Genomic DNA, 41,651 nt, shown 5'->3' on the forward strand with positions numbered 1-41,651 from the left:
CGGCATACCAGGTGGCTTCGCCGGCCTTGCGGGCGTTGGCGAAATCGCGGTAGTCCTGCTTGAAGGAAGCGCGCATTCTATTCAAAATGGGCACCAGGTCGCCCAGAGTTTTCACTTCTTCACCGCTCAGGCAGCGGATAACGGGCAAATAGTAGGCAGTATCGGGATAGCCCACCGGGTGGTCGGCACCGTATTCGCGAATGGCCTGGTTGAGCAGAATTTCGGCATAGCTGACCGCGGTGATGGCCCCGTTGTAAGCCGACTTAAAGAGCGCTTTGGGCTCTTGGCCCGGCTCAATGACGCCCTCGAATATTTGATCAAAATTAATGGCTTCGGCCATTGTTTTTCCTCCTTTGTTCCCCGGCTCACCGGCAAAACGCCAGGCCGGCTTACGTAACCGGCATTACCAGCACTGACAGAGAGCGGTTTCCTGATCTTCCGCCATTTTCCTGTGTACGCGCAATTTCCAGGTACGATAATCCAGAGCGGCCAGCAACTTCTTGATGGCCATGTCAATATCGGGCTCCAGAATGAAATAGCCGCCAAAGACATCGCCGGCAATCTGGGTCAGGATGCTGTACACCAGGTCACAACCTTCCACCGGCGGCATGGTACCCACATGGGTGGGCAGGCCGATGGTGATGGCCCAGGTGCCGATGCTGGTCGCCTTGCCCGACATGGCTTCGGGAGCCGAGGCGACAAAGGGAACCTTGGGCGTATCCACACCCAGATCGTTGGCCATGAGCATTAACAGTTCCGCAGCCCGCGAGTTGTCCACACAGGAACCGATGTGGAAAACGGGCGGCAACGGGTATTTCAAATTGGCGTTCTGGCTGATCTTGCGCAGGAAGCTCCTCAGCCCTTCCCCGCAGTAAGTGTCCACACTGGCCGGATCCATCAAACCGGCTTTGGCACAGGCCTGAGCGTTGCAGCCCGTGGTAATCACAAAAACGTCGTTTTTGAGCATGGCTTTGGTGATCTCCAGGTGGGCCTGATCCTGGAAGGTCTTCAGGTTATTGCAACCCGCCATCAGGATCACCCCGCGCAGTTCACCGCTCAAAATGGCCTCATTGAGCACCCGTACCGGGTTGTCCGGATTGACGCTCCCAAACAGCTCAAAGAGGGCTTCCAGGCTCCAGCCGGCCACCAGCTTGTGCTTAACATTGGGAATGTGCACCGGGCGGCTGCCCCGTTCTTTGAAAGCTTCAATGGCCATGCGGATGACTTCTTTGGCGTTTTGCATGGCCGTGGCTTCCTGGTAGTCAATGTGCATGGCGTGCGGAATTTTCACAATATCCGAAGTAGTGATCAGGCGGGTACCGAAACACTGGGCCACGGTGTTCAGACCGGGCATGATGCACTGCACGTCCACCACCATGGCGTCCACCGCCCCGGTGCATATGGCCAGCTCCTGGGAAGAGAAGGAGGTCACAATGGGCACGCCCTGGCGCATGAGCACTTCGTTACCAGTACAGCAAATCCCGGAAAGCTGGATACCGGCCGCCCCGGCCGCCCTGGCTTCGCCCTCCAGTTCGCGGGCCGCCGCCACGATCATTTCGCTGAGCAGCGGGTTGTGACCGTGTACAATAATGTTCACCTTGGCCGGATCCAGCACCCCCATGTTGGCCTCACTGGCCACGGGCTGCGGAGTACCGAAAATGATATCGGAAAGGTCGGTGGCAATCCACTTGCCGGCCAGGTCGGCCAGCCCAACGCGCACCGCACTGAAGATTATGTTCACCGGATCGTTGTCCATGCCTACGTGGGCCTGGGTAACCAGATCAGAAATGGTGGCGTGAATACCGTGGGGCATAACATTGTGGCTTCTGTAGCGCTCGTTGCGGTCAGCGGTAACGGTCTTGGTAATCCAGGCCGCTTCCCCTTCGCCTTTGAGGCGGCGGAAATCTTCCAGGGCCAGTTCGGCCAGTTCGCGGGCCAGTTCCCGATCATTTTTGCCCTCGATTTCAATGCCCATTTTGGCACAGATGCGTCTAAGTTTCTCCGGGTCCTTAATGCTGTAATCGGGCGCCTTGCCCTCGGCCACCAGATGCAACGTATGGGCAATATGGTTGCCGTGCTGGGCGTGCGAGGCACAACCCGTGAGAATCATCAGCCCCACGCTGCGGGCTACAATGGTCCAGGAGTTGGCACCGCAGATACCCCGGCTGCCCGGCCCTTCATCGGACTTGATCCGGCAGGGTCCCATCATGCAAAAACGGCAGCAAATGCCCTTGTAGCCAAACTGGCATTGCGGTTGCTGGGCCACAACCCGGTCAAAGGCAGTGATCACGCCCTGCTCATGGGCAATTTCCAGCATTTCCAGCACGGCCGGGTCCACCGAGCGTTTGTAGCTTTTGGGATCAATCACCCGCGGCGTCATGTTGGACGGGCGGCTGGTCAGTTCAGGATCGCTAAACCTTGGCATTAGCTTAACCTCCCCGGTTTTTCTTCTTTTCTAAATAAGCAGCAGCCGTCAGGCTTCTAAATCCTCTGCCCTCCTCCCTCTTTTTAATAAAAATTCAGATATTTTCATTGTCAGTTAGTCATGCAATCAAATTCACTATAGCGCCGCCAGCAAAATATGAGCAAATGTTAAATTAGTTTATTTTCTATCATATTTGCAAAATATATCTCTCTATTGCCACATTACTTAAGATTACATTGTTTCGCACATATGAACTTTTAAACAATAGCCTAACCAAACTGCTGCGCTGGAAAATAGAAATGCGCATTGCCTGAAAAAAAGGTATAATCTATTGAGGAAAAAAATTATCTTTTCCCTGCCCGAGGAGGAGAAATCGTGCATCGACACACCTGCCGCGAATATTTCCAGGGCATTTATGCCCTGACCAGCTTTGAACACTCCCTGGGCCGTTCCAATCTGGAAGTGGTCCGGGAAATCCTGGCTGCCGGGGTAAAAATTATTCAATACCGGGAAAAAGAAGCCAGTAAAAAGCACAAGTATCAGGAGTGCCTGGAAATTCGCCAGCTGACCCGCCGGGCCGGCGCCCTGTTCATTGTCAATGATGATGTGGACATCGCCCTGGCCGTCGGGGCGGACGGAGTCCATGTGGGGCAGGACGATCTGCCGGTGGAGGTGGTACGCCGGCTGGTGGGACCGGATATGCTCATCGGCCTGTCCACCCATTCCCCCGCCCAGGCCCGGGCTGCAATCCAAAGCGGTGCCGACTACATCGGAGTGGGGCCCATCTTCGCCACCAGCACCAAAAAAGACGTCTGCGCCCCGGTGGGGCTGGAGTACCTGAGGTATGTGGCTGAGCATATAGACATACCTTTTGTGGCCATCGGCGGAATCAAGGAGCACAATATTGCGCAGGTGGTGCAGGCCGGCGCCCGCTGCATTGCCATGGTCACCGAAATAGTGAGCGCATCCGACATTCCCCAAAAAATAGCCGCCCTCAAGGCGGCCATGGAACGTGCCCGGGCCCAGTAAAACCCTGGCAACCAAACATGATGATGAATTATTTAACCCAAACTCGGAGTCAGGGCAAAGCCTGTCTGGGCAAATTGCTGAAAAATTAAATTCCCGTTTGCCCAGCGGTGCAGACCTCCTGCACCACCTCCAGGGCCTTTTCTATATCCGGCCGGCTGACATCGCTGTGGGTGACCAGGCGCACCAGGGCAGGACCGAATACGCTGACCAGCACGCCCCGCCCGGCCAGCCGGGCGGCAAATTGGTCCGCTGAAAGGCCCAGGCCGGACACGTCCACCACCACAATGTTGCTGTCCACCCGCGGCTGGGCCAGCGCCAGACCGGGCATGTCCGCCAGCTGTTCGGCCAGGTAGCGGGCGTGGGCGTGATCTTCTATCAGCCGCTGCCTGTCCGCCAGGGCCACCCGGGCTGCCGCGGCCAGCACGCCGGCCTGGCGCATACCGCCGCCCAGCAGCTTGCGGTACTTGCGCGCCCGGGTGATAAACTCCCGGCTGCCACAAAGCAGCGACCCCACCGGCGCACCCAAACCCTTGGAAACGCAAAACATCACCGAATCACAGCAGGCGGCCAGGTCGGCCGCCTGGCAACCCAGGGCCAGCGCAGCGTTGAAAAGGCGCGCCCCGTCCAGGTGCACGGCCAGGCCGCTTACCCGGGCCACCCGGGAAATCTCCTGCATGACCGGCAGGGAAAGCGCCATGCCGCCCCGCCGGTTGTGGGTATTTTCCAGACAAACCAGCCGGGTGGGTGGAAAATGCAGGTTGGCCGGCCGCAGCGCTTCCCTCAGGCGCTGCGCACCTTCCTCGGTACACAGGCCGTTAACAGGCCGCAGCTGTACAGCAGACAGCACGGCCGGTGCGCCCACTTCATAGTAGTAAATGTGGGCCTGCTCGTCCACCAGCACCTCATCACCCCGCGCCGTGTGTGTCAAAATGGCGATCTGGTTACCCATGGTACCCGAAGGAACGTAAAGCGCCGCCTCCTTGCCCAGGAGCTGCGCGGCTTCCTGTTCCAGGGCGTTCACTGTGGGGTCTTCGCCGTAAACATCATCGCCCACCACGGCTTCGGCCATGGCCCGGCGCATTTCCGGTGTAGGCCGGGTCACCGTGTCGGAACGCAAATCAATCAGCTTCTCGGTCATTGCTCATACCTCTTTCACCAAGTATTTTCCCCAATGGTTATGGCACAATCAACCTGTACACCCGACTGCCCCTGACCGTCACGCAAATATTTTACACCAGATCCCGGGCGATGTAACCGGTAAATATAAATGAATGAGCCCGGCTTACTTTACCGCCGGGCCGGTTGCCGTTCAGATTTCGGCATCATTGGAGCGGTGGGCATCCACATAGGATTCACCCAGGATATAGCCAATCACAATAGCAGCGAAGGCCAGCACGGTATCTTCTGGAATATTCATCCCCAGACCCTCATTGGCAATAACCAGCACTGCCGAAACCACCGCCATCCAGAACTTGCGGCTTTTCAACTTGGCCGGCACGGTCAAACACCTTCTTTACAGAGTAATCTTGCGGGCTTGCTAATATATTACTCCCCACACCGGCCTTTGGTGCCTGCCTACACCCGACCGGCCTGTCCCCAAACCTGCACCATAACTTAATCTTAAAGCATTTTTACTCCAGTAATTAACCGCGGATGCTATAATATCAACAACTGGTAATGCTGCCGGAAGAAACACCCCCACGCTGCACCAGCGGCCCGGTTGAACTCGAAACCATATTCCGGCAACGCATCACTGAAACAGGCTGGGGTGTAAAATGGAACAAATTGCCTGGCATATTTCCTTTGGCACCGCTTTCCTGCTGGGGCTGCTCTCTTTTTTTTCACCCTGCATCCTGCCCCTGCTGCCGGTTTATTTTTCCTACCTGGCCGGTCATGGCGTTACTCTGGAAAATGATCCTGGTGCTATGGGCTCCGGGAAAGCCAGGCTGCAACTCTTTACCCGCAGTATGTTTTTCGTCCTGGGCTTCGGCCTGGTATTCCTGCTGCTGGGGGCAGGTTTCGGCCTGCTGGGCACCCTCGGGCGGGCCCACCGCCCGGCCCTGGAAAAAACAGCCGCGATCTTGATCATGCTTATGGGCGCTCATCTGGCCGGGCTGCTGCCCCTGCGAGCCCTGTACCGCACCCTGGCTCCACTGCGCCTGGCCGGACGGCCGGGTACGCTTTCCGGTGCCTTGCTGCTGGGTCTGGCCCTGGGAGCAGGCTGGACGCCCTGCGCCGGGCCGGCCCTGGCCAGCCTGCTGGCCCTGGCCGGCAGCAGCCAGAGCGCCGGTTACGGAATCACCCTGCTGTTTTTTTACACTACCGGACTGGGTTTACCCTTCCTGCTTTCCGCCATCCTGCTGGAAAGGCTCAATCCGGTCTGGAATGTTATCCGCCGGCACCAAGGGCTGGTAGAAAGTATCAGCGGCGGGATCCTCCTGGCGGCAGGTACGCTGATGCTGCTGGGCTGGTGGAACAAACTGGCACTGTTTCTGCTGCCCGGCCCATGACACCATCACTTTCCCCCAGGACTGTTCACCCGCCAGGAGTACCATTATAAAAACCGGGGAGGGATTATTATTGCACAAGCTGGGCATTGACATCGACGGGGTGGTGGCCAACACCCAACCGGTAATTATCGACATTTTAAACAGGCTTTACGGCAAAAACTATTGCCTGGAAGATTTTTTTGACTTCAACCCGCAGAAAATGTTCGGCATCAGCCGAGAGGACATTTACCAAAAAGTGCTGGAGCATGAGCTGGACTTGATCAAATACTCCCAGCCCATGCCGCAGGCCGTGGAACAACTGCACCGGCTGGCCGACCACTACGAACTTTATTTCATCTCGGCCCGCAGCACCCATTATTACCAATATTCGGTTGACTGGTTTGCCAGATACAAGATACCCTACCGGGAAATCATTCACCTGGGCCAGCACCACAAACTGGAAACCGCCCGCCAGAAGCAGGTGGGCCTGTTCATCGAGGACACCCTGCCCAATGCCATCCACATTGCCCGGGGCAGCATCCCTGTCCTGCTGTACAACGCCACATACAACCAGGGACAATTGCCGGCAGGCATCACCCGGGTATATTCCTGGGATGAGATAGCCAGTATACTGTTAAAACAGGACCGGGAGGAAGTTACTGCCAGTGCGCCATAAATTAATTGCCCTGCTCACAGCCGCCACCATCATTGCCCTGGCCTGGTATTTGACCGGAAGAAACAGCACTGGAACATCCGGTCAGCCAACCGGGCAAAACACACCAATTATTGGGAAGGTATACCTGACCGGCAAAACTCAAACAGATCAGAAGGCGGAAAACCGGCCGGCCATCCCGGAATTCGTGGTTCAACCCGCCACGGGCAGTCCGCAGAATATCCGGACGGATTCCGGCAAGTATATTTTTATCAATTTCTGGAACACCTGGTGCCCGCCCTGCCGGGAGGAGATGCCCGACCTGGCCCGACTGTACCGGGATTACCGGGATAAAAACGTGGCCTTTTATTTTATCAATATCACGGCCGGGGAAAAAAGCCCGGCCGAGGTGGAGAAATTCTTGCAACAGCAGGAGTTAAATTTGCCCGTATATCTGGACGAAACGGGCAAGGTGGCCACAGCTTTCGGCGTACGGGCCATACCCACCACGGTAGTGGTAAGCCCCTCCGGCCAGCTGGTGTACGCCCGGGCCGGAATGTTAACATATGCGCAGGCTGCAGAGTTGCTCAAAAAATAGAGCGCTGCAGCCTTTTAATTACAACCGCAGCGCCCCCTCGCCATTGAACATCCGCCGGTAGGAGAGCAGCACCAGCAGCAGGCAGCCCAAGGCCACCGCCGCGGCAATCATCAGCATGACCACAATCTGGTAGCGCACGGCCTGCAAGGGGTCGGCCCCGCCCAGGATCTGGCCGGTCATCATGCCGGGCAGGCTGACGATGCCCACCACCATGAGCGAATTAATGGTGGGGGTCATACCGGCCCGCACGGCCACCTGCACACAGTCGCGCACCGCTTCCCAGGGTGTGGCCCCGCAGGCCAGCAAGGTTTCCACCTCCCCGGCCCGGGCCCGCACCTCGCTGTACAGGCGGTCCAGAGAAAGGGCGATGCCGTTCATGGAATTGCCCAGGATCATGCCGAAGATGGGAATGACCATGCGGGCGCTGTACCAGGGAACCGGCGAGATGATCAATTCCACCACAATGGAGCCCACCAGAAAAGTGCTGGCCGTCAGCGAAACAAAGCCCAGCCAGTAGGAGTAGTTGGAAACATTGGGCGTGCGCTGTACCGCCGTGCGGGCGGCCACCAGGCACATTACCAGCAGCATGGCCAGAACCAGCCAGGGGCTGTTGACTGCAAAGATATAGGTCAGTACATAGCCAATGAGGGTGAGCTGCACAAAAGTGCGCACCGTACCCCACAAGAGCGGTTTTAACAGGCCCAGTCTGAGCCACACCGCCACGCCCCCGCTGATTAAAACCAGAATTACCGTCAGGGCCAGCTGCCAGTTGCTGATGGGCACTACACCGGCATTACTCATTTTGCTCACCTCGCGGACTTATTTCTACAACCTTCCGGCGCGAAAAAAAACCGGCATCCTCCTCCCGGTGGGACACCAGTATGGCCGCCCGCCCGGGTACCGCCAGCCATTCTCCAATATACTGCAAAACGGCCCGCCGCGACTCCTCGTCCAGAGCCGCCGTGGGCTCATCCAGCAAAAGCACCTGCGGCCCGATTAACATGGCCCGTAGCAGGGCAATGCGCGCCGCCTCCCCGCCGGAGATGGTGCGCGCCTCCTGGTCCAGCAGTGCCGGAGCCAGATTTAACCGCGGCAAAGCATCCCGTACCAGACTTTCCTCAAAAGCACCATACTTTTTCACCTCGGCCAGTTCAAAAGGCCTTTTTAAATTATCCAGCACACTGCCGGCAAACAGGGCCGGCTGCTGGGCCAGGTAATGCACTCGACGGCGCCATAGCGGCGGTGGGATTTGCTGCCAGTCCACGCCGGCCAGCCGCACTGTGCCTGCCGCTTCCTTGAGGCGCGCCAGTGCTTTGAGCACTGTGGATTTGCCCGCTCCAGACGGGCCGCGCACCACCAGTACTGCCCCGGCCGACAATGCCGCCGTCAGTTCCACCCGCCGCCCGTCCTCTCCCCGGCCCGTGTGACAGACCAGTTTTTCTATTGCCAACAGAGGAGCCATCACTATTACCTCCCTTCCTCCGTACACCCCCGAATGGTGAAAGCGCAGGCTGAAAAGCCCGCGCTCCTTTATACCTCCATGATGATCGGCAGTATCATCGGCCTTCTCCTGGTTTTTTCGTACAAGAACTTGCCCAGCACATCGCGCACCTGGGACTTGATGGACGACCATTCCGTAAGACCCCGCTCGGTGCACTTCTCCAGTGCCCCCTTCACCTTTTCCCGCGCTTCCTCCAGCAGCGGCTCGGACTCCCGCACATAGACGAAACCCCGCGACACGATGTCCGGCCCGGCCATAATCTGACCGGACTCCCGGTTGATGGTCACCACCACGATCAGTATGCCGTCCTGGGAGAGCTGCTTGCGGTCGCGCAGCACAATGTTGCCCACATCGCCCACACCCAGACCGTCCACCAGCACACGTCCGGCCGTAACCCGTCCCGTCACCCGGCCGCTCTTGCGAGACAGCTCCAGCACCTGGCCGTTCTCCAGCACAAAGATATTTTTCTCGGGTATGCCCATCTCTCTGGCCAGGCGGGCGTGTTTGATCAGCATCCGGTATTCACCGTGCACTGGAATGAAAAACTTGGGCCGGGTCATGTTGATCATCAGCTTGAGCTCTTCCTGGCTGGGGTGACCGCTGACATGGATACCGGATACCGCCTCATAGATTACCTGCGCCCCCTGTTTGAAAAGCTGATCGATAATCCGCGCCACCAGCTTTTCATTGCCCGGAATGGGTGTGGCCGAGATAATCACAGTATCGCCGGGCAGGATTTCCACCTGGCGGTGGTCCCCCATGGCCATGCGCGTGAGGGCCGACATGGGCTCCCCCTGACTGCCGGTGGAAAGATAGACAATCTTGTGCTTGGGCAGCCGGGCCGCCTCATCCAGTTCCACCAGCGTGCCGTCCGGTATTTTCAGATAACCCAGCTCGTGAGCAATGGAGAGGACATTGATCATGCTGCGCCCCACCACCGCCACCTTGCGGTCGTAGCGGTGCGCCGTGGTAATGGCCTGCTGCAGGCGGTGGACGTTGGAGGCAAAGGTGGCCACGATAATTCTTTCTCTGGCCTGGCGAAAGGTCTCATCAAAGGTTTGCCCCACTACCGACTCGGACATGGTATAACCGGGCCGCTCCACATTGGTGCTGTCGGACAGCAGGGCCAGCACCCCTTTTTCTCCCAACTGGGCGAAGCGGTAAAAATCGGTCACTGCCCCGTCCACCGGCGTCTGGTCCAGCTTGAAATCACCGGTGTGCACTATGGTTCCCACCGGCGTGTGAATGGCCACGGACACCGCATCGGGCACACTGTGGGATACGCGGATGAACTCCACTTTAAAGGGGCCGATGTTCACTACATCCCGTGGTTTTACCCGGTGCAAGACTGCTTCCCTTTCCAGCCCGTGCTCTTTCAGCTTACCCTGCAGAATGCCCAGGGTCAGGCATGTCCCGTAGACCGGCAGGTTGAGCTGGCGCAGCACATAGGGCAGAGCGCCGATGTGATCCTCGTGGCCGTGGGTTAACACAATCGCCCGTACCTGTTCCCGGTTTTCCAACAGGTAAGTGATGTCGGGAATGACCACGTCGATTCCCAAAAGTTCCTCTTCCGGAAACATCATCCCGCAGTCCACGACCAGAATATTCTCCCCGTATTTGACCGCCATCATGTTTTTACCGATTTCCCCCAGACCGCCCAGGGGTATGATGGCCACTTTCGGTTCTTTGGACAATGATGCACCTCCCGTTTTACTCAATATACATTGTTTTTTCCTCTGTTCCGTCCTGCATCAGTATTAGGAGAAGGCCGGGAGGATATTCTGGCGGGCCGGATCTCGCTACCCTATTATAATAAATTTTCCCAGCCGGAACAACTGAAGGCCGGGCGGTTTGATTGACAAACTGCCTGGCCCTTTGTTAATATTATATTAACAACTGATTAATATATAATTAACACAGGGGGTGGGATCATGTTCTGCTCACCCGCAACGGAAAATAGCCTGCCGTTCCCGGCGGGGCGGGTTTACCGCAAACCCGTGCCTGCAGCATTGCAGCAAAAAGAAAGGGCCGGCAATGACCATCTTCCCGGCTACTTGCGAGAATTTTACAGCCCCCTGGAACTTCCACCGGCCCGTCAGGCTTTAAAAAGGTGGGTATTCCGGCTGTAAACAATGGTACAAGGCCGGGAGTTTACCGCGGCAATTATTTTGGGTAGTTGACTGAATAGACAAAATGACCGATGATCAGTACAGTGCCTGTAGTATAAACTGCCGGGGGATATTGATGAAAATTATTCGCTTGACTCCCTATTCGCCTTATTGCAAGGAATTTGAAAGTGAAGCGCTCCTGCACTTTTCCTGGCTGGGAGACATGAGCGGACTGAATTTTCACGGCATCCTGCTGGAGAATACCCTGGTAGCCCGGGTAGCCTGGCAGCTCGACCCCGGCTGGTGCAGTGAGCCGGGCGTGCTGGGCATTGCCACGCTGGAAACCCTGCCCCGCTTCCGCTGCCGGGGCTTCGGCCAGGCGCTGGTGAACTACCTGCGGGCGGGCCACCCGGAAAAACCGGTTGTTTTTGAAGTTAACAGCCCCTTCGCCTTCCACTTCTGGCAGCGCTACCGGCCGGTCTACCTGGGCCGGGGGCGGGGTGCGGCCAGCCTGTACAAAATCCCCCCGCTCATCGTTTGCCCGACCGGTTCCCAGCTGGCCCGGGCCGGACATTTTTGAGAGAACCGCAAATTTAAAAACCGGTCCCTGCCCGGGACCGGTTTTCGACATTTATTACATTATTTTACTGCGGCCTTACGCTACAGCAGTCCTGCCTGTTCCATGACCTTTTTAATGCTCTCCTTCTCCTGAGACGTAGCTTCCACCAGCGGCAGGCGCGGCCCGCCCACCGGCCAGCCCAGCAGTGTCATGGCCGCCTTCAGCGGCACGGGATTGGTGGTGATGAACAGGCCCTTGAACAGCGGATACAGCTTCAGGTGCAACTGGGTGGCCAGTTTGACATTGCCGGCCATAAAGGCGTTGAGCATCTGTTTGATCTCATTGCCCACCACGTGCGCGGCCACACTGACTATGCCCCGCGCCCCCAGAGCCAGCATGGGCAGAGTGAGCGAGTCGTCTCCGCTATAGATGGCAAAGTCATCGGGCAGCACGCGGCGCAGTTCGCTGACCTGATCCATGCTGCCGGCCGCCTCTTTGATGGCCACAATGTTGTCAATTTCCGCCAGCCTGGCCACTGTGGCAGGCAGCAGGTTGATGCCGGTACGGCCGGGTATGTTGTACAGCATCACCGGCAGATTGGTGCTGGCGGCCACAGCCTTGAAGTGCTGGTACAGACCTTCCTGGGAGGGCTTGTTGTAGTACGGGCAGACCAGCATCACGCCGTCTACACCGGCTTTCTCCGCCGCCCGGGTCAGTTCTATGCTGGCCTGAGTGTTGTAGCTTCCCGTACCGGCAAGCACCGTGGCCTGGCCCCCCACCTCCTCCACCACCGCCCGGAAAAGCTCCACTTTCTCCTCCTTGCTCAGGACGGGAGATTCCCCGGTGGTGCCGCAGACCACCAGACCGTCGGAACCGTTCTGCACCAGGTGGCGGGCCAGTTTCCTGGCCAGCTGGTAATCCACCTGCATATTTTTGTCATAAGGGGTGATCATGGCGGTAATCAGCCGCCCGAAGTCCGGTGTCAAGTCTATCACCTTCCCTTTCCGGGTATTTGCCTGATAAAACCCCTATTTGCCGATGAAGCGGCGGTAGAGGGCCCGCACGGCCTTTTCCATATCCTCCCGTTTGACCAGCACCCAGATGGTAGTGTGCGAGTCGTTGGACTGGAGAATCTGAATATCCTCCCGCGTCAGGGCCTCCACTATGCCGGCCATCACGCCGGGAACACCGGTCATGCCGGCCCCCACGGCGGCCACCTTGGCACAGCCCGGCGTCACCTCGGGGTTAAAACCGGTGGTTTCCAGCACCTGCAAGGCTTTGTCCGAAGTATCCTGCCGGACGGTGAACACTATCTGCTCCGGGTAAACGTTGATAAAGTCCAGGCTGATCCCGGCCAGGGCCAGCGCCTTGAAAAGGCGGCGCTTTTGTTTCAGTCCCTCGGCACCGGCATCTACACCGATCTTGAACTGCACCAGATCGGGAATATGGGTAATCCCGGTAATGGTCCGGTCCCGGGTGATATCTATGGTGCCCCGGTAGACTTCCCCGGTGCTGGTGACCAGGGTGCCGGGTGAATCGCTGAAGGTGGAGCGCACCCGCAGGGGTATGTTTTTTTGCATGACAATTTCCACCGCCCGAGGATGAACCACCTTGGCCCCCTCGTGCGCCAGCTGGCAGATTTCATCGTAGGTGACCACTTCCATGGGCCGGGCGTCGGAAACAATGCGCGGATCCACCGACATAATTCCTTCCACATCGGTGTAGATATCCACAAACTCGGCGCTCAAAGCCACTCCCAGGGCTGCCGCGGTGGTATCGCTACCACCCCGCCCCAGCGTGGTAATTTCCCCGTCCTCGGTAACCCCCTGGAAACCGGCCACCACCACAATCTTGCCCTCCCGGGCGTGCCTTAAAATATTTTCCGGCTTTACCTTCAAAATACGCGCATCGTTATAATTGCTGTCCGTAAGGATCCCGGCCTGGGCACCGGTGAGAAATATGGCCGGATGGCCCATTTTTTGCAAAGTGCCAGCCATGATCACTCCGGAAATAATCTCCCCGCAGGCCATGAGCAGGTCCAACTCCCGGCCCGTCAGATCCCGGTTGGCCTGCCGGGCAAAATCCAGCAGCGTATCCGTGGCAAAAGGGTCACCCCGCCGGCCGATGGCCGAAACCACCAGCACGGGTGTATAGCCATCCTCTTTGGCCGCAATGGCCCGCCCGGCCACCTGTTCCCGCAACTCCTGGGTCACCAGGGAAGTACCGCCAAATTTCTGTACAATAAACCGCATGCTTGCCCTACCTCTTTCTGTTAACTGCATATTGTTCACTGTTCGCCGCCGGAAGCGCGCCTGCCGCGGGCCGCGGACGGCTTCATACGGATTGGTAAAAGTATTTTATGATGCCATCAGGCAGTTGTACTTCACCAGCAACTCGGCTATCTGTACGGCATTGGTCGCCGCCCCCTTGCGGATCTGGTCGGCCACCACCCACAGGTTGAGGCCCGCCGGCAGGGAGTTGTCCTCCCGGATGCGACCGACAAATACTTCATCCTTATCCGAGCAATAAAGCGGCATGGGGTACTGTTTGGCAGCCGGGTCATCCAGCACCACCACGCCGGGAGCTCTGGCCAGCACCTCTCTGGCCCGGTCGGCGGTAATTTTGGTTTTGGTTTCAATATTGATGGACTCGGAGTGACTGCGGAAGACCGGCACCCGCACCGTGGTGGCGGTGATGCCGATGCTGTCGTCATGCATGATCTTGTGCGTTTCCTTGACCATCTTCCACTCTTCCTTGGTGTAGTCCATCTCCTGGAAGACGTCAATATGGGGAATCAGGTTGAAGGCAATCTGGTACGGGAATTTCTGCGGCGGATATTCTTCGCCATTGATCACTGCCCTTGTCTGGTTGGCCAGCTCGGTAATTCCCTCCGCACCGGCCCCGGATACCGCCTGGTAGGTGGAAACCACCACTCTTTTGATGCCGGCGGCATCGTAAATGGGCTTTAGAGCCACCACCATGATGATGGTGGAGCAATTGGGGTTAGCGATAATGCCCCGGTGCCACTGCACATCCTCCGGATTGACCTCGGGTACCACCAGGGGCACATCGGGCTTTAAACGGTAGTTACTGCTGTTGTCAATCACCACACAGCCCCTTTGCACGGCGGCCGGCCCGAATTCCAGACTGGCCGACCCGCCGGCAAAAAGGGCAATCTGCATGTCCTGAAAAGAATCCGGTGTGGTTTCTTCCACCACCAGGGTTTGTCCTCTAAATACCATCTGCTTGCCGGCCGAACGTGCCGTAGCGCACAGCCGGAGCCGGTCTACGGGAAAATTTCTCTCCTCCAGCACTTTTAAAAACTCCTGCCCCACGGCACCGGATGCGCCAACAATTACCACATTGAATCCCAACGACTATCCCTCCCGAATCTTTTACATTATGCTATCCCGGCCGGTGCCGCCACCGCAAGTGTTAGCCACTGAATGAAATAATTACCGGCTGGATTTGTTTCCCCTTCAGGGCCAGCAGAACGGTATCGGGTAGCAAATCCATTCTGGCTTTCAACGAGTTGGGCTTGCCGGCCGGACTGTCCTGTCCGAATGGCACCATGTACACGTGCTTGGTATTGAGTAAAAGACCGATATTTTTCGCGTTCAGGCCCAGTCCATCATTGGTAGATACTGCCAGCACCACCGGACGCTGGTTGCGCAGGTGGGCCTTGATGGCCATCAGCACGGGCGTATCGGTGATGGCATTGGCCAGTTTGGCAATAGTATTGCCGGTACAGGGGGCCACCACCAGCGCATCGAACATTTTTTCCGGGCCGACCGGTTCGGCTCCCACAATGGTATTAATCACTTCCCGTCCGGTAATCTGGTGCAGTTTTTGTTTGAGCGCCGCCGCCGTACCAAACCGGCTGTCGGTACTGTCCACGGAATAACTGACCACGGGAAAAACTTCCGCTCCGGCATTTTTCAGCCGCTCTATTTCCACCAGCACTTCATCCATGGTGCAGTGGGAACCGGTGAGAGCAAAACCAATCCGGACACCCTGCAAAGTCATGCCTTGAGCACCTCCCGCATGGATAGCAAGCCCGGTCAGGAGGAGACGGCTTCTATCAGCAGGCGGGGGATGACGTCGGCCAGAATCTCCCCGGCCGTACGGGGCGAATAGCGCCCCGGCAAACCGGGAGCAAGAATGGCTTTAATGCCCAGGCTTTCCGCACAGCCGAAATCGGTACCACCGGGCGCGGAAGCCAGATCCACAATCAGCGTGCCGGGCCTCATCCGCTGCAGCACCTCCCGGTGCAGCACCGGAGCAGGTATGGTGTTGAAAATGAAGTCGGCCCGGCCTACCACCTCCGGCAGCTGCCCCAGATCGCTCGCCCGGTGTCCCATTTCCCAGGCCCGGGCCCGCTGGGCCGGGCTGCGCGCCACCACGGTGGTATGCGCTCCCAGCGCTTTCAACATGCGGGCCAGCGTCATGGCCGTGCGGCCGAAACCGGTAACCACGCACTGGCTGCCGTGGATGGTGATGGGCATGTTCTGCATGGCCAGCAAAATAGCCCCTTCGGCGGAAGGAATGGAATTCAGTATAGCCACCTCATCAATCTCCATCACTTCCAGCAAAGCCAGTTTATAGCGTTCAACCAGCTTGCGCAAATAAGGCCTGGCCACACCCACCAAAAGAGGCGTACCGGGTTTCAGCTGGGCCAGATGCTGCGGCTGGAGGTACAGCGGATCTTTGGCATATACGGCGTGCAGCTTGCCCTCCTCGTCGGTTCCGGGCACCGGCAGGAGCACAGCCCGCACCCCCTGCAGAGCGTGTTCTATATCCTCATAAACCACCACACGGTCGGATTCCGACACAGGTAAACCTACTACCTTGACAGTAGCCCCCAGCTCCACCAGCCGCTGCATCACCAGCAGGTTGCGCTGGTCGCCGCCCAACATGGCCACGCCTATCCCGGAAAGACTGCTCAGCATGGCCCCCAACCTCCTCCTGACCAGGTCTCACATTTAACCCCAATATATGTGTCGCCCGATCAGGAAGTGCTTGTCCGCCCGGAATTGCTGTGCCGGAACAGCCGGTCAATCCTCCAGAATTACTTTCTCCAGCCCGTAGACCATCTCCTTAAGTTCCATCACCCGGCGGATGGCCAGCTGCACGCCGGGCATGAAGGATTCCCGGGAAATGGAGTCGTGCCGGATGGTCAACGTCTGCCCCAGGCCACCGAAGATGACCTCCTGGTGGGCCACAAAACCGGGCAGGCGCACGCTGTGGATGCGGATACCGCCGCTGAATTCGCCCCCACGGGCGCCTGGAATTTTTTCCACTTCGGCGGGCAACCCCTGCACAAAATCGCCCCGCCGGGCGGCGATCAGCTCAGCGGTCTTGATGGCCGTGCCCGAAGGAGCATCCAGTTTCTGGTCATGATGCAGTTCGATAATCTCGCAGTGGGGAAAATATTTGCTGGCCGCTACGGCGAACTGCATCATCAAGATGGCCCCGATGGCAAAATTGGGCGCAATAATGCCTCCCAACTTCTTTTCCGCCGCCAGGCGGGAAAGCCGCTCGATATCCGCTGCGGCCAGGCCGGTGGTACCCACCACGGGGCGCACTCCGGCCTGCAGGGCCAGCTCCACATTGCCGGCCACACTGCGCGGCGTGGTAAAATCCACCATGACGTCGGGCGAGTAGCGCTTCAAGGCTTCAGCCAGGTCGGCCTCCACCACCAGCGACAGCTCGGCCAGACCCGTCAGGGCCGCGGCGGACTGTCCGGCTGCCACCGGGTCCACCGCCCCTACCAGCACCATATCATCAGAATGAAAAACCGTCTTGAGCACCTCCCGGCCCATACGGCCGGCGGCACCACTTACCAGCACCTTGATCATTTTGCGCAAACCTGCTGCCAGACCGGCAGTCAGGCTATAGCCCCCTCTCTGTTACAATTTACCGGCTAACATTCTGTATACAGCACACAGCATTCACAAATACCGTGCTGGCGGTTCTGGCACCGCTCAAGCACGGTATAATTTTAATTTTTATACAATGGCCATATTATGTCAAGGAAAAAAGCAAAACAAAAGGCCACAGCAAAAACTGCCACGGCCTTACGCGGGATAACGGCGAAAATTCATGCTGGTCTGGTCCAGATCCACAATGATCACTTCCCGGCCGATTTTACGTACCGCTTCCCAGGGAATGACCATATGCTGTTTATCCAACCAGAAATTCAGCAGGTTGCTGCGCCGGGGCAAAATGATGGCCCGGATGCGCCCGCTGCTGATGTCAATATCCAGGTCGCTTTCCCCCACCACTCCCAGACGGGCTCCGTTCTGAAAGTTGATAATTTCCTTGCCAGCCAGTTCCACCATACGCATAAAGCCGCCTCCTAGCTGCGCTTAATCAGGCGCAGGACAAAGGGCTGCACCAGAGCCAGGGCAAAGGAGACCGCTGCCACCGGCTCGACCGACAGGCTGAGCACCTGCACCCGGGTGGGCAAATCTAGCTCCAGGAAGGAGAAAAACACCATCAATGACAGATAAATGCCCCCGGCCATGCCAATCAGGTTGGTCAGTGCCTCGGAAAAAGGTGACGCCTGACTGCTCTGTTCGTCCCACCCCTTTTTGCTGCGCAAGATGCGCAGCCGCACCCGCTCCCGCAGGGAAAGGCCCACCAGGGCCAGCACGAACAGCAGCGACAGGACAAAGGTCCACGACATCCTTAGGCCCACCTCCCACAAACTACCAAATCCTGGTTGCGCCAATATTACAGCGTTATTGCATCGGGTGTGCCTTGCCTTAAGCGAACCCGTCTGGAGTACCGGCTGTAGCACATGAAAGCCAGCTCAATGGCGAGCATTGCCCATGCTCGCACAAAATAGTCCCGGCCGCGACCGAGCCGCTGGTGCTGCCCGGTCCAATTCGGGTGAGCGCAGGATGCACAGCCGGCGGGTCGCCATACCCGCCAGTAACGCTGTTACAGATTAATATGAGAGGTGGGACAGGTTTATGCCTGACCAAGCATCTGCTCCAGCAGCCGGCAATCGTCCCAGGGACCGATCAGGGCCAGCGAGAAGGCCTCTGCCGGCAGTTTCTCCTGAGCCAGTCGCACAATATCTTCCTCGGTAACCTCCTCCACCCGCTGCACAATCTCGTCGGGCAACACCACCTTGCCCAGGTAGAGCTGGGACTTGCCCAGGCGGCTCATGCGCGTGTTCACACTCTCCAGACTCAGAAGCAGGTTGCCCTTGAGCTGATCCTTGGCCCGGCGCAGTTCCTCGCTCTTGATCCCGCCCTGGCGGATGTCGTTTATCTCCTTCATGATCAGCTCCAGGGTAGCCGGTACATTTTGCCGGGAGAGGCCAGCATAGACGCAGAACAGCCCGGCATCGTGGTAGGAGCTGTGGTATGAATAAACCGAATAGACCAGACCGCGCTGTTCCCGGATGCTCTGGAACAGGCGGGAGCTGATGCCGCCCCCCAGGATGGTGTTGATCAACTGGTAGACATATACCTGCTCATGATCCAGGGGCAGTCCGGGTGCTCCCACACACAGGTGTACCTGCTCGGTATCCTTGTTGCGGCAGTTCACCTGCCGCCGCGGCAGGGGGGGAATCAGCCGGCGCTGCTGTTTTTCGCCCCGGCGGCCGGTGAAATACCGGACTATTTTCTCCACCACCCGGTCGTGGTCAATATTGCCGGCCACTGCCACAATCATGTTTTCCGGCACATAGTAACGGTGATAGTATTCCAGAATATCTTCCCGGCTCAATTGGGCAATAACCTCACTGCGCCCGATAATGGGCCGGCCCAGCACATGTCCCTGCCAGATGGTGCTGGTGAACATATCGTGCACCAGCTCGTCGGGAGCATCTTCGTACATTTTGATCTCTTCCAGAATGACGTTGCGTTCCCGGTCAATATCCGCCGCCTCCAGGCGGGAGGCAAAAATCATATCGGTCAGCACGTCCAGAGCCAGGTCGATGTGTTCATCCAGCACCCGAGCATAGTAACAGGTATATTCTTTGGTGGTGAAGGCGTTGAGCTGGCCGCCCACCGCATCCAGGGCTTCGGCAATCTGCCGGGGGGTACGCTTGGCCGTGCCCTTGAACATCAGGTGCTCAATAAAGTGGCTGATGCCGGCCACCCGGTCCTCCTCATCCCGCGATCCCAGGTTGACCCAGACCCCGATGGCCACCGAGCGGACATGGGGGATATCTTCGGTTAACAACTGTACACCGTTGTCCAACAGCGTGGTTTTAATCATGTCTGCTTCAATTCCTCCTCAAACTGGTTACCTGACGTATTATACCATACTTTTCCCTTCCGCTATACAGCTCCACCGGCAAACATTTCCCCCGGCGAACCGGCCGACTGAAGCGCCATCAGCGGTTTTCGTCATCCCGCTCTCCTCCCGGCCGGTGCTGCAGCAGCTGTGACACTGTTACTGGCAGATACCCTCTGGCCCGCAGGCCGCTGATCATCCCGGGCAGGGCCTGCACAGTGGGGGCGGTGGGGTGCATCAGGATGATCGCCCCGTTGTGCACTTTATCCAGCACTCGCCGGGTAATCACCTGGGGAGACGGGCGCTGCCAGTCGATGGTATCCACCGACCACAGGATGGTGGTGTAACCCAGTTCCCGCGCCGCGTCCAGCACTGCTTTTCCCCTCTCGCCATAAGGGGGAGCATAGAGCCTGGTGCGCACACCGGTAGCCCGGTATATTTCCTCTTCCGCCCGCTGGATCTCGCGCTGATTGGCTTCCCGGGACAACCGGTCGGGATAGGGATGAGAGTAACTGTGGTTGCCCACCTCGTGCCCGGCCCGGGCAATGTTCCCGGCCAGCTCGGGAAACTTCTTCACCCAGCTGCCCCCCAGAAAAAAGGTGGCCCGCACATTGTATTTTTGCATAATATCCAGCATGGCCGGCAAATATTCCTCGCCCCAGAAAACATTTACAGTCAGGGCCACATAGGGTGTGCCTGGATCACCGCTGTACACCGGCGCACCGGCCGGCCGGACCGCATACCAGCACCTTCCGCAAATAAACGCCCCCGCAAGCCCCGCCAGGAACAGCAAAATTATTTTCCCCACCCGGTAACGGTCCCATATGTAAACGCGCATATCCGGGACGCCCCCTTCACCCCTGTTTGTTAAATCAGTATGCCGGAAGGGGCCGGAAAAGAAGCGGCGGGAAAATGGCGCCCGGGGCAAACAGACAGGCACCGATAAAACAGGCCGTCCATACTATGTAAGCAATGAGCGGGAAGGGAGGCTGCAAACACTCCATGCTGGCCAGTATCTGGACACTGTTTACCCTGTTCACCGGCGGCCTGACCCTGCTGGTTTCCTATATCACCACCAACGCTTTCCCCCACCCTCTTTCGGAAGAGGAAGAAAGCCGCTACATCGAGAAAATGCGGCAGGGTGACCGGGAATCGCGCGATATATTAACCAGACACAACCTGCGTTTGGTGGCCCATGTGGTAAAAAAATTCGACCTGAGCAGTGAAATGACCGACGATCTGATCTCCATCGGCACCATCGGCCTGATGAAAGCGCTGGACACCTACCGGCCGGACAGGGGCACCCGCCTGGCCACCTACGCCTGCCGCTGTGTGGAGAATGAAATCCTGATGTTTTTGCGCAGCAACAAGAAGAACCGCAGCGAGGTTTCTCTCTACGAAACAGTGGGAATGGACAAAGAAGGGAACGAAATCATCCTGCTGGACATTCTGGGTACCCACAGTGAAGTTGTCGCCGAACTGGTGGAAAACAAGCTGGAACTACAAAGGCTGCTGGAACTGGTGACCTCTCTGCCCGACCGGGAGAGAAAAGTACTGGAAATGCGCTTCGGGCTAACGCCGGCCGGAGTTAGAACCCAGCGGGAAATCGCCCGGGAGCTGCAAATATCCCGATCCTACGTTTCCCGGATTGAAAAACGGGCGATCAAGCGGCTGGTGGAAATGCTGGCCGGGGAAAACCCGGTGAAAAAATGAGCTGCGGCAGGAAATCGCCCGCCGGGAGAGAAGCTTATTATGATTACGAACCGGACAGGCGTGGTGATAAATTGCTCCTGCTTATTTGCGGTACGGGAGAATCCTTTGCCCTGATCAGCTTTCTGCAACAACACGGCTACCAGGTGGCGGCGCTCCCCCGCACGGGCTACGGCGGCCAGCTGGCCAGCCGGGCCGATCTGGTACTGGAGAGCTGGGCCGACGGGCTGAAATTGCTGGAACAAGGACAGGTTACTGCTGTAATCGACGCCACTCACCCCTCCAACGGCGAGCAGGTGCAGATGCTGACCCGCACCGCCGCAGACAGCGGTATTGCCTTTTGCAGTTTTCAGCGGCAGGAAACCCCCCTGCCGGAAAGCCCGCTGGTCGTGCCGGTCTACTCCTGGGAGGAAGCCGTCCAGCAGGCGGCCGCCAAAAGCGGCAACATTTTCCTCACCACGGGCAGCCACAACCTGGAACTGTTCGTCAAAGCCCCGCAGCTAAAGGGACGGCGGATCATCGTGCGGGTGCTGCCCCAGCACCAGATTATCAAGAAATGCCAGGACCTGGGGATACTACCCCGCGACATCGTGGCCATGCAGGGGCCTTTTTCCGCCCGCTTCAACCAGGCCATCTTTCAGGCTTACCGGGCCGGTGTGGTGGTCACCCGTGACAGCGGGACGGCCGGTGGCACCGAAAACAAGATTAAAGCGGCCCGGGCCCTGCAAATACCGGTTATATTAATAAAAAGGACTATCAGCAGCAGTCCGCAACCCGCTGTCTACACGCCGGCCGAGTTGCTGGACTGGCTGGCGAGGAGGAAACATGGACCAGCAACTGGCGGAGATCAGCGGAGTAATCCTGGCCGGCGGCAAAAGCCGGCGCATGGGGCAGAACAAGGCCAACCTGGTGGTCCGGCAGCGGAGCCTGCTGGACATCATGATGGATAAAATGAAAAGTGTCTTCCAGCAGGTTATGCTGTCCGGCAGCCAGGCCACCGCCTACAACACCGGCCTGCCGGTGCTGGACGACCTTTACCCCGGCTGTGGGCCGCTGGCCGGCATTCACGCCGCCCTCAAGCAGACCGGCGGGCGGGGGGTATTCGTCATCGGCTGCGACATGCCCCTGGTGCCCACCGCTTTGATCCGCTACATCTGCGGCCACCATGACGCCGATATTGTGGTGCCCCGGCTGGGCGACTACCTGGAGCCGCTGTGCGCTGTTTATAACAATAACTGCCTGCCTGTAATTGAACAGGCCCTTAAGCAGGGCCAGTACAAAATTACCAGTTTTTTTCCCCGGGTACGGGTAAAATATGTAACCGCAGAGGAAATTTCCCGCTTCGCCCCACCGGAAGAAGCGTTTTTCAATATCAACACTCCGGAGGACTGGGCCCGGTTCTGCGCCCTCTATCCCGAACTTTCCCTCAAGAGGTGAGCAATGCTTAATCTGCTTTTTCCCCGGCAGTATGTGACCTCGGTACTGCAGATCAATCTGGACGATCTGGAAAGGCGCGGCATCAAAGCCCTGCTGTTCGACCTGGACAACACGATCGTGCCCCGCGATCAAAACCACCTGCCGGCGGACATCATCGCTTTTTTTCACCGGCTGTCCCGGCGCGGTTTCAAAGCCTGCCTGGTTTCCAATAATTACCCGGAACGAGTGGGCCCTCTGGCCGGCCAGCTGGGTATCCCCACCATCCACAGAGCCATCAAACCGCGCAAGAAACCCTTCCGCAAGGCCATGCGCCTGCTGGGCGTGACCCCGCAGCAAACTGCCGTGGTGGGCGATCAAATTTTCACCGACATCCTGGGCGGCAACCGGCTGGGCCTGTACACCATTCTGGTCACTCCCCTGCCCGGCAAAGAGTACTGGGCCACCCAGCTGATCAGCCGCCGTCTGGAAAAAATTGTGCTGGCCCTGTACCGCCACCGCCTGACTGGCAGGAGGTGATCATCCATGCCCGGCACCATTGATGGCCAAACCAGAGTAACCGGGCTGTTCGGCTATCCGGTAAAGCATACCCTCTCCCCGGCCATGCACAACGCCGCCTTCGACCAGGCCGGTCTAAACTGGGTCTATGTAGCCTGGCCGGTCAAACCGGAGGCCCTGGCCGGTGCTCTGTCCGCCGTAAGGGCCCTGGACATGCCCGGTGTCAACCTGACCATCCCCCACAAGGAGGCCGCCGCCGCCTACCTGGATGAACTGGACGGCCTGGCCCGCCTGACCGGTGCCGTAAACACCGTGGTCAACCGGGAGGGCCGGCTGGTGGGCTACAACACCGACGCACCGGGCTTCACCCTTTTCTTGCAGCGCGATCTGAACTTTCCTCCCGCCGGCAGACGGGCCATCCTGCTGGGTACCGGCGGTGCCGCCCGGGCCGTGGCGGCAGGCTTGCTGCAGGAGGGGCTGGACTTTCTCTGGCTCAGCGGGCGCAGCCGGGAAAAGAGCCATCAGCTGGAAAATGAGCTGGCCTACCATTTTCCGGGCCGCACGGCCACGCTGCCCTGGTACGACGCCGGTGACCGGGCGGCCGGCGCAGCCTGGGCCACCGCCCTGCGCTCGGCCGGGCTGGTGGTTCAAACCACGCCCCTGGGCATGTCCCCCTGCATTGATGCCCTGCCGCCTTTCCCCTTTGAGCTGCTGACGCCTGGCCATCTTGTGGTGGACATTGTTTACAACCCGCCCCGCACGCTGTTTTTGCAAAAGGCCGCCGCCCGCGGGGCCCGAGTGGAAAACGGGCTGGGCATGCTGCTCTACCAGGGCGCCCTGGCCTGGGAACTGTGGACCGGACGGACGGCCCCCGTCCCGGCCATGCGCCGGGCCCTGCAGAGCAGTCATCAGTCGTCAGACTTCGGACTTCAGAAATAAAAGGAGATGGCCAACCATGCTGCGCTTTTTAACCGCCGGAGAATCGCACGGGCCGGCCCTGCTGGTTATCGTGGAAGGACTGCCGGCCGGCCTGCCTCTGGCAACCGATTACATCAACCGGTTTTTAACCCGCCGCCAGCACGGCTTCGGGCGGGGCGGCCGCATGAATATAGAGCAGGACACTATCACCATTCTGGCCGGAGTGCGCGGTGGACGCACCCTGGGCAGCCCGCTGGCCCTGCAGATCGCCAACCGGGACCACAGCAACTGGGCCGCAATTATGTCTCCGGCCCCGGACGCCGATCTGGATTCCCGCCGGGTGACCGCGCCCCGTCCCGGCCATGCCGATCTGGCCGGAGCGCTCAAATACGGCCATAGCGACCTGCGCAATGTTCTGGAAAGGGCCAGTGCCCGGGAGACGGCAGCCCGGGTAGCCGCCGGCGCGCTGGCCGCCGCTCTGCTGGAAGAACTGGGCATTCAGATTGCCGGACAGGTGACCGGAATCGGCCCGGTTTCCATCTCCCCGCTCCTCCTGCCGCCACCCGAACTGCGCCGGAAAGTGCAGACCTCCGCTCTTTTCTGCGCCGACCCCGGGGCGGAAAAAGCTATGATTCAGGCCATTGAACAGGCTCGGGAACAGGGCGACACCCTGGGCGGCACCTTCGCCATCACGGTCAGCGGCCTGCCGCCCGGGCTGGGCAGCTATGTCCACTACGACCGGCGCCTGGACGGCATCCTGGCCGCCGCCCTGATGAGCATTCCGGCCATCAAAGGGGTGGAAATCGGTGCCGGCTTTAACGCCGCCCGGCTGCCCGGATCGCAGGTGCATGACGAAATCTTTTATACACCGGAGCGGGGTTTTTACCGGCGCACCAACCACGCCGGCGGTCTGGAGGGAGGCATGACCAACGGCGAACCGCTGCTGCTCCAGGCGGCCATGAAACCCATCCCCACCCTGATGCGGCCGCTGCGCAGTGTGGAATTTAGCACCGGGGAACCCGTGGCCGCCAGCCGGGAACGCTCCGATGTCTGCGCCGTGCCGGCCGCCTGCGTGGTAGGCGAGGCCGCCGTGGCCTGGGAAATCGCCCGGGTGGTACTGGAGCAAACGGGCGGCGACACCTGGGAAGAAATAACCGCCCGTTTTGCCGGCTACCGCCGGCGTACCGGAGAGAGGAACCAGCTATGAACACACCCGAGGACAAAACCAACATCGCCCTGCTCGGCTTCATGGGCAGCGGCAAGACCACTGCCGGCAAACGGTTGGCCCGGCGGCTGCACAGGCAGTTTCTGGATACCGACCGGATGATTGAAGAGCTGCTGGGCCTGACCGTGCGGGAGATCTTCCGCAAATATGGCGAGGCCCGCTTCCGGGGCGAGGAAGCGCTGCTCATCAGCAAGATGGCGGCCGCCACCCGCCATGCCGTCATTGCCACCGGCGGCGGTGTGGTATTGAACCCGCAGAATATAGAAAATTTAAAAAGGAGCAGCTGGCTGATCCTGCTGGACCCGCCTCTGGAGCTGCTCCTGAAACGACTGACTGGAAAGAAGAACCGGCCATTGCTCAGCACCGGGCCCGACCCGGCGACCACAGCCGCCCGCCTGCTGGTCCAGCGCCAGCCCCTCTACCGGGCCGCAGCCGAGATCGTCATTCCGGTGGAAGCCGGGGAAAACGCCGACGACACGGTAGCAAAAATCATCCACCAGCTACAAATGAGAGGTATCATTTATGCGGACAACCATCACCGTTGAACTGGGCCCGCGCCGCTATCCCATCCACATCGGCCGTCACCTGCTGGGCGAAATCCCCCGGCTGCTGGCCCAGACCGGCACGGGAAGCCAGCTCATGCTGGTGACCAATCCGGCTGTGCACGATCTGTACGGGCGCTCTCTGGCCGATGCGCTCACCCGGGCTGGATACCGGGTAGCCACCGCCCTTGTTCCGGACGGCGAACAGGCTAAATCGCTGCAGCAGGCCGCCGCCCTGTACGATGCCGCCTTTGCCGCCCGGCTGGACCGCCAGAGCGCCGTCCTGGCCCTGGGCGGCGGCGTGGTGGGCGACCTGGCCGGTTTTTTCGCCGCCACCTACCTGCGCGGCCTGCCCTTCATTCAGCTGCCCACCACCCTGCTGGCCCAGGTGGACAGCAGTGTGGGCGGCAAGGTAGCCATCAACCACCCGGGCGCCAAGAACATCATCGGCGCTTTCTACCAACCCCGCCTGGTGGTGGCCGATCTGGCCACCCTGTCCTCACTGCCCCGGCGCGAAATCGGCACCGGGCTGGCCGAGGTGATCAAGTACGGAGTTATTGCCGACGGGGAATTTTTTGCCTGGCTGGAACAGAATATGCTCCGCCTGGTTCAGCTGGACCCGGCCGCCCTGGCCGTAGCCGTGGAAAAATCCTGCCGGATCAAGGCCCGGGTGGTGGGCCAGGATGAACGCGAACAGGGACAGCGGGCCATCCTGAACTTCGGCCACACCGCCGGACACGCCCTGGAAGCGGTGACCGGCTACGCGGTTTACCGGCACGGCGAAGCCGTGGCCATCGGCATGATGGTGGCCGCCCGGCTGGCCGTGGCGCTGAGTATGATGGACCTGCCGCAGGCCCGGCGGCTGCAGCGCCTGCTGCAAATGGCCGGCCTGCCGGTGACACTGCCGGAAGGCATCGCTGTGGAGGACCTGATTACAGCCATGCAGCACGACAAAAAGATCATCTCGGGCCGCCTGACCTTTGTCCTGCCCGCATCCTTCCCCGGTCACGTTGTCCTGCAGCACATCACCGACTTCGCCCTGCTGGCTGACGTTTTGCGGGCCAGCCGCTACGAGCTATAGCTTGCTGTTCCGGCGGCGCAAATAGAGCATCAAGCCCAGCGCCACCGCCGCGGTGAGCAGCGAGGTCACCTGGGCGGTTTTCAGCCCACCGGCCAGCAGCAGGCTGTCGGCCCGCCAGAACTCCAGCCCGAAGCGCCCCAGCGCGTACAGAATAAAATACAGGGTGGTCAAAAAGCCGGGAAAGCTGGGCCGCCGGTCCACCAGCAAAAGCAGCCCCATGGCCAGCAGGTCGTATCCCGCTTCCAGGAGCTGGGTGGGCACCAGGGGCTGGGCGCCCAGGGCGGCATACGCATCGGTGCCGGGCGGGAAAACCACCCCCAGCGGTCCGCGGGTGGGCAGGCCAAAGCAGCAGCCGTTTAAAAAACAGCCCAGCCGGCCGATGGCCTGCCCCAGCAGCACGCCGGGAGCCATGATATCGGCCAGGCGCCAGAAATCCATGCCGTGTTTGCGGGTGTACCAGTACACCACGGGGACGGCACCCAGAATACTGCCCTGCACGGACAGGCCGCCCCGCCAGATAGCCAGTATCTCGCCCGGGTGCTGGCCGTAGTAAGACCAGCTGAACACCACTTCCCAGAGGCGGGCCCCCAGCAGCCCCGCCACCGTCACATAGAGCACCAGATCCCAAATAGCCTCCGGGTGGTAGTTGCGGCGCCAGGCCCGCCAGTAAGCCAGGGCCGTGCCGGCCAGAATGCCCAGCACCATCAACAAGCCGTAGGAATATACCGTCAAGGGGCCCCAGGATACCAGTATGCGGTGCATAGCTCAAAACCCCCTTGAAAAATTTGCACCCCTTCCAGCAGGAAGGGGCCTGCATAATTTTATAAGAGTTCATCCAGTTTTTTGGCCAGCACAGATTTGGCGGTAACGCCCACAATCTGTCCGGCTACCTTGCCTTCCTTGAAGAAAAGCAGACTGGGTATGCTCATGATTCCGTACTGTCTGGCCAGCCCCTGGTTGTTGTCCACATTCACCTTGGCCACTTTGGCTTTGCCGGCATATTCCGAGGCCAGCTCATCAATCACCGGAGCCATGGTCCGGCAGGGTCCGCACCAGGGCGCCCAGAAATCCACCAGCACAGGCTGGGCGGACTGCAGCACTTCCGCCGCAAAATTGCTTTCATTGAGTTCCAGAGCCACTCTCATCTCTCCTTTTAGTTATAATTTTGGGTGGGACGTTCACGATCGGCAAGCCAGGGCCGCCGGCCCGGCAGCTTAAACCCCTCACCCACCGCGCCAGCCGCCGGCCGGTGGCTGACAGGCCGAGCCGCCCTCTTTGCTCAAAACCGCACAGGCGGAAATAACCCGCTGCACTTCTTCCCGGGAGCCGCAGCGGGGGCAGACCGCCCGGTCCCGCATTTCCATGGGCATGAGCAGGGTGAAATCATGCCCGCACTTACGGCAAACGTACTCATAAATCGGCACAGGCCACAACACCTCCCCGCAATCAGCCCGCCGCTACAGTATTATTCTCCCCGGTGCCGGCATCGCTTAACCCGCCCGTAATGGCACCATTGGGACAAACAAACAAACACTCTTCGCACTCATCGCAGCGGACCGGTTCAATGGCCGCCCTTTTGGGCAGCAGGACAATGGCCTCCCGGGGACAGACACCGGCGCAGGCCCCGCAACCTTTACACAGATCGGGCACAATGTAGAACGCCATCTTTGTCCACCCCTCCAGCCCTTTTTTCCTATAATAATACAAGCCGGTTTCGCCAACAATTAAATTATTCTTAATTTTTCCTAACTGAGCTCGGAGCGTTTGAAGAGCTGGATGAAATTGAGCACAAACTGCAGCTCTTTCTCATTCAGGTTGCAGATCAGGTTGAGCACCGCCTGCACATTGGGATGCATGAGCAGTTCGCGCAGCTCCGGGTTCATCAGGCTGAGCATCTGATCCACGGCTCCGGGCTCCATGATGAAGTAGCAGGGGGACACGCCCATCACTTCGGCCAGCTTTTCCAGCGTCTTCAAAGATGGCTGCACCTTGCCCTGTTCAATCTGGCCGATCAGCCCGGCGGTCACGCCGGCCAGATTGGCCAGCTGGGCCTGGGTCAGACCGTACTCCTCCCGGAGCGCCTTCAATTTGTGGCCCAGCGAGCCTTCATGGCCCATGACCGCGGCCGGCGGCACCCCCAGCGCTTCCGCAATGCGCTTTAAAGTATTGAGTGCCGGGTAAACCGTACCCCGCTCAATCTCGCTCAGATAGGACAGCGATATACCGGCCTGGCTGGCCAGATCCTGCAGGGACATATTTTTCTCGGTGCGCATCAGGCGGATTTTATCCCCCAGGGAAAGCCCGCTGTCGGCCAGGTCACCTTCAATAAGCTGGGTCTTGGAAACATTGAGCGCCGCCGCCAGCTTGTCAATGGTCTTCAAAGAGGGCCGCTTGGAGCCCCGCTCGATTTCGCTCAAGTAAGACAGGGAAAGATTGGCCCGCCGGGCCAAATCCTGCAAGGTGTAGCCTCTTTCTTCGCGCAGGGCGCGAATCTGCTCACCTTTCACCAGCATAATGTACACTCCCACATTTAAATTATACTATTATCCTACTATACTTTCACTAAGCAGTCAATAAGCACCATTTTCACAAGGCCGCCGGAAAACTGCCGCCGTCAGCGCGCCACCAGCCGGGCGGCAATTTCCCGGAACAGCGGGGCAGCCGTTTCACCGCCACTTTTTCCCCCGGCCACCAGCACCACAATTACATAGCGCGGCTGCTGCAGCGGAGCATAGCCGGCAAACCAGGCATAAACATCCTGCCGTCCCGCCACCTGGGCCGACCCGGTCTTGCCCGCGCTGCCCAACCCCGGCAGCCAGGCTTCCCGCCCCGTACCCCGCTCTGTCACCGCCTGCATCATCTCCCGCACCGCCGCCGCCGTGGCCGGACTGATGGCCTGCTCCGGACGTCCCGCAGGCAGCCGGTGCTCCCGTCCCGCTTCGTCCAGCAATGCGGCAACCAGCCGGGGAGGACGCCAGACTCCATCATTGACCAGGGCCGCTACGGCTGCTGCCACCTGCAGGGGCGTCACCAGCACCGGCCCCTGTCCCACACTGCTGTTGGCCAGGTTGTACGGCCGGGCGATGGCCGCCAGATCCTGGCGGGAATCGACAGGGTAGTTATAACCGGTCAGCACCTGCCGGTCCAGACCCAGCGCGCGGGCATAGCGAATAATTCCGTCCGCTCCCAGCCGCCGGCCCAATTCTACAAAAACCGGGTTGCAGGAATTGGCAAAAGCCTGCTGCAGCGTCTCCCACCCGTGACCGGCCCCATACCAGCAGCGCACCGGCCGGGCCCGGGCGCCGTCACAGAAGAACTCGCTGTCGGGGCGGGCCACCCCTTCCTGCAGCGCAGCCGCCAGCACCACGATCTTGAACAGCGAGCCGGGAGGGAACAGGGCCAGCGCCCGGTTGATATAGGCGCCTTCCGCCGTGCTGCCGGTTTCCGGCAACCGCACGGCACCCGGCCGGGGATCGAAGGCCGGGCGGGAAGCCATGGCCAGCACATCGCCGCTGCGGGGGTCCAGCACCACCACCGCCCCCGCGGTCACATGTTTATCCATGACCTGCTCCACCACGGCCTGTACCCCGGCGTCCAGAGTGGTCAACACGGCCGGCCCGGGCGGGGTGTCCGCCCCCGCCTGCACCTGCACCGGGAGAGCCGACAGCTGGCGCTGCCGGGCATCGTGCCAGAAGCGGGCCGCTGCCGGTTCCCGGCGCCCGTGCAGCCAGCCCTCATAAACCGCCTCCAACCCCTGCCGGCCCACATAATCCTCCAGTGTATAAGCAACGCGGCTGCCGCGCTCAAACTTCTCCAGCTCATCCAGGCCGGTCACCCGGCCCAGATAACCGGTCAGGTGCACCGCCAGCGGACGGGGACCATAACGCACCCGGTAGGGTGCCACCAGCACACCGGGCAAAGCAAGGTCCGCGATCCGGGCAGCCTGATCCGGCCGCAAATCCCACTGTCCCACCCCGCCCCGTTCCAGACAGGCCCGCACCGCCGCCGGCGGCGCGTTCAGGATTGGTGCCAGCCGGGCCACCGCTCCCTCTTTATCCTCCAGCAGTGCCGGAAAAACCACCAGCCGGCTGGTCCAGAACCCCCCGCTCAGCGACCGGCCGTACCGGTCCAGAATCTCTCCCCGGGGATACTGTTCCAGCACATAACCCGTGGTCTGGAGAGCCAGCGCCCGGCGGGCCAGCTCCAGTCCCTGCACTATCTGCAGATAATAAAGCCGCCCAACCAGAAATGCAAAAAAAATGGCCAGGATTGCTCCCGCCAGTGCCATTCTGGTCTGCGGTTTCTCCCTGACCTGCCTCAAATCTGTTCCCCTCCGGCCCGGCTGGCATATCTATCCACCAGTCTTGCCCCAAGAGGGCTGTTTTAGACCTGCTGCACCGCCCGCCGCAGCAAGGAAAAGGGCGGCAGCTCAAAAGGCACTTCCATCCAGACCTTCTGGCAGGGGTGGGGAGCTGCCTCGATCCGCTCGCCGGTTGCGGCATCATACATAACCGCCAGCTGAAAATCACGCACCGTACCATCCGGCAGGAGCACCTCTAGCTCCTGGCCACAGGCAAAGGGATTGCGCTGCTGTACCAGCGCCCGGCCGTACCGCGCCTCGAACTCCCTGACCAGCCCCACAAAGGTGTACGGCCGGCGGTAGATGTTTTCCAGGGCATGGTGCTGTGCTCCAGGATCTCCGCCCGGCAGAAACCCGCTGGTATAGTCGCGGTTGCTCACCTTGCCCAGTTCTTCCAGCCAGCGGGGCAGCACCCGAAAAGCCGCCGGGTCCCGCCAGCAGCTGTCGATGGCCTGCCGGTAAACCGCCACCACGGTGGCCACATAGTGCACGCTCTTCACCCGTCCCTCGATTTTCAGGCTATCCACGCCGGCGGCCATCAGCTGCGGCAGGTAAGGCAAAAGGCACAGATCGCGCGAGCTTAGAATGTAGCTGCCCCGCTCATCCTCAAAAACCGGCAGGTATTCCCCCGGCCGCTTCTCCTCGCAGAGCGCATAGCGCCAGCGGCAGGCCTGGGCGCAGTCGCCCCGGTTGGCGTCCCGCCCGGTCAGGTAGTTGCTGAGCAGGCAGCGGCCGGAATAGGCCATGCACATGGCCCCGTGCACAAAGACCTCCAGCTCCACGTGGTTTTCCCGGCGGATTTCCCGGATCTCGTCCAGGGAAAGCTCCCGGGCCAGCACCACCCGCCGCACTCCCTGCCCGGCCCAGAAGCGTACCGCCCGGCTGTTGGTGGTGTTGGCCTGCGTGCTCAAATGCACCGGCAGGTCCGGCACCACCTCCCGCGCCAGAGCCAGCACCCCCGGGTCGGCCACAATCAGAGCGTCGGCCCCGGCCTCCCGCACCGCCCGCAGATAGGCCGGCAGCTGCCTTAAATCGCTCTGATGGGCAAAAATGTTCACGGCCACATACACCGCCACACCGTGGCGGTGGGCAAACTCAATGCCCCGGCGCATTTCCTCCGGGCCGAAGTTGCCGGCCCGTGCCCGCAGGCTGAAAGACGAGCCGCCCAGATAAACGGCATCGGCACCGTAGAGCACGGCGGCCTGCAGCTTTTCCAGGTCGCCGGCCGGTGCCAGCAGTTCAGGTTTGCGCAATTTGGACACGCTCATCACACCATCATCAGAAAGTATGTTTTTCACCTGCCGTCTGCGGCAGATCTTGCGGTACCGGCCCACCCTGCGGTCCGCTACGGCTGGTACAGCCGCCTGTTGCGTTCATGGGTGGCCAGGTCGGCGGCAAAAGCGTGGCTGCCGTCGGGCCGGGCCACGTAATACAGGTAGTTGGTGCTGGCCGGCTGCGCCGCGGCCAGCAGCGAGGCCCGGCCGGGCATGGCAATGGGACCGGGCGGCAACCCTTTGTACCGGTATGTATTATAAGGCGAATCCACCTGCAGATCCTTATAGTAGACCTTTTCTTTATGCCGGCCCAGGGCGTAGAGCACCGTGGCATCCACCTGCAGCGGCATGCCCCGGTGCAGGCGGTTATAGATCACTCCCGCGATCAGCGGACGCTCGCTGTCCAGCCGCGCCTCTTTCTCCACCAGCGAGGCCACCGTTACCAGCTGATGCAGGGTAAGGCCCCGCCGGGCCGCCTTTTGCTCCAGGCCCAGTTCCCGGTTCACCTGATCAAAACGCTGCAGCATGGCGGCGATCATTTCCCGGGGAGGCATGTCTGCGCTGAACAGGTAGGTGTCGGGAAATAAATACCCTTCCAGCCGGCGCATCCCGGCCGGCAAATCACGCAGATAAGGCCGGGACACCTCCCCCCGGCTCACCTGCTGCCAGAAAGCGGCCGGCGCCACACCCAGCTGCCGCTGCAGCAGGGCGGCAATCTGGGCCAGAGTATAGCCCTCGGGAATGGTGATCGCCACCTGCGTGTTGGAACCGCGTACCAGTTGCCCGGCAATCTCGGGCAGGGACTGACCGGTGGACAAAACATAATAGCCCGCTTGGAGCCGCTGTTCCAGATTGTACACTCTGGCATAGAGCACAAAGGCGTCCACCGACCGGATCAGCCCGGCCTCCCGCAAAAGCACCGCCACCTGCCGCCCGGTAGAGTGCTCCGGTACGCGTACCCGCACCGGCCGGCCCGGGTTATCCACCGGCCCCAGCAGCAGCCGCCAGCCGGTTCCGGCCAGCAGCACTACCAGCAACAGGGCCAGGAAAATTTTTATTTTGCCTCGACTCACCAGTCTGCTATTTTGCCCGCTCATAAATCCATTATAACATAAAAAAACCTCCTGCACGGCTTCAGGAGGTAAAATGCCTCGCCTAGGCGGGGGGAGAAACATTGCTCTGGGAAGTCACCTTGAGCATCTGGCTTTTTTGCTGGCCCTGTTCCAGCAAATAGCCGGGCTCGTGCAGGCGGCGCACCACCTCGTCCAGCACCAGATCCAGGTGAATACCCTGGGTGGCCACCACCGAGATGATCGGTTTGTGCCGGTAAATGCGCCTTAATAGCTTGATGGTGGTGGAAGCCACGTCGCGCGGTGTTTCGTCAATTTTGGTCACCACGATGATGTCGGCCTCGTCCAGCAGAATATTGCCCTGCTCCATGATAATCTCGCTCTTCACCCCGGCCGGAATGACCGCCAGCAAAATATCGGCCAGCTGCCGGCATTCGGGCGCCTTGTAGCCATCGTTGATGCCCACGGCTTCAATGAGCACCACATCGGGCAGGGCGGCTATCGCCGGGATATCCCGCTGGGAAAGGTTGCCCAGCTCCAGCACGGAACGCACCTTGTTCAGTTCGTCCAGCGCCCGGCGGGCGTGCTGGATTAGACGGTTTTTTTCCTTGATTTTGTTGATGTGGTCCGAGATCACCCTTTCCAGATCGCTGACCACGTCGCGACCGGGTTCGGGGATGGCAATGGTCAGATAGGTCACATCTATGCCTTTCAAAATATAGGGCTTTTCGTCCTGTATCCCCGATCCCACTGCCAGAGGCTGGTACTCCCGGCTCTTCAAACCCCGATAAAGCTCCCCCAGAATTGTGGACTTACCACTGTCGTTGCGGCCGCAAATGACAATTTTTTTCATCTGGCAGCAGCCCCCCAAACTTTCCTCAACAGGCGCTCAGCGCTCTACAGCATATTTATGCCGGGAGCTGTGCCAATATTACCGCTACTTCCCGGGAGTTGCAGGGGCTTTCAGCCGGACTTCCCGGTTATTGCCCAGGGAGGTTCCCACCAAACGCTACGGCCCCGCCGGCGGCACCAGCCCGCCCTGTCCGCCGGTACCGGTCCCGTCCGGCACCCCGCTGTCCGGACTTCCCGTTTCAGCGGGTGCCGGTACCGCCCCCGCGCCTTCACCCGGCTCAGGGTTCTCCGCCCCGGCAGCCCGGGCCGGCCCCGTGCCCACCAGCACGATCTTGTTCATGGGCCGGTACAGACTGCCCGGCAGCGGTTCCACGCGGGTTTGCCCATTTTCATAAATCACCCGCTCCGCCGCCACCCGATAGCCGGGCTGGCCTTCCTGTTTCACCTTTTGCACACCGCGGGGCAGTGTGGGATCCTGCTCATAGACCACCTGGGGCGGGAAAACCTCCAGCACTCTGGTGCGCACGCTGATCTGCTTGCGGTACTGGCGGTTGCCGTATATTTTTACAGTTAAAGAACCGCTCCCGGTAAAGGTTTTCACCAGTACATGATGGGGTGTGCTGTTGCGAAAGACAAAATCAATGTATCCGTAAGTCACCGTAGCATCCCGCCCCGGCGGCACATAGGAAACCGGCAGGGAGTGGTTGCTGCGCCGCACGATCTCCAATCCGGCCAGCAGGGCGGCGTTGTACAGCGTGGAACTGACCTGGCAGACCCCGCCGCCCAGACCTTCCACAAACTCATTGCCCACAATCACTTTGGCGTTCTTGTAACCCGCTTCCGAACTGCGCGGCCCCACCACCTGGTTGAAGGAAGACGTCCCCCCCGGCGGCAGCAGCAGATTATCCAGGGCCGCGGCAGCAATGCGGATATTGTAAGACCGGTCGGCCTGGGCAGCATCAAAACGGGTGGTGAAAGAGGCCAAAAGACCGTTTAAACCATAGCTCTCCACCTGGGCGGTGGTCACCCGGGGCGGCGCCTCCACCAGCACCAGCTCAATGGGCCGGTTGGTATATCCCTCCTGCAGTTCCTTTTGCAGGTCGGCCAGCACCCGTTCCCGGTCAATTCTTTTACCCGAGCGGCCGGGAATAATCTCAATAGTATCATCGCTGCGCACCCGAAAGGAAGCATCCTGCGGCGGCTCGGCGATTTCCCGGCCTATTTCATCCAGCTTTTGCTGCAGCCTGCTTTCATCAAAAGAAAGGCGCGGAGCTATCTCCACACCCTCCCGGGCCACCCGGCGCTGCACCAGGTATCTATCCCATAGATTTCCTTCATGCCCCACACGCAGCGCCTGTTCCACCATGGCCCCGGCCTGCAGCCGGACGCCCAGCTCCCGGGGTTCCACCGGCCAGTTGTGCTGGCCATGCCTGAACACCAGCGGCCGGGCCAGCAGCTCCCGCTCCCGGGCCAGCAAACGGGCCAGAGCCTGCGGGCGGGTCAGTCCGGCAAAATCCTCACCCATCACCCGCACCCCGGGCACGATTCTATCCGCAGGTACCAGCACCTGTTTGAGGTACAGATAACCCGCCCCGGCCAGCAAAACCGCCCCCAGTAGAAAAGCCAGCCCTCCCATCAACCAGAACCTTTGCCTGGCCAACGCCCCATGCCCCCTTTAAAAGCCATCCAAAGCAAAGACGCCGTCCGGGGGACTTTTGTTCCCGCCGGGCAGCCCGGCCACCCGCCGGAAGAAAAAAGCCGGCTTCTGGCGTTCCCTGAACCGGGAACCCCGTACCGGCTTGTTTTCCGTCAGCTATGTCTTTTAGTGCAGCTCTTCCTCATCCTCCAGCAGCTCCTGCCAGGCATCGGCCACCTTTTCCCATTCCTCGTCGTCTTCAATATCCTTCAGGATGTCATTGCCGAACTCGTCCTTGTCAAACTTGAGAATGATGGCCTCCTCGGCTTCCTCATCACCCTCCAGCACCGGCACCAAAATGGCATACCGGGAACCATCCACCTCTATTTCTTCCAGAAGAATAAAATCTTCTTCTTCCCCGTTTTCATTGATCAGGGTGATGATTTCCTCTTCTTCCGCACAGCCGCAACCGCAGCCGCACTCGTGTTCATGCTCGGACAACAAAGATCACCTCTTTAACACAAGTTGACGGTATTTTATACCATAACGCCCCGGCTGTCAAGCAAAGAGAAGCTGCTGCCATCACTTATATTTTGTCCCTGTACCCGCCCGGATAACCGGCCCGCAGCCCAAATTTCAGCTGCGGGCCTGCCGGTCCAGAAAGCCCTGCAGGATGTAGACCGCCGCCAGCTTGTCCACCACTTTTTTGCGCCCCCGCCGGCTGACATCGGCCCCCAGCAGGTGTTTTTGCGCCGCCACGGTGGAAAGGCGCTCATCCCACAGATGCACGGGCCGGCCCAGCCGCTCCCGGAGCAGCGCGGCGAACTGCTGCACCATCTCGGCCCGGGGGCCCAGGCTGCCATCCATATTTTTGGGCAGGCCCAGCACAAACTCCTCCACCTCGTATTGCTGCACCAAAGCGGCCAGCTGCTGCAGGTCACCATCCAGATCCCCACGGCGCAGTGTAGTTACACCCTGGGCCGTCCAGCCCAGCGGATCGCTCACCGCCACACCGATGGTCTTGTCCCCCAGATCCAGGCCCATAATACGCAAAGGCATCGCTCTCCTCAGATAATTTTAAGGCACATTTCGGGACAGGCCGCCCCGCAGTAGCCGCACAGGCGGCAGCGCTCCCGATCCACCACAGCCCGCCCGTCCACCAGCTGGAGGGCCCCGGCACTGCAGGCCGCCACACAGCGGCCGCAGCCCTGGCACCAGTCCTCCACCAGCAGGCGCCGGCGGGTGTGGCGCAGTTGCCGGAGCAGTCTTTCAGGTACCGGCCGGCCGCTAAAGAGAGCCAGGTTGCACTCCACCTCGGCGGTACTCTGCATGCCCACCGCCACAGCGGCGATTTCCGGCCGGCCCAGCACAAACTCCAGAGCCGCCGGCACATCGCCCAGCAGGTGGCCGCCGCCCAGCGCCTTCATGGCGTATATACCCTTGCCCCGGTCCACCGCCAGCTGGATGGCCGCCAGCATCTCCGCGGGCGTACCGTCTTTAATGCCCACTCCAGCGCGGTTGAAAATGGGGTGGATAACCTGAATTTCGGGTATGACGGCGGCCGCCCGCACTGCCGCCACACTGTGGGTGGATATGCCGATGCAGCGCACATAGCCGGCAGCCACGGCATCCAGCAAAAATTCCACCGCCGGCCAGTGACCGCGAATGGTTTGCTCCTCCTGCTCGTGCAGCAGAAAAATGTCTACATAATCCGTACCCAGTTCTGTGAGGGCTTTTTCCACACTCCGGCGCATACCCTCATAGGTGTAGGCGTAAGACTTGCTGGCAATGATCACACTCTGACGCCGGCGCCGCACCGCCTGCCGAATATAGGCATAGGTCTGGTAGAGCTCGGCCGTGTCGATAAAATTCACCCCGCCGTCCAGAGCGGCCTCCAGTACGCGCACCCCCTCCGCCAGGGGCAGGGCGGCCTGCAGCGGACCGATGGTCAGCGCACCGAAACACAACCGGGATACGGTCAGGCCGGTCTGGCCCAGAGACCGGTACTGCAAATTATCACCCGCTTTTCGGTTACTATACCCGAACATCCCGCCCGCCGCACTCCGCCGGAATGATCCGGCGCGCGCGGTGCAAAGTGCGGCCCGGCATAGTGGCCCGCCTCACCCCGCACGCCGCAAAGCAAACGCCCTGGCAGAGCAGGGCGGACCAAGGCGTCACTTTTCCAGGTAATTTTTTAAAAGCTCTTCCATAATCTCATCGCGTTCCAGCCTGCGGATCAGGCTGCGGGCATTGTTGTGACTGGTAATATAGGCGGGATCACCGGACAGGAGATAACCCACAAGCTGGTTAATGGGGTGGTATCCCTTTTGTTTCAAAGCCAGATAGACTGTCTGCATGATTTCCCGGACCGAAGAGACATCATCCCCCCGTACCCTGAACATCATGGTCTGTTCCATTTGCTCCCCGGACATGACCATCCCCCCCGATATTACCGGTGCACCCCGGTTTACGTGCTCCCGGGCGGCCCGGCAGCTCCGCAATGCGCTACATCCTGGTATTGTAATATATTCGTCCCGCGCCGGGATTTTCCTTTTAAAATTTGCGACTCAGGCGGTTTTTAGCTGTTCTCCCACCAGACGGCGGGCTTTGTCCAGCGCCTCATTGATCCGGGACAGGTCCTTGCCCCCGGCCTGGGCCATTTCGGGCTTGCCCCCGCCACCGCCGCCCAGCACGGCAGCTACCTCTTTGACCAGTTTACCCGCGTGCAGGCCACGGCCGGTAAGGTCTTTGGTCACGGCCGCCACCAGGTTCACCCGCTCGCCGGCCGGCGCAGCCAGCACAATCACCGCCGAACCCAAACGGTCGCGCAGCAGGTCCACCATGGCCCGCAGGCTGTCCATATCGGCCGCCGTAGCCCGGGCCGCCAGCAGCTTCACGCCGCCCACTTCCTGCACCTGGGACAGCAGTTCCTGCACTTCCAGCCTGGCCAGACGGGCGCGCAGGGTTTCGGTTTCCTTCTCCAGTTCCTGGTGCGCTCGGACCAGGTTCTCCACCCGCTGCACCACATCGTGGGCCGCCGCTTTGACCAGACGACCGATGCTCTCCAGCTGCGCTTCCTTCTCATACAGGTAGTGCAGGGCGCCGGCGCCGGTGACCGCTTCCACCCGCCGCAGGCCCGCCCCGATGGAGCTTTCGCCCAGCAGCTTGAACAGCCCGGCCTGGGAGGTGCGCTGCAGGTGGGTACCGCCGCACAGCTCAATGCTGTAGTCACCCATTTTGACCACCCGCACGGTCTGCCCGTACTTTTCCCCGAAGAGCGCCACCGCGCCCATGGCCCGCGCCTCCTCCAGGCCGGTCTCCAGCACTTCCACCGGCAGATCGGCCAGGATGGCCCGGTTGACCAGTTCCTCAATGCGCCGCATTTCCTGCGGGGTGAGTGCGGCATAGTGGGTGAAGTCAAAGCGCAGGCGCTCGGGTTCCACCAGCGAACCGGCCTGGTTGACGTGCTCGCCCAGCACCTCTTTCAGCGCCCGGTGCAGCAGGTGGGTGGCCGAGTGGTTGCGGGCCACCGCCGCCCGGCGGGCAGCATCCACTGTCACCTGCACAGCATCGCCCTCTTTGATCAGGCCGCTTTTCACCTTGCCTTTATGCACAATCAGCCCTTCCACCGGCCGGGTGACTTCGGTCACTTCCACCCGCACCTCGCCGGCCTCCAGGACAGCATGGTCGGCCACCTGCCCGCCCGACTCGGCATAACAGGGGGTTTGATCCAGCACCAGGTAGACATCCTCGCCAGCCGCCGCCCGGTCGGCCCGCTGGCCTTCCTTCACCAGAAAGAGCACTTTACCCTCGGCCCGCAGGGTCTGGTAACCGACAAAATTGGTTTCGCCATAGGTATCGCGCGCCTCGCGGAACAGAGTGTCCAGTTCGGAAATATACTCGGTCTCCTGCCGGGCACTGCGCGCCCGCTGCCGCTGCTCTTCCATGGCCGCGGCAAAACCGGACTCGTCCACGTCCAGCCCCTGCTCGGCGGCCATCTCTCTGGTCAGCTCCAGCGGGAAACCGTAAGTGTCGTACAACCGGAAAGCGTCCGGGCCGCTCAGCACGGTTCGCCCTTCCGCTCTGGCCCCGGCGATCATTTTGTTCAGAATTTCGGTACCCTGGGCCAGGGTCTCGCCAAACCGCTCCTCCTCGGTACGCACCACCCGGGTCACGTGCTCGCGGTGGGCCACCAGCTCGGGATAAACCTCGCCCATCTGGTCGATGATGGCACCGGCCACCCGGTACAGGAAGGGTTCCTGATAGCCCAGCAGGCGGCCGAAGCGCACGGCCCGGCGCAGCAGGCGGCGCAATACATATCCGCGCCCCTCGTTGGAAGGCAGCGCCCCGTCAGCCACGGCAAAGGTCACGGCCCGGCAGTGGTCGGCAATCACTTTCAGCGCCAGGTCACCGCGGGACGATGTGCCATAGGGCACGCCCAGGATACCGGCCGTAAAGTCCATAATTTCCCGGAACAGGTCGGTATCAAAATTGGAGGCCACACCCTGCAGCACGGAAGCCACCCGCTCCAGGCCCATACCCGTGTCAATGCCCTTGTTTTCCAGCGGTGTGTAATTGCCCTGCTCATCGCGGAAAAACTGGATGAAGACCAGGTTCCAGATCTCCAGGAAACGGTCGCAGTCGCAGCCCACACCGCATTCCGGACTGCCGCAGCCCCTTTCCTCACCCAGGTCGATGTATATTTCCGAACAGGGACCGCACGGCCCCACGCCAATCTCCCAGAAATTGGTATCCTTGCCCATGCGCACAATGCGCTCTGCCGGTACCCCCACCTGGTGGTGCCAGATGTCGAAGGCCTCGTCATCGTCCAGGTAGATGGTGATCCACAGTTTGTCCTCCGGCAGTTCCAGGTGCCGGGTGACAAATTCCCAGGCCCAGCCGATGGCTTCTTGCTTGAAATAATCGCCGAAGGAGAAATTGCCCAGCATTTCAAAGAAGGTGTGGTGACGGGCGGTCTTGCCCACCGACTCGATGTCCGGCGTGCGCAGGCACTTCTGGCAGGTGGTGATGCGCCGCACCGGCGGAATGGCCGCACCGGTGAAGTAGGGTTTGAAGGGAACCATGCCCGCCGCCGTCCACAAAATACTGGGATCGTTGACCGGGATCAGCGACGCGCTGGGATAAATCTCGTGCTGTCTGGAAGCGAAAAACTGCAAAAACCTTTCTCTGATCTCCTTGCCGGACATGCGTTTCAAGCTAATCACTCCAAAACCGGTTATTATGTGCAGGACATATGTTATAATTATACAAAAATTGTCTAATTAATGTCAAGAATCGGCTCTCCGGCCACAATTTACAGTTATCTGCATATTTATTAATTAATTGCCCAAAGTAGTGGTTAATGAACAGGCATGCCTGATAACATCCGTGATCTATTTACCATATATGTCACTTAATACCATTTATCTCCTGGGAA

At 60.1% G+C, this 41,651-nt stretch carries 44 protein-coding genes and 1 pseudogene; 13 read left to right on the forward strand and 32 right to left on the reverse strand.

The features are described from left to right. Both ACUVTU_RS06955 and cooS read right to left on the reverse strand, forming a co-directional pair. A pseudogene (locus ACUVTU_RS06955) lies at positions 1-340 on the reverse strand (acetyl-CoA decarbonylase/synthase complex subunit alpha/beta); the annotation flags it as partial. Between the two features lie 63 nt (positions 341-403). Further along, positions 404-2,425 carry an anaerobic carbon-monoxide dehydrogenase catalytic subunit gene (cooS, locus tag ACUVTU_RS06960; protein WP_445889236.1) on the reverse strand — a complete coding sequence of 674 codons (2,022 nt, stop codon included), beginning with the start codon at positions 2,423-2,425 and terminating at the stop codon, positions 404-406. A gap of 375 nt (positions 2,426-2,800) precedes the next feature. Between cooS and thiE the strand changes: the two genes are divergently transcribed. Then, positions 2,801-3,454 carry a thiamine phosphate synthase gene (gene thiE, locus ACUVTU_RS06965; protein ID WP_445889237.1) on the forward strand — a complete coding sequence of 218 codons (654 nt, stop codon included), beginning with the start codon at positions 2,801-2,803 and terminating at the stop codon, positions 3,452-3,454. 85 nt (positions 3,455-3,539) lie between these two features. Here the strand turns inward: thiE and ltaE are convergent, their stop codons facing one another. Next, on the reverse strand, positions 3,540-4,592 hold the full coding sequence (gene ltaE / locus ACUVTU_RS06970) for a low-specificity L-threonine aldolase (RefSeq protein ID WP_445889238.1): 1,053 nt from the start codon (positions 4,590-4,592) through the stop codon (positions 3,540-3,542). 171 nt (positions 4,593-4,763) lie between these two features. Next, positions 4,764-4,952, reverse strand: coding sequence for a hypothetical protein (locus tag ACUVTU_RS06975; protein ID WP_445889239.1), 189 nt, complete (start codon positions 4,950-4,952; stop codon positions 4,764-4,766). A gap of 277 nt (positions 4,953-5,229) precedes the next feature. On the opposite strand from ACUVTU_RS06975, the gene ACUVTU_RS06980 reads away from it, so the two are divergent. The 3 genes from ACUVTU_RS06980 (at position 5,230) to ACUVTU_RS06990 (ending at position 7,193) form a co-directional block, all read left to right on the forward strand. Further along, positions 5,230-5,964, forward strand: a complete 735-nt coding sequence (locus ACUVTU_RS06980) for a cytochrome c biogenesis protein CcdA (protein WP_445889240.1) — start codon at positions 5,230-5,232, stop codon at positions 5,962-5,964. Between the two features lie 70 nt (positions 5,965-6,034). Then, positions 6,035-6,619, forward strand: a complete 585-nt coding sequence (locus tag ACUVTU_RS06985) for a 5' nucleotidase, NT5C type (RefSeq protein ID WP_445889241.1) — start codon at positions 6,035-6,037, stop codon at positions 6,617-6,619. Further along, positions 6,609-7,193, forward strand: a complete 585-nt coding sequence (locus tag ACUVTU_RS06990) for a TlpA family protein disulfide reductase (RefSeq protein WP_445889242.1) — start codon at positions 6,609-6,611, stop codon at positions 7,191-7,193. The genes ACUVTU_RS06985 and ACUVTU_RS06990 overlap by 11 nt, the downstream gene beginning before the upstream one ends. Before the next feature lie 18 nt (positions 7,194-7,211). On the opposite strand, the gene ACUVTU_RS06995 is transcribed toward ACUVTU_RS06990, so the two are convergent. From ACUVTU_RS06995 to ACUVTU_RS07005, 3 genes are all read right to left on the reverse strand, one after another. Continuing rightward, positions 7,212-7,994, reverse strand: coding sequence for an ABC transporter permease (locus ACUVTU_RS06995; protein WP_445889243.1), 783 nt, complete (start codon positions 7,992-7,994; stop codon positions 7,212-7,214). Further along, the gene (locus ACUVTU_RS07000) at positions 7,987-8,655 is read right to left on the reverse strand and encodes an ABC transporter ATP-binding protein (protein WP_445889244.1); all 669 of its coding nucleotides are present in this window, start codon (positions 8,653-8,655) and stop codon (positions 7,987-7,989) included. The genes ACUVTU_RS06995 and ACUVTU_RS07000 overlap by 8 nt, the downstream gene beginning before the upstream one ends. Before the next feature lie 68 nt (positions 8,656-8,723). Further along, positions 8,724-10,388 (reverse strand): ribonuclease J, encoded by a 1,665-nt coding sequence (locus ACUVTU_RS07005; protein WP_445889245.1) that lies wholly within the window; start codon positions 10,386-10,388, stop codon positions 8,724-8,726. Positions 10,389-10,938: 550 nt separating this feature from the next. Here ACUVTU_RS07005 and ACUVTU_RS07010 point away from each other — a divergent pair. After that, on the forward strand, positions 10,939-11,382 hold the full coding sequence (locus ACUVTU_RS07010) for a GNAT family N-acetyltransferase (RefSeq protein WP_445889246.1): 444 nt from the start codon (positions 10,939-10,941) through the stop codon (positions 11,380-11,382). Between the two features lie 80 nt (positions 11,383-11,462). Here the strand turns inward: ACUVTU_RS07010 and dapA are convergent, their stop codons facing one another. The 10 genes from dapA to ACUVTU_RS07060 form a co-directional block, all read right to left on the reverse strand. Further along, positions 11,463-12,347: a 4-hydroxy-tetrahydrodipicolinate synthase gene (gene dapA / locus ACUVTU_RS07015; RefSeq protein ID WP_445889247.1), complete on the reverse strand. Its 885-nt coding sequence runs from the start codon at positions 12,345-12,347 to the stop codon at positions 11,463-11,465. A gap of 42 nt (positions 12,348-12,389) precedes the next feature. After that, a complete protein-coding gene (gene dapG / locus ACUVTU_RS07020) occupies positions 12,390-13,613 on the reverse strand; it encodes an aspartate kinase (RefSeq protein WP_445889248.1) in 1,224 nt (407 codons plus the stop codon). A 105-nt stretch (positions 13,614-13,718) separates the two neighbouring features. Continuing rightward, positions 13,719-14,735 (reverse strand): aspartate-semialdehyde dehydrogenase, encoded by a 1,017-nt coding sequence (locus ACUVTU_RS07025; RefSeq protein WP_445889249.1) that lies wholly within the window; start codon positions 14,733-14,735, stop codon positions 13,719-13,721. Positions 14,736-14,796: 61 nt separating this feature from the next. Beyond that, positions 14,797-15,387, reverse strand: coding sequence for a dipicolinate synthase subunit B (locus ACUVTU_RS07030; RefSeq protein WP_445889250.1), 591 nt, complete (start codon positions 15,385-15,387; stop codon positions 14,797-14,799). 35 nt (positions 15,388-15,422) lie between these two features. Then, positions 15,423-16,310, reverse strand: coding sequence for a dipicolinate synthase subunit DpsA (dpsA, locus tag ACUVTU_RS07035; RefSeq protein ID WP_445889251.1), 888 nt, complete (start codon positions 16,308-16,310; stop codon positions 15,423-15,425). Between the two features lie 105 nt (positions 16,311-16,415). After that, positions 16,416-17,219 (reverse strand): 4-hydroxy-tetrahydrodipicolinate reductase, encoded by an 804-nt coding sequence (gene dapB, locus ACUVTU_RS07040; RefSeq protein ID WP_445889252.1) that lies wholly within the window; start codon positions 17,217-17,219, stop codon positions 16,416-16,418. Positions 17,220-17,438: 219 nt separating this feature from the next. Beyond that, positions 17,439-17,708: a YlmC/YmxH family sporulation protein gene (locus ACUVTU_RS07045; RefSeq protein WP_445889253.1), complete on the reverse strand. Its 270-nt coding sequence runs from the start codon at positions 17,706-17,708 to the stop codon at positions 17,439-17,441. Between the two features lie 11 nt (positions 17,709-17,719). Continuing rightward, positions 17,720-18,049, reverse strand: coding sequence for a hypothetical protein (locus ACUVTU_RS07050; protein ID WP_445889254.1), 330 nt, complete (start codon positions 18,047-18,049; stop codon positions 17,720-17,722). A 287-nt stretch (positions 18,050-18,336) separates the two neighbouring features. Continuing rightward, positions 18,337-19,596 (reverse strand): M16 family metallopeptidase, encoded by a 1,260-nt coding sequence (locus tag ACUVTU_RS07055; RefSeq protein WP_445889255.1) that lies wholly within the window; start codon positions 19,594-19,596, stop codon positions 18,337-18,339. 118 nt (positions 19,597-19,714) lie between these two features. Next, positions 19,715-20,452, reverse strand: coding sequence for a polysaccharide deacetylase family protein (locus ACUVTU_RS07060; RefSeq protein WP_445889256.1), 738 nt, complete (start codon positions 20,450-20,452; stop codon positions 19,715-19,717). Positions 20,453-20,616: 164 nt separating this feature from the next. Between ACUVTU_RS07060 and sigK the strand changes: the two genes are divergently transcribed. The 8 genes from sigK (at position 20,617) to aroB (ending at position 27,022) form a co-directional block, all read left to right on the forward strand. Beyond that, a complete protein-coding gene (sigK, locus tag ACUVTU_RS07065; RefSeq protein ID WP_445889257.1) occupies positions 20,617-21,327 on the forward strand; it encodes an RNA polymerase sporulation sigma factor SigK in 711 nt (236 codons plus the stop codon). 71 nt (positions 21,328-21,398) lie between these two features. Then, positions 21,399-22,274, forward strand: a complete 876-nt coding sequence (gene cobK / locus ACUVTU_RS07070) for a precorrin-6A reductase (RefSeq protein WP_445889258.1) — start codon at positions 21,399-21,401, stop codon at positions 22,272-22,274. Further along, entirely contained in the window at positions 22,210-22,761 is a 552-nt protein-coding gene (mobA, locus tag ACUVTU_RS07075; protein WP_445889276.1) for a molybdenum cofactor guanylyltransferase, read from the forward strand. The genes cobK and mobA overlap by 65 nt, the downstream gene beginning before the upstream one ends. Before the next feature lie 3 nt (positions 22,762-22,764). Beyond that, positions 22,765-23,277 (forward strand): YqeG family HAD IIIA-type phosphatase, encoded by a 513-nt coding sequence (locus tag ACUVTU_RS07080; RefSeq protein WP_445889259.1) that lies wholly within the window; start codon positions 22,765-22,767, stop codon positions 23,275-23,277. Positions 23,278-23,283: 6 nt separating this feature from the next. Next, positions 23,284-24,195, forward strand: coding sequence for a shikimate dehydrogenase (aroE, locus tag ACUVTU_RS07085; protein WP_445889260.1), 912 nt, complete (start codon positions 23,284-23,286; stop codon positions 24,193-24,195). 16 nt (positions 24,196-24,211) lie between these two features. Then, complete coding sequence (gene aroC / locus ACUVTU_RS07090; protein ID WP_445889261.1) at positions 24,212-25,381, forward strand: chorismate synthase; 1,170 nt, start codon at positions 24,212-24,214, stop codon at positions 25,379-25,381. Next, a complete protein-coding gene (locus tag ACUVTU_RS07095; protein WP_445889262.1) occupies positions 25,378-25,944 on the forward strand; it encodes a shikimate kinase in 567 nt (188 codons plus the stop codon). Before aroC ends, ACUVTU_RS07095 begins: the two co-directional genes overlap by 4 nt. After that, complete coding sequence (gene aroB, locus ACUVTU_RS07100) at positions 25,922-27,022, forward strand: 3-dehydroquinate synthase (protein ID WP_445889263.1); 1,101 nt, start codon at positions 25,922-25,924, stop codon at positions 27,020-27,022. The genes ACUVTU_RS07095 and aroB overlap by 23 nt, the downstream gene beginning before the upstream one ends. On the opposite strand, the gene lgt is transcribed toward aroB, so the two are convergent. The 15 genes from lgt to alaS all read right to left on the reverse strand — a co-directional run bounded on the left by lgt (position 27,017) and on the right by alaS (position 41,421). Continuing rightward, entirely contained in the window at positions 27,017-27,784 is a 768-nt protein-coding gene (gene lgt, locus ACUVTU_RS07105) for a prolipoprotein diacylglyceryl transferase (RefSeq protein ID WP_445889264.1), read from the reverse strand. The genes aroB and lgt overlap by 6 nt on opposite strands. A 59-nt stretch (positions 27,785-27,843) precedes the next feature. Continuing rightward, positions 27,844-28,161: a thioredoxin gene (trxA, locus tag ACUVTU_RS07110; protein ID WP_445889265.1), complete on the reverse strand. Its 318-nt coding sequence runs from the start codon at positions 28,159-28,161 to the stop codon at positions 27,844-27,846. Positions 28,162-28,245: 84 nt separating this feature from the next. After that, complete coding sequence (locus ACUVTU_RS07115) at positions 28,246-28,446, reverse strand: FmdB family zinc ribbon protein (RefSeq protein ID WP_445889266.1); 201 nt, start codon at positions 28,444-28,446, stop codon at positions 28,246-28,248. A gap of 22 nt (positions 28,447-28,468) precedes the next feature. Beyond that, on the reverse strand, positions 28,469-28,687 hold the full coding sequence (locus tag ACUVTU_RS07120) for an indolepyruvate ferredoxin oxidoreductase subunit alpha (protein WP_445889267.1): 219 nt from the start codon (positions 28,685-28,687) through the stop codon (positions 28,469-28,471). 80 nt (positions 28,688-28,767) lie between these two features. Next, positions 28,768-29,535: a helix-turn-helix domain-containing protein gene (locus ACUVTU_RS07125; RefSeq protein WP_445889268.1), complete on the reverse strand. Its 768-nt coding sequence runs from the start codon at positions 29,533-29,535 to the stop codon at positions 28,768-28,770. A 101-nt stretch (positions 29,536-29,636) separates the two neighbouring features. Continuing rightward, entirely contained in the window at positions 29,637-31,343 is a 1,707-nt protein-coding gene (locus tag ACUVTU_RS07130; protein WP_445889269.1) for a peptidoglycan D,D-transpeptidase FtsI family protein, read from the reverse strand. Positions 31,344-31,405: 62 nt separating this feature from the next. After that, the gene (locus ACUVTU_RS07135; RefSeq protein ID WP_445889277.1) at positions 31,406-32,635 is read right to left on the reverse strand and encodes a peptidase U32 family protein; all 1,230 of its coding nucleotides are present in this window, start codon (positions 32,633-32,635) and stop codon (positions 31,406-31,408) included. Between the two features lie 92 nt (positions 32,636-32,727). Then, positions 32,728-33,729 (reverse strand): endolytic transglycosylase MltG, encoded by a 1,002-nt coding sequence (gene mltG, locus ACUVTU_RS07140; protein ID WP_445889270.1) that lies wholly within the window; start codon positions 33,727-33,729, stop codon positions 32,728-32,730. A gap of 82 nt (positions 33,730-33,811) precedes the next feature. Next, positions 33,812-34,579 carry a hypothetical protein gene (locus tag ACUVTU_RS07145; protein ID WP_445889271.1) on the reverse strand — a complete coding sequence of 256 codons (768 nt, stop codon included), beginning with the start codon at positions 34,577-34,579 and terminating at the stop codon, positions 33,812-33,814. A gap of 156 nt (positions 34,580-34,735) precedes the next feature. Further along, positions 34,736-36,238 (reverse strand): VanW family protein, encoded by a 1,503-nt coding sequence (locus ACUVTU_RS07150; protein WP_445889272.1) that lies wholly within the window; start codon positions 36,236-36,238, stop codon positions 34,736-34,738. Between the two features lie 162 nt (positions 36,239-36,400). Then, positions 36,401-36,715: a DUF1292 domain-containing protein gene (locus ACUVTU_RS07155; RefSeq protein WP_445889273.1), complete on the reverse strand. Its 315-nt coding sequence runs from the start codon at positions 36,713-36,715 to the stop codon at positions 36,401-36,403. Between the two features lie 135 nt (positions 36,716-36,850). Continuing rightward, the gene (ruvX, locus tag ACUVTU_RS07160) at positions 36,851-37,267 is read right to left on the reverse strand and encodes a Holliday junction resolvase RuvX (protein WP_445889278.1); all 417 of its coding nucleotides are present in this window, start codon (positions 37,265-37,267) and stop codon (positions 36,851-36,853) included. Between the two features lie 14 nt (positions 37,268-37,281). Beyond that, positions 37,282-38,226 (reverse strand): aldo/keto reductase, encoded by a 945-nt coding sequence (locus tag ACUVTU_RS07165; RefSeq protein WP_445889274.1) that lies wholly within the window; start codon positions 38,224-38,226, stop codon positions 37,282-37,284. Between the two features lie 162 nt (positions 38,227-38,388). Further along, complete coding sequence (locus tag ACUVTU_RS07170) at positions 38,389-38,646, reverse strand: IreB family regulatory phosphoprotein (protein ID WP_445889275.1); 258 nt, start codon at positions 38,644-38,646, stop codon at positions 38,389-38,391. Between the two features lie 135 nt (positions 38,647-38,781). Beyond that, positions 38,782-41,421, reverse strand: coding sequence for an alanine--tRNA ligase (gene alaS, locus ACUVTU_RS07175; RefSeq protein ID WP_445889279.1), 2,640 nt, complete (start codon positions 41,419-41,421; stop codon positions 38,782-38,784). Positions 41,422-41,651 lie beyond the last annotated feature (230 nt).

This window comes from Desulfurispora sp., from assembly GCF_052744395.1.

What these genes read in the sequence shown, in the direction of transcription:
- cooS (WP_445889236.1), bottom strand. Translation starts at nt 2,425, where the DNA reads ATGCCAAGGTTTAGCGATCCTGAACTGACCAGCCGCCCGTCCAACATG.
- ltaE (WP_445889238.1), bottom strand. Translation starts at nt 4,592, where the DNA reads ATGACCGAGAAGCTGATTGATTTGCGTTCCGACACGGTGACCCGGCCT.
- ACUVTU_RS06980 (WP_445889240.1), top strand. Translation starts at nt 5,230, where the DNA reads ATGGAACAAATTGCCTGGCATATTTCCTTTGGCACCGCTTTCCTGCTG.
- ACUVTU_RS06995 (WP_445889243.1), bottom strand. Translation starts at nt 7,994, where the DNA reads ATGAGTAATGCCGGTGTAGTGCCCATCAGCAACTGGCAGCTGGCCCTG.
- ACUVTU_RS07000 (WP_445889244.1), bottom strand. Translation starts at nt 8,655, where the DNA reads ATGGCTCCTCTGTTGGCAATAGAAAAACTGGTCTGTCACACGGGCCGG.
- ACUVTU_RS07010 (WP_445889246.1), top strand. Translation starts at nt 10,939, where the DNA reads ATGAAAATTATTCGCTTGACTCCCTATTCGCCTTATTGCAAGGAATTT.
- dapG (WP_445889248.1), bottom strand. Translation starts at nt 13,613, where the DNA reads ATGCGGTTTATTGTACAGAAATTTGGCGGTACTTCCCTGGTGACCCAG.
- ACUVTU_RS07030 (WP_445889250.1), bottom strand. Translation starts at nt 15,387, where the DNA reads ATGACTTTGCAGGGTGTCCGGATTGGTTTTGCTCTCACCGGTTCCCAC.
- dpsA (WP_445889251.1), bottom strand. Translation starts at nt 16,310, where the DNA reads ATGCTGAGCAGTCTTTCCGGGATAGGCGTGGCCATGTTGGGCGGCGAC.
- dapB (WP_445889252.1), bottom strand. Translation starts at nt 17,219, where the DNA reads ATGATCAAGGTGCTGGTAAGTGGTGCCGCCGGCCGTATGGGCCGGGAG.
- ACUVTU_RS07045 (WP_445889253.1), bottom strand. Translation starts at nt 17,708, where the DNA reads ATGCGTATGGTGGAACTGGCTGGCAAGGAAATTATCAACTTTCAGAAC.
- ACUVTU_RS07050 (WP_445889254.1), bottom strand. Translation starts at nt 18,049, where the DNA reads ATGTCGTGGACCTTTGTCCTGTCGCTGCTGTTCGTGCTGGCCCTGGTG.
- ACUVTU_RS07055 (WP_445889255.1), bottom strand. Translation starts at nt 19,596, where the DNA reads ATGATTAAAACCACGCTGTTGGACAACGGTGTACAGTTGTTAACCGAA.
- ACUVTU_RS07060 (WP_445889256.1), bottom strand. Translation starts at nt 20,452, where the DNA reads ATGCGCGTTTACATATGGGACCGTTACCGGGTGGGGAAAATAATTTTG.
- sigK (WP_445889257.1), top strand. Translation starts at nt 20,617, where the DNA reads ATGCTGGCCAGTATCTGGACACTGTTTACCCTGTTCACCGGCGGCCTG.
- mobA (WP_445889276.1), top strand. Translation starts at nt 22,210, where the DNA reads ATGGGGCAGAACAAGGCCAACCTGGTGGTCCGGCAGCGGAGCCTGCTG.
- ACUVTU_RS07080 (WP_445889259.1), top strand. Translation starts at nt 22,765, where the DNA reads ATGCTTAATCTGCTTTTTCCCCGGCAGTATGTGACCTCGGTACTGCAG.
- aroE (WP_445889260.1), top strand. Translation starts at nt 23,284, where the DNA reads ATGCCCGGCACCATTGATGGCCAAACCAGAGTAACCGGGCTGTTCGGC.
- aroC (WP_445889261.1), top strand. Translation starts at nt 24,212, where the DNA reads ATGCTGCGCTTTTTAACCGCCGGAGAATCGCACGGGCCGGCCCTGCTG.
- ACUVTU_RS07095 (WP_445889262.1), top strand. Translation starts at nt 25,378, where the DNA reads ATGAACACACCCGAGGACAAAACCAACATCGCCCTGCTCGGCTTCATG.
- aroB (WP_445889263.1), top strand. Translation starts at nt 25,922, where the DNA reads ATGCGGACAACCATCACCGTTGAACTGGGCCCGCGCCGCTATCCCATC.
- lgt (WP_445889264.1), bottom strand. Translation starts at nt 27,784, where the DNA reads ATGCACCGCATACTGGTATCCTGGGGCCCCTTGACGGTATATTCCTAC.
- ACUVTU_RS07120 (WP_445889267.1), bottom strand. Translation starts at nt 28,687, where the DNA reads ATGGCGTTCTACATTGTGCCCGATCTGTGTAAAGGTTGCGGGGCCTGC.
- ACUVTU_RS07125 (WP_445889268.1), bottom strand. Translation starts at nt 29,535, where the DNA reads ATGCTGGTGAAAGGTGAGCAGATTCGCGCCCTGCGCGAAGAAAGAGGC.
- ACUVTU_RS07145 (WP_445889271.1), bottom strand. Translation starts at nt 34,579, where the DNA reads ATGAAAAAAATTGTCATTTGCGGCCGCAACGACAGTGGTAAGTCCACA.
- ACUVTU_RS07170 (WP_445889275.1), bottom strand. Translation starts at nt 38,646, where the DNA reads ATGTCCGGGGAGCAAATGGAACAGACCATGATGTTCAGGGTACGGGGG.
- alaS (WP_445889279.1), bottom strand. Translation starts at nt 41,421, where the DNA reads ATGTCCGGCAAGGAGATCAGAGAAAGGTTTTTGCAGTTTTTCGCTTCC.